This is a genomic window from Paenirhodobacter sp. (assembly GCF_050177655.1).
Lineage (GTDB): Bacteria > Pseudomonadota > Alphaproteobacteria > Rhodobacterales > Rhodobacteraceae > Rhodobacter.
The window spans coordinates 1-56181 of the sequence record NZ_JBFXGV010000018.1 but is presented as its reverse complement, the minus strand read 5'-3'; the positions used below and the strand labels follow the sequence as shown (position 1 = coordinate 56181).

Genomic DNA, 56181 nt, shown 5'->3' with positions numbered 1-56181 from the left:
CCGCCGCCTCGATCGCGCCGAGGTCGGTGACCTGCTTCATGCCGCGCGCGGTGACGATTTCGGCCGGATCGCCGCCCTCGGTGTAGACGATCTCGAAGAGATCCTTCGCGATCTTGCCCGAGATGTCGCCCGCCTTGATCAGCGCGATGATGCCGCCAAGCTGCGCGGGTGACACCGGGCTTGCGCCGATCTCCGCGCCGTCCTTCTTCAGCCGGCCGAAAAGCTCGTTGATCACCCAGTTCGCGGCAAGCTTGCCGTCGTCGCAGGCCGCCACCACCGCCTCGAAGTAATCGGCGTTCTCGACCTCGGCGGTCAGCACCGAGGCGTCGTATTCGCTCAGGCCCAGCCCATCGACGAAGCGCGCCTTCTTCTCGTCGGGCAGTTCCGGCATCGTGCCGGCGATGTCGTCGACCCAGCCCTGTTCGATTTCCAGCGGCAGCAGGTCGGGGCAGGGGAAGTAGCGGTAATCATGCGCCTCTTCCTTCGAACGCATGCTGCGCGTCTCGTTCTTGTCGGGGTCGTAGAGGCGGGTCTCCTGCGTGACGGTGCCGCCGTCCTCTAGGATCGCGATCTGGCGCCGGGCCTCATAGTCGATCGCCAGCTGGATGAAGCGCATCGAGTTCATGTTCTTCAGCTCGCAGCGCGTGCCGAGATGCGAGAAATCCTGCGTTTCCTGATACTTCTCGTATTGCCCGGGGCGGCAGACCGAAACGTTGACGTCGCAGCGCAGGTTGCCGTTCTGCATGTTGCCGTCGCAGGTGCCGAGGTAACGCAGGATCTGGCGCAGCTTGGCGACATAGGCGGCGGCCTCTTCCGGGCCGCGGATGTCGGGGCGGCTCACGATCTCCATCAGCGCCACACCGGTGCGGTTCAGGTCGACGAAGGACATGGTCGGATCCATGTCGTGGATCGACTTGCCCGCGTCCTGTTCGAGATGGATGCGCTCGATCCGCACCCGGCGCGCGACGCCCGGCCCCATGTCGACGAGGATCTCGCCCTCGCCCACGATCGGGTGGTAGAGCTGGCTGATCTGATAGCCCTGCGGCAGGTCGGGGTAGAAGTAGTTCTTGCGGTCGAAGGCGGAGCGCAGGTTGATCTCGGCCTTGAGGCCAAGCCCGGTGCGCACCGCCTGCGCGACGCAGAATTCGTTGATCACGGGCAGCATGCCGGGCATCGCCGCGTCGACGAAGGCGACATGGGAGTTCGGCTCCGCGCCGAACCCGGTCGAGGCGCCGGAGAAGAGCTTCGCATTCGAGCTCACCTGCGCATGGACCTCCATGCCGATCACCAGTTCCCAGTCGGCCTTGGCGCCGGCGATCACCTTGGGCTCGGGGGTCTTGTAGGCGAGATGGTCGAGCATCGCATGTTCCTTCTTGGCTTGAGCCCTTCTAGGACGGCTGAGCGGCTTGGGCAAGATACGAGCGGGCCCTGCGTGGCGCGGGCGGAGGGGGGCGCCGCCCCCCGTCCTGCGGACGCCCCCCGAGGTATTTTCGGCAAGATGAAAGCGCATCCCCCTTCATCTTGCCCGAAATACCTCGGGGGTGCGGGGGCAGCGCCCCCGCGCGTCAGCCCAGAAGCCTTGCAGTCATCTCGCTCAGATCGCGGCTGAGGCCCGGCTGCGCCGCGATCCGCGTCAGTTCCCCGCGCATCAGCGCCTGCCGGGCGGTGTCATAGCGCGCCCAGGTCTCGAAGGCGGTCGACATCCGCGCCGCGGTCTGCGGGTTCATCGGGTCGAGCCGGATCAGCCAGTCGGCATAGAAGCGATAGCCCGCGCCATCGGCCCGGTGGAAGCCGGCATGGTTCGCCGACAGCCCGCCGAGCAGGCTGCGGAAGCGGTTCGGGTTCTTCCAGTCGAAGAGCGGATCGGCGGCGAGCGCCTCGGCCCGCGCCACCGCCGCCGCGGGCGGGGTGAGCGCGGCTTGTGCCATGAACCATTTGTCCATCACGAGGCGGTTGTTTTCCCAGCGCGCGCGGAAGCTGGCAAGCGGGCCTTCGGCCTTGCCCAGTGCGATGAGCTGGTTCAGCGCGCCGAGGCTTTCGGTCATGTTCGTGGCGCTGTCGAAGAGCGCCTGCGCCCGCGCGCCGCCGTCGATCGCGGAAAGCGGGGCGAGGCAGGCGAGCCGCAGCGATCGCAGCCCCGAGGGCGCGGCATCGGGGGTGTAGGGGCCGGGCACGGCGCAGGCCGCATAGGTCGCGGCGAGCGCAGCCTCGTGCCGGTTTGCGAGCGTTTCCATCAGCTTGCGCCGCGCCGCGTGGATTGCGTCGGGGTCCGGCACGGCGCCGGCGGAGGCCAGCGCCTGCGCCACCTCATCCTCGCCGGGCAGCCGCAGGCAGAGCGCGCGGAAGGCAGGTTCCGCCGTCTCATCCGCGATCAGCCGGCCCACCGCGTCGAGATATTCGCCGCCGGGCGCGCCGCCCTGCGCCATTGCGCAAAGCGTCGAAAGCGCGAGCGCGCGCCCCGCCTCCCAGCGGTTGAACGGGTCGCTGTCATGGGCGAGCAGGAAGGCCTGTTCGGCGGGCGAGGTCTCCCGTTCGAGCACCACGGGCGCCGAGAAGCCGCGCAGGATCGAGGGCACGGGCCTCGCGCCGAGCCCCTCGAAGGTGAAGCTTTGCCGCGCCTCGGTCATCTCGAGCACCTGCGTCGGCACGACCTCGTCCCCGTTCGGGCCAAGCAGGCCGACGGCGATCGGAATGAGCCGCGCGGGTTTTTCGGCCTGTCCCGGGGTGGCGGCGGTTTCCTGCGTGAAATCAAGCGTATAGGTGCCGTTTTCGAAACGCTCGGCGACCTTCAGATGCGGCGTTCCGGCGTCGGTGTACCAGCGCTTGAACTGCGTCAGATCGCGGCCCGAGCTGTCCTCGAACACCTTGATCCAGTCCTCGATCGTGCAGGCCTGCCCGTCGTGCCGCGCGAAATAGAGATCGAGCGCCGCCCGGTAGCCCTCCGGCCCGACGAGCGTCTTGAGCATGCCGACGACCTCGGCGCCCTTTTCATAGACGGTCGCGGTGTAGAAATTGTTGATCTCGCGGTAATGGTCGGGCCGCGGCGGGTGGCTGAGCGGGCCGGCATCCTCGCGGAACTGGCGGCCGCGCAGCGTGATGACATCCTCGATCCGCTTCACCGCGCCAAGGCGCATGTCCGCGGTGAAGCTCTGGTCGCGGAACACCGTCAGCCCCTCCTTCAGACAAAGCTGGAACCAGTCGCGGCAGGTGATCCGGTTGCCCGTCCAGTTGTGGAAATACTCATGCGCGATCACCGCCTCGATCCGTTCGTAATCAAGATCGGTGGCGGTCTCGGGCGAGGCGAGAACGAGCTTCGAGTTGAAAATGTTCAACCCCTTGTTCTCCATCGCGCCCATATTGAAGTCATCGACCGCGACAATGTTGAAAATGTGCAGGTCGTATTCGCGGCCATAGGTCCGCTCGTCCCAGCCCATCGAGCGCTGCAACGCGCCGAGCGCAAAGCCGCAGCGGTCCTCGTCGCCCGGGCGCACCCAGATGTTGAGCGCGACCTCGCGCCCCGACATCGTGGTGAAGCTGCCCGAGGTCGCGACGAGATCGCCGGCGACGAGCGCGAAGAGATAGGCGGGCTTCGGCCAGGGGTCGTCCCATTCGGCAAAGCCCGCGCCCTGCGCGACCGGGTTGCCGTTCGAAAGCAACACCGGCAGGTCGCTTTCGATGCGCACATGGAAGCGCGCCATCACGTCGGGTCGGTCGGGGTAGAAGGTGATCTTGCGGAAGCCCTCGGCCTCGCATTGCGTGCAATACATGCCGTTCGACATGTAGAGCCCCTCGAGCGCGGTGTTCAGCGCCGGCGCGATCTCGACCTCGGTCGTGAGGGTGAAGGCCCCCTCGGGCAGGGCCGCCGGATGGATCGTGAGGCCGGTCTCGGTGAGCAGATAATCCGCGGGTTTCAGATCCGCCCCGTCGATCGCAAGCGCGATCAGCTTCAGCTCCTCGCCATCGAGCACCAGCGCCGCGCCGGCCTCGCGCGGGGTCAGGTGCAGCTCCGCCTGCACCCGCGTCGCCTCGGGCGCGAGGCGGAAGCGCAGCGAAACGCGCTCGAGCGCGAAGGGAAAGGGGCGGTAATCGGCGAGGTAGGTGGTGGCGTGCATGGATCCTGTCCGCGGTTGCGACATTTGCGGCAAGCTAGGCCTCCCGGCGGTCAGGGGCAAGGCGGCGGAACCCGGCCGGTCGCCGCGCTTTCTTCTGGACAGGGTCGGTCCCGGGGGGCAACAGTCGCCCCGAAGTTTGAGGAGGGCACCATGACGGCAGTGGAACGCGAAGGGTTGCAGGTGGCGGCGGAGCTTGCCGCTTTCGTCGAGGAGCGGGCGCTGCCCGGCACCGGCGTCGCGCCGGAGGCCTTCTGGGCCGGGTTCTCGGAGCTTCTGCACGCGTTCGGCCCGCGCAACCGCGCGCTTCTGGAAAAGCGCGAGGCGTTGCAGGCGCGGATCGACGATTGGCATCTGCATCATCGCGGCCAGGGCCATGATGCCGCGGCCTATCGCGCCTTTCTTGAAGAGCTTGGCTATCTCCTGCCGGAAGGCCCTGATTTCACGATCGAAACCGGCGAGACCGACCCCGAGTTCGCCACCGTCTGCGGGCCGCAGCTGGTGGTGCCGATCATGAATGCGCGCTACGCGCTCAATGCCGCGAATGCGCGCTGGGGCTCGCTTTACGATGCGTTCTACGGCACCGATGCGCTGGGCGATCTGCCCACGGGCAAGGGCTATGACCCGGCGCGCGGCGCGCGGGTGATCGCGAAGGCGAAGGAATTCCTCGACGTGGCGGCGCCGCTCGTCGCGGGCTCCTGGGCCGATGTCACGAAGCTCTGGTTGCAGGACGGCGGGCTTTTCGCGCTCTGCAGCGGCGAGGAGACCGGGCTGAAGGACCCGGCGCAGTTCCTGGGCTATGCCGGCACGGCGGAGGCGCCGACGGCGGTGGTGCTGCGCAACAACGGGCTGCATCTGGTGATCGACATCGACCCGACCCATCCGATCGGCCAGGCGGATCCGGCCGGGATCGCCGATCTGCGGCTCGAATCCGCGATCTCCTCGATCATGGATTGCGAGGATTCGGTCGCCGCCGTCGATGCCGAGGACAAGGTGCTCGCCTATGCGAACTGGCTTGGCCTGATGCAGGGCACGCTTTCCGAGGAGGTCGCGAAGGGCGATCGCGTGATCCATCGCGCGCTGAACCCCGATCTCGATTTCACCGCGGCGGAAGGCGGGGCGCTCACGCTCAAGGGCCGCGCGCTGATGCTCGTGCGCAATGTCGGCCATCTGATGACCAACCCCGCGATCCACACCCGCGACGGCGCCGAGGCCTATGAGGGGCTGATGGACGCGATGCTCACCACGCTTTGCGCGATGCATGACCTGCGCAAGCAGGGCGGCCCGCGCAATTCGGTCACCGGATCGGTCTATGTCGTAAAACCGAAGATGCACGGGCCCGAAGAGGTCGCTTTCGCCTGCGAAATCTTCGATCATGTTGAAAAAGTGCTAGGCCTGCCGCGCTACACGGTGAAGCTCGGGATCATGGACGAGGAGCGGCGCACCTCCGCCAACCTCAAGGAATGCATCCGCGCCGCCTCCCGTCGCGTCGCCTTCATCAACACCGGCTTCCTCGATCGCACCGGCGACGAGATCCACACCTCGATGGAGGCGGGGCCGATGCTGCGCAAGGGCGAGATGAAATCGCAGCCCTGGATCTCCGCCTACGAGGACCGCAACGTCGATATCGGGCTGCGCTGCGGGCTTGCGGGCAAGGCGCAGATCGGCAAGGGCATGTGGGCGATGCCCGACAAGATGGCCGACATGTTGCGCGAGAAGATCGCGCATCCGATGGCGGGGGCGAATTGCGCCTGGGTGCCGTCGCCCACCGCCGCGACGCTGCACGCGACGCATTATCACCGCGTCGACGTGAAGGCGCGTCAGCGCGAGATCGCCGCGCTCGAACGGCCCGCGCGGCTCGAGGATCTGCTCATGATCCCGCTCGCGACCGGGCGCAACTATTCCGACGAGGAGATCACCGCCGAGATCGAGAACAGCGCGCAGGGCATCCTTGGCTATGTCGTGCGCTGGGTCGATCAGGGGGTCGGCTGCTCGAAAGTGCCCGACATCCACGACGTCGGCCTGATGGAAGACCGCGCGACCTGCCGTATTTCCAGCCAGGCGCTGGCGAACTGGCTGCATCATGGCCTCGTCAGCGAGGGGCGCGTGATGGAGGCGCTGCGCAAGATGGCGCTGGTCGTCGACCGGCAGAACGCGGGCGATCCGGCCTATCGCGCGATGGCGCCGGCCTATGACGGGCTCGCCTTCCAGGCCGCCTGCGATCTGGTCTTCCTCGGCCGGGTGCAGCCCTCGGGCTATACCGAGCCGGTGCTGCATCAGCGCCGCGCCCAGGTGAAGGCGGGCGGCTGAGGCCGCAGGGGCGTTTCGTCCCTCCTGCACAGATGCTGCGCGCGCATTGGGGTTTGCGCGCGCGCTCCTGCGCGTTACCTTTGCGGCAAAGGAGAACGCCATGCATCGTCCCGTCGTCGGCATCATCGGCAATCGCGGCCTTCTGAACGACCGCTACCCCGTCTTCGAGGGCGGGCAGATGAATTCCTGCGCGGTCAGCCATGTTGCGGGCTGCCTGCCGCTTCTGATCCCCGCCGATCCGGTGATGGTCTCGGTCGAGGAGCTGATGGAGGTCTGCGACGGATTCCTGCTCACCGGCGGGCGGCCGAACGTGCATCCGAGCGAATATGGCGAGGAGGCGACCGACAAGCACGGCACCTTCGACCGGGCGCGCGACGCGATCACCTTGCCGTTGGTGCGCGCCTGCGTCGAACGCGGTCAGCCCTTCCTCGGCATCTGTCGCGGCTTTCAGGAGGTCAATGTCGCGATGGGCGGCACGCTGCACCCCGAGATCCGCGAGCTGCCGGGCCGGATGAACCACCGCATGCCGCCCGAGGGCACGCTGGAGGAGGCCTTTGCGCTGCGCCACAAGGTGGTGCTTGCCCCCGGCGGGCGCTTCGCGCGGCTCTTCGGCGCCGAGGAGGTGATGACCAACACGCTGCACGGGCAGGGGATCTGCAAGCCCGGCCCGCGCGTGGTGATCGAGGGTCGCGCCGAGGACAACACGCCCGAGGCGATCTGGATCAAGGATGCGCCGGGCTTCACCCTCGCGGTGCAATGGCATCCGGAATGGAACGCCGAGCATGACCCGGTCTCGCGCCCGCTTTTCACCGCCTTCGGCGATGCGGTGCGCGACTGGGCGGCGAAGAAACTCGCGCCCTGCCGGCAGGCCTCGTGATCGCTAGCGCAGGTATTTCGCCGCTTCCTTGCGCGCGAAGGGCTTGAGCGTCTCGCCATGCACGGCGAGCCAGTCGCGCACCGCGGGCGCATCGTGCTTCGACAGCTCGCGCAGCCACCAGGCCACCGCCTTTTGAATAAACCAGTCGCGCTCGGGCGCGAGGGTGGCACACCAGCCGAGGACGCGGGTGCGGATCGCCTGTTCCTCCGCGGTCGGATTGTTCGATTTGGTGTAGGGCAAGGTGATGACCAGCGCGGCGCGCCGGGTCCACATGTTCGAATTCTGCAACCAGCCCTCGACCGCGTCGAGCCGCGACGGATCCGCGACGAGGCGCCGCCCGCCCGCGTTGCAGGCGTGATCGGCGACCGCCCAGCCCTCGAACTCCGGCGCCCAGGAGGCGATCGCCGCCCAGGCCCCCGCGTCCGGGCGCAGCCGCGCCTGGGTGAGCAGCTTCGCCGCCGCCACCATCGCCTCGTGGATCCCGCTGTGCCAGAGCGCATCGGCAAGGGCCACCCGCTCCTCCACCGTCGCCTGCGCGCGCCAGAGCCGCACCATGTCCTCGATCAGCGGCACGGAAACGCCGAGATAGCGGCGATCGACCTTGTGATAGGCGGCCGCCCCCGCGGCCTTTTCCGCCTCGCCGCAGGCCTCGAGCGCGGCGATCGCCTCGGCGGGCGTGGGCGGCGGGCCGAGGTCTTCGGTCTCTTCCGCCTCCTCATATTGTTCGTAATCCGCATCCGAGGCGGCATATTCCGCGGCCTCGGCGGCGAGCCGGGCCTCCTCCTCGGTGAGCGGCCGGTCCTCGGCCACGATCACCTTCGGTTTGCGGCTGCGCGCCATTACTCGACCGTCACCGATTTCGCGAGATTGCGCGGCTGGTCGACATCGGTGCCCTTCGCGATCGCGGTGTGATAGGCAAGGAGCTGCGCGGGCAGCGCGTAGAGGATCGGCGCGAAGGGCTCGGGCACCTCGGGCATCTTCAGGCTCGCCCAGACGCCGTCCTCCGCCGCGGCGAGGCCCTTGCCGTCGGAGACGAGCAGCACCTGCCCGTGGCGCGCCATCACCTCCTGCATGTTCGACACCGTCTTGTCGAAAAGCCGGTCATGCGGCGCCATCACGATCACCGGCACGGTCCGGTCGATCAGCGCGATCGGCCCGTGCTTGAGCTCGCCCGAGGCATAGCCTTCGGCGTGGATATAGCTGATTTCCTTGAGTTTCAGCGCGCCTTCGAGGGCGAGCGGGAACATCGGGCCACGGCCGAGGAAAAGGATGTCCTGCGCTTCGGCCAGACGTTCGGCGAGATGCGCGATCTGCCCGGAGCTGTTCAGCGCCGCGTTCATCAGCCCGGGCAGCGAGCGCAGCGCCTCGGCGTGGCGGGCGAATTCGGCGTCGCTCAGCGTGCCGCGGTCGCGCCCGGCCTTGAGCGCGAGCACGGCGAGCACGAGCAGCTGGCAGGTGAAGGCCTTGGTCGAGGCGACGCCGACCTCGACCCCGGCGAGGATCGGCAGCGCCACGTCGCATTCGCGCGCGATCGAGGAGGTCGGCACGTTCACCACGGCGACGGTCTTCGCGACCTTCTCCTGCGCGTAGCGCAGCGCGGCGAGCGTGTCGGCGGTCTCGCCCGACTGGCTCACGAAGACCGCGAAGCTGCGCCCGGGCAGCGGCGGTTCGCGATAGCGGAACTCAGAGGCGACGTCGATCTCGCAGGGTAGGCGGGCGAGGCTCTCGAACCAGTATTTCGCCACCGAACAGGCATAGAAGGCGGTGCCGCAGGCGACGAGCGTCAGCCGGTCGATGTTCGAAAAGTCCAGGTCTTCGGGCAGCTGAAGCCCGGTTTCGGGCAGGTAATGTTGCAAAGCATCCCCAAGCACCACCGGCTGCTCGGCGATTTCCTTCGCCATGAAATGCTTGTAGCCGCCCTTTTCGATCCGCGCCTGACCCAGGTCGATGCGCGCCTCGTCGCGGTTCGCGCGCCGCCCGGCTTCGTCGAAGATCTCGGCGCCGGCACGGGTGACGAAGGCGTAATCCCCCTCGTCGAGATAGGTGATGCGGTCGGTGAGCGGGGCGAGCGCGATCGCGTCGGAGCCGACGAACATCTCGCCGGTGCCATGCCCGATCGCAAGCGGCGAGCCGCGGCGCGCGGCGATCATCAGATCGTCCTCGCCCTCGAAGATCCAAAGCAGCGCGAAGGCGCCCTCGAGCCGTTTCAGCGTGGCGACGGCGGCCTCGCGCGGGGCCAGCCCCTGATCCATATACATCCGGGTGAGCAGCGCGACGGTCTCGGTGTCGGTCTGCGTCTCGGGCAGCAGCCCGACGGTCGCGAGCTCCGCGCGCAGCTCGCGGAAGTTCTCGATGATGCCGTTGTGCACCACCGCGACCGGGCCCGAGCGATGCGGATGGGCGTTGCCCTCGGTCGCGGCGCCATGCGTCGCCCAGCGGGTGTGGCCGATGCCCGATTTGCCCGGCAGCGGCTGATGCACCAGCAGATCGGAGAGGTTGACGAGCTTGCCCACCGCGCGGCGGCGGTCGAGCCGGCCATCGTTCACCGTCGCGATGCCCGCCGAGTCATAGCCGCGGTATTCCAGCCGCTTCAGGCTTTCCACAAGCAGCGGCGCCACTTCGTGATTGCCAAGAACCCCAATGATCCCGCACATTTACGCGCCTTTCTTCAGGTTGGCCTTCTGCGCGCGCAGCCGCTCGAAGAGCTTCGTTGCAAGGCCCGGTTTCACCACCTGTTTCGCGCGGCCAAGCGCCACCGCGCCGGCCGGCACGTCCTCGGTGATGACCGAGCCGGAGCCGGTCAGCGCGCCGTCGCCCACCGTCACCGGCGCGACCAGCATCGTGTCCGAGCCGATGAAAGCGTTCGCGCCGATCGTGGTGCGATGCTTGAACACGCCGTCGTAGTTGCAGGTCACCGTGGCCGCGCCGATATTCGTGTGCTCACCGATATCCGCGTCGCCGAGATAGCTCAGATGCCCGGCCTTCACCCCCTCGCCGAGGATCGAATTCTTCACCTCGACGAAATTGCCGATATGCACATCCTCGGCCAGCTCCGCGCCGCCGCGCAGCCGGGCGAAGGGGCCGATCGTCGCCCCGCGCGAGATGTGGCAATCCTCGAGATGGCAGAAGGCCTCGATCGTGGCGCCGCTCTCCACCGTCACGCCGGGGCCGAAGACCACGTTCGGGCCGATCACCACGTCGCGGCCGATCCAGGTGTCGAGCGCGAAATAGGTCGTCGCCGGATCGGCGAGCGTCACCCCGTTTTCCAGCGCCTCGTCGCGGGCGCGGGCCTGGAACAGCGCCTCGGCCCGGGCCAGCTCGGCGCGGGTGTTGATGCCGAGCGTCTCCGCCTCGGGGCAGGTCACGACTTCAGCGGTGAGCCCGCGGTCACGGGCGAGGCCGACGATGTCGGTGAGGTAGTATTCGCCGGCGGCATTGTCGTTGCCGATCTGCCCGACGAGCTGCGCAAGCTGCGTCGCATCACAGGAAATGACGCCGGAATTGCAAAGGGTTATCGCGCGTTCTTCATCTGTCGCATCCTTGAATTCGACGATCCGTTCGAGCGCGCCACCCGCGACCACGAGCCGCCCGTAACGCCCGGGATCCGCCGCCTCGAAGCCGAGCACGGTGACATCGGCGCGGCTCTCGGCGAGCGCCGCGAGCGTTTCGGGCCGGATGAAGGGGGTGTCGCCGTAAAGCACGATGACGCGGCCGTTGAACTCCGAAAGCTGCAAGATCGCCTGCGCGACCGCATGCCCGGTGCCGAGCTGTTCGGCCTGCAGCACCACCTCCGCCTCGGGGTCGAGCTTGGCGACGGCCTTCGTCACCGCCTCGGCGCCATGGCCCGCGACGACGGTAACGCGCTCGGGTTCGAGCGAGCGGCCCGCATGCAGCGCATGGGCGAGGAGCGGCGCGCCGCCGAGGCGGTGCAGCACCTTCGGCAGGTCGGAGTTCATGCGGGTGCCCTGGCCTGCGGCCAGAATGATGAGGGCGATCGCCATGGGAATGCCTTTTCTTCTGCTCGGGCCTGTTTTACCGATACCATATCTCGCTGCAAGAGACAGGCGATCACACTCTTTTTCGTGGCTGTAACAGGAAACTTCGATGCAAAAGACGGTGGTCTTCGATCTCGACGGGACGCTCGCGGATACCTCGGCCGATCTGATCGCGGCGGCGAATGCCTGTTTCCGGACGCGGGGCCTGGGCGATCTGCTCGATCCGGGCGCCGATGCGCTGACCGCCTTTCACGGCGGGCGGGCGATGCTGCGGCTGGGCTATTCCCGCGCCGGACGCGCCGATACCGAGGCGCTGGCCGAGGCCGACTATCGCCCGCTGCTCGACCATTACGGCGCGCATATCTGTGAGGAAACAAGGCTTTACCCCGGTGCGGCGGAGGCGGTTTCCGCGCTGCGCGCGGCCGGCCACGCCACCGCGATCTGCACCAACAAGCCCGAGGGGCTCGCCCGCGATCTGGTCGCGGCGCTTGGCATCGCGGGGCTCTTCGATGCGCTGATCGGCGCCGACACGCTGCCGGTGCGCAAGCCCGATCCCGCGCCCTATGCCGCCGCGGTCGCGGGGGCGGGGGGCAGCGTCGCGCGCTCGCTCCTCATCGGTGACACCAATACCGACCGGGAGACGGCGCGCGCTGCGGGCGTGCCCTGCGTGCTCGTGACCTTCGGGCCGGAGGGGCAGGGGATTGCGCGGCTTGCGCCCGAGGCGCTGCTCGACTACTACGGCGACCTTCCTGCGCTGGTCGCGCGCCTTTTCGCCTGAGCCTTTCATGAGTTCCGTTCCCGCCCCCCCGGCGCCGCAGGCCGCGCGCCGCGCCACCATCTTCGCGCTGCTCGTCGTCTTCATCGACATGGTCGGGCTTGGCCTGATCCTGCCGGTGCTGCCACGGCTGATCGAGGAGGTGGGCGATGTCGATCTGGGGCATGCGGCCACGATCGGCGGCGCGCTTTTCGCCGTCTATTCGCTGGCGCAATTCCTGCTCGCGCCGCTGCTCGGCGCGCTTTCCGACCGGATCGGTCGGCGCCCGCTGTTGCTCCTTGCGGTGGGCGGGCTTGGCCTCGACTACGTGTTGCATGCGCTCGCGCCAAGCCTGGGCTGGCTCTTCGTCGGGCGGATCATCGCCGGGGCCTGCGGCGCCTCCTTCGTGATCGCGAACGCCTGCCTCGCCGATGTCTCGACGCCGGAAAACCGCGCCCGCGTCTTCGGCCTGATGGGCGCGGCCTTCGGCCTTGGCTTCGTGCTCGGGCCGGGGCTCGGCGGCATGCTCGGCACGCTCGGCACGCGGGTGCCGTTCTGGGCGGCGGCGGGGCTCGCGCTGGCGAATTTCGTCTTCGGCCTGCTCTTCCTGCCGGAGACGCTCGCCCCCGAGAAGCGCCGCGCCTTCCGCTGGCGCGAGGCGAACCCGCTCGGCGTGCTTCTCGTCTTCGCCCGCTACCGCGGCGTGCTGCCGATGGCGGCGGTGGTATTTCTCTATTTCTTCGGCTCGGCGGTCTATCCGGCGATCTGGGCCTTCTGGGGGATCGCGAAATTCGGCTGGTCCGAACTCACCGTGGGCATCTCGCTTGCGGCCTTCGGGGGCGTGATGGCGCTCGCCCAGGCGACGCTCGTCGGCCCCTCCGTTGCGCGCTGGGGCGAGGCGCGGGTGGCGCTTTTCGGCCTCTTCATCGCCGCCGCGGCCTGCCTCGGCTACGGGCTCGCGCCCGGGCTCGCGGTGGTGCTGATGCTGCTTGTGCTGCACGCGCCCGAGGGCTTCGTGCACCCGATGATGAGCGCGCTGATGTCGCGCGCCGTGCCCGAGGACGCGCAGGGCGCGCTGCAGGGCGGCATTTCCGCGCTGATGAGCCTCGCGATGCTGCTCGGCACGCTGTTCTTCACCTGGATCTTCGGCTATTTCCTGTCGGGCGCCGCGCCCTGGCGCAGCCCGGACGCGGCCTTCTTCACCGCGGCGGCGGTGCTTGTCGTGCCGCTCGGGCTTTTCGCGGGGCTGATGCGACGCCACAGGATCTGAGGCGGACATGGACGAGATCTTCACCGGAAACTTCACCCAGCAGGAGCCGATCCCCGAGGCGGCGATCGAAGCGGCGGTCGCGGTGCTGCGCACGGGGCGGCTGCACCGCTACAACGTCGTCGAGGGCGAGGCGGGGGAGGCGGCGCTGCTCGAGGAGGAATTCGCCGCGGCGATCGGGGCGAAATACTGCCTCGCCGTCGCCTCGGGCGGCTATGCGCTCGGCTGCGCGCTGCGTGCGGCGGGCGTGAAGCCCGGCGACAAGGTGCTGACGAACGGGTTTACCCTTGCCCCGGTGCCGGGGGCGATCGCGTCCCTGGGCGCCTCGCCGGTCTTCGTCGAGGTGACCGAGGATCTGGTGATCGACCTCGACGATCTGGCGGCCAAGGCGGATCAGGCGCGGGTGCTCATGCTGAGCCACATGCGCGGCCATATCTGCGACATGGACGCGCTGATGGAGATCGCGCGCGCGCATGATCTGACGGTGATCGAGGATTGCGCCCATACGATGGGGGCCGCCTGGGCCGGCGTGCCCTCGGGCCGGCACGGCGCGGTGGGCTGCTATTCGACCCAGACCTACAAGCACATGAACTCGGGCGAGGGCGGGCTGATCGTCTCCGACGATCCCGATCTGATGGCGCGGATGATCCTCCTGTCGGGGAGCTACATGCTTTACCCGCGCCACCGCGCCGCGCCGCCTGCCGCGCATTTCGAGGGGCTGAAATACGACACGCCCAATGTCTCGGGGCGGATGGACAATCTGCGCGCCGCGGTGCTGCGGCCCCAGATCCCGACGCTGCCCGAGCGCGTCGCGCGCTGGAACGCGCTTTACCGGGGGATGGAGGCGGGGCTGGCCGGCGTGCCGGGGCTGCGCCTCGTGAGCCGCCCGCAGGCGGAGGCCTATGTCGGCTCCTCCTTCCAGTTCCTGCTGCCCGGTCGCACCGCCGAAGCCATTGCCGATTTCGTCGCCCGCTGCGCCGCACGCGGGGTGGAACTGAAATGGTTCGGCGCGGCCGAGCCCGCGGGCTTCACCTCGCGCTACGACAGCTGGCGCTATGCCGCCGCGCAACGCCTGCCGAACACCGACCGCATCCTTTCGGGGCTGCTCGATCTGCGCCTGCCGCTGACCTTCTCCGAAGGCGACGCGGCCCAGATCGCCCGCATCATCGCCGCCGAGGCACGCGGGTAAGCGGGGAGGGGGCTCTGCCCCCCGGCTTCGCCTCCCCCCGAGGTATTTTCGGCAAGATGAAAGCCGAGCGGGTGTTTTCATCTTGCCCGAAATACCTCGGGGGTCCGGGGGCAGCGCCCCCGGCTCACTGCGATCCGTAAAGCGGCACGGTCGAGATCGACATCTTCGCCGAGCCCTCGGTCAGCTCATTTGCATGGCTGAGATAGATCAGCGTCTGGTTCTTCTCATCGAAGATCCGCGTCACCCGCAGCGACTTGAACACCAGCGACCGGCTTTCGGAAAACACCTTCTCCCCTTTCGGGCCGCGGGCGATGTCGCCGATCCGGATCGGCCCGGTCTGGCGGCAGGCGATCGAGGCGTTCGACGGATCCTCGAACCAGTTGCCCTGTTTCAGCCGGTCGAGGAGCGAGCGGTCGAAATAGGCGATGTGGCAGGTCACGCCCTCGACCTTCGGATCGGCGATCGCCTCGATGACGATGTCGTTGCCGGTCCAGTCGACCCCGACGCGGCCGACCTCCTCGGCGAGCGCGGGCGTGGTGGCAAGGGCGATGAGCGTGGCAAGCATCAGGCGCATGGGAACCTCCGTTTGCCCCAAGATGGGGGTGCACCCCGGGGCGCGCAACGGGGGTTGACGCGAATCGTCCGTTTCCATTAAATGAACAAGCGTTCAATAACGGAGGGGAGGCCGCAATGTTCGCAGGCTCGATGACATTCGATCTGGGCGAGGACATCACCGCGCTGCGCGAGATGGCGCATTCCTGGGCGCAGGAGCGGCTGAAGCCGATCGCCGCCGCGGTCGATCGCGACAATCTCTTTCCGGCGGAGCTCTGGGCGGAGATGGGGGAGCTTGGCCTCCTCGGCATCACCGTGTCCGAGGAATACGGTGGCGCGGGGATGGGCTATCTCGCCCATGTCGTCGCCACCGAGGAGATCGCCCGGGTTTCCGCCTCGATCTCGCTGAGCTACGGCGCGCATTCGAACCTCTGCGTGAACCAGCTGAAGCTGAACGGCTCGTCCGCGCAGAAGGCGAAATACCTGCCGGGACTGGTGAGCGGCCAGCAGGTCGGCGCGCTCGCGATGTCCGAGACCGGGGCCGGTTCCGACGTCGTCGGCATGAAGCTGCGCGCGGAAAAGCGTGACGGGCATTACCTGCTCAACGGCCACAAATACTGGATCACCAATGGCTGCGACGCCGACACGCTGGTGGTCTATGCCAAGACCGACCCCGAGGCGGGCTCGAAAGGGATCACCGCCTTCATCGTGGAAAAGGGCTTCAAGGGGTTTTCCACCTCGCCCCATTTCGACAAGCTCGGCATGCGCGGCTCGAACACGGCGCAGCTTTTCTTCGACAATTGCGAGGTGCCCTTCGAGAACGTGCTCGGCACCGAGGGCAAGGGCGTGCGCGTGCTGATGTCGGGGCTCGACTATGAGCGCGTGGTGCTGAGCGGCATCGGCACCGGGATCATGGCGGCCTGTCTTGACGAGGTGGTGCCCTATGCGAAGGAGCGCCATCAGTTCGGCCAGCCGATCGGGAATTTCCAGCTGATGCAGGCGAAGATCGCCGACATGTATGTCGCGATGAACACCGCCCGCGCCTATACCTATGAGGTCGCCAAGGCCTGCGATCGCGGCGCGGTGACGCGGCAGGATGCGGCGGCGACGGTGCTTTACGCCTCCGAGCAGGCGATGGTGCAGGCGCATCAGGCGGTGCAGGCGCTGGGCGGCGCCGGGTTCCTCAATGACAGCGTCGTTTCGCGCCTCTTCCGCGATGCGAAATTGATGGAGATCGGGGCTGGCACCTCGGAAATCCGGCGTATGCTGATCGGACGTGAGATCATGGAGAAAGCCTGATGCGTCCGACCCTTGCCGCCCTTGTCGCCCTTATTCCCACCGCCGTCATGGCGCAGGATCTGCCCGCCGATGCCCTTGCCGGGGTCGAGGCCGCGGTGCGGAGCTGTTTTGCCGAATATGACCCCTATGCCGGCGGGCCGAGCTGCCTTGGGCAGGCGGCACAGGGCTGCATGGCGGCGACCGATCAGTCGACGCTTTCGACGATTGCCTGCATCGGGGCGGAGACCCAGGTCTGGGACGATCTCTTGAACACCGAATACAAGGCGCGCCGTTCGGAAATGCTCGCGCAGGGCGCCGGCCTCACCGACAAGCTCCTTGCCGCGCAGCGCGCCTGGCTGACGTTTCGCGACGCGGAATGCGCGCTCGAAGTGGCGCGCTGGGGCGATGGCACGCTCGCGGGCGTCGTCGGCGCGAATTGCATGATGGAAATGACCGCCGCGCGCGCCGCGCAGCTGCGAGACAAGAAGGCACAGGAATGAAACTCGGCTCTTCGGTTCTGCCCTCCTCGGAAACCTTCCGCGCCAATCGCGCGGCGCATCTCGCCGCGCTCGAAACGGTGCGGGAGGCGGCGACGCTGGCCGCGGCCGGGGGCGGGGCGGAGGCGACGGCGCGCCATGTCGCGCGCGGCAAGATGGCGCCGCGCGAGCGGGTGGCGGCGCTGCTCGACCCCGGCGCACCGTTTCTCGAAATCGGCGCGACGGCGGCGCATGGGCTTTACGACGGCGCCGCCCCCTGCGCCGGGGTGATCGCCGGGGTGGGCCGCGTGCAGGGGCAGGAGGTGATGGTCATCGCCAATGACGCCACGGTGAAGGGCGGCACCTATTACCCGATGACGGTGAAGAAACACCTGCGCGCGCAGGAGATCGCCGAGGACTGCGCGCTGCCCTGCGTCTATCTGGTCGACAGCGGCGGTGCGAACCTGCCCAATCAGGACGAGGTCTTCCCCGACCGCGACCATTTCGGGCGGATTTTCTTCAATCAGGCGCGGATGTCGGCCAAGGGCATCGCGCAGATCGCGGTGGTGATGGGGAGCTGCACCGCGGGCGGCGCCTATGTGCCGGCGATGTCGGACGTGACGATCATCGTGAAGGAGCAGGGGACGATCTTCCTCGCCGGCCCGCCCCTGGTGAAGGCGGCGACGGGCGAGGTGGTCAGTGCCGAAGACCTTGGCGGCGGCGATGTGCACACCCGGCTTTCGGGCGTCGCCGATTACCTCGCCGAGGATGACGCCCATGCGCTGGCGCTTGCCCGCCGCGCGGTCGGCAACCTCAACCGCGCGAAACCCGCGACGGTGCACTGGCAATCGCCCGAGCCCCCCGCCTATGACCCGGAAGAAATCCTTGGTGCGGTGCCGGCCGATCTGCGCACCCCCTACGACATCCGCGAGGTGATCGCGCGGGTGGTGGACGGCAGCCGCTTCGACGAGTTCAAGGCGCGCTTCGGCGAGACGATCGTCACCGGCTTCGCCCATATCGAGGGCTGCCCCGTCGGCATCGTCGCGAACAACGGCGTGCTCTTTTCCGAGGCCGCGCAGAAGGCCGCGCATTTCATCGAGCTTTGCTCTCAACGCGGTATCCCGCTGATCTTCCTGCAAAATATCACCGGCTTCATGGTCGGTCGCAAATACGAGAACGAGGGCATCGCGCGCCACGGCGCGAAGATGGTGACCGCCGTCGCGACGACTTCGGTGCCGAAGATCACCATGCTGGTCGGCGGCTCCTTCGGCGCGGGCAATTACGGCATGGCCGGGCGCGCCTATTCGCCCCGCTTCCTCTGGACCTGGCCGAACTCGCGCATCTCGGTGATGGGCGGAGAACAGGCGGCGGGGGTGCTCGCCACCGTGCGCCGCGAGGGGATCGAGCGCAAGGGCGGCAGCTGGTCGGCCGAGGAGGAGGCCGAGTTCAAGCGCCCGACGATCGAGATGTTCGAACGGCAAAGCCACCCGCTCTACGCCTCCGCCCGGCTCTGGGATGACGGTATCACCGATCCGCGCCGCACGCGCGAGGTGCTCGCGCTGAGCCTGTCGGCGAGCCTCAACGCCCCGATCGAGCCGACCCGCTTCGGCCTGTTCCGAATGTGACTTCAATGCCTCCGGCGGAGGTATTTGGAGCAAGGTGAAATTGCATTCATCTTGCCCGAAATACCTCGGGGGGCTCCGCAGGAGCGGGGGCAGCGCCCCCTCCGACATCCAAGCCTGGGAGGAGCCGATGTTCCGAAAGATCCTGATCGCCAACCGCGGCGAGATCGCCTGCCGGGTGATCGACACCGCGCGCCGGATGGGCGTCGCCACGGTCGCCGTCTATTCCGAGGCCGACGCCGGCGCGCGCCATGTCGCCCTCGCCGACGAGGCGATGCCGATCGGCGGCCCGGCGCCGCGCGACAGCTATCTGCGCGGCGCGGCGATCATCGCCGCGGCAAAGGCGACGGGCGCCGAGGCGATCCACCCGGGCTACGGGTTTCTCAGCGAAAACCCCGAGTTCGTCGATGCGGTGCAGGCGGCGGGTCTCACCTTCATCGGCCCCTCGGGCGATGCGATCCGGGCGATGGGGCTCAAGGATGCGGCGAAGGCGCTGATGGCGGAGGCCGGCGTGCCCGTCGTGCCCGGCTATCACGGCGCGAACCAGGACGCGGAACACCTCGCCGGCGCGGCGGAGGCGGTGGGCTATCCCGTGCTCATCAAGGCGGTCGCGGGCGGCGGCGGCAAGGGCATGCGCCGCGTCGATCGGGCCGAGGACTTCGCCCCGGCGCTGGCCTCGGCGCAAAGCGAGGCGCAGACCGCTTTCGGCAATCCCGCGGTGCTGATCGAGAAATACGTGGAAAAACCGCGCCATATCGAGGTGCAGGTGTTCGGCGACGGCAAGACGGCGGTGCATCTTTTCGAGCGCGACTGCTCGCTCCAGCGCCGCCACCAGAAGGTGATCGAGGAGGCCCCGGCGCCGGGCATGACCGAGGAGATGCGCGCCGCGATGGGCCAGGCCGCCGTGCGCGCGGCCGAGGCGATCGGCTACTCCGGTGCGGGCACGGTCGAATTCATCGTCGACGCCTCCGAAGGCCTGCGCGCCGACCGCTTCTGGTTCATGGAAATGAACACCCGCCTGCAGGTCGAACATCCGGTGACCGAGGCGATCACCGGCGTCGATCTGGTCGAATGGCAGCTGCGCGTCGCCGCCGGAGAACCTCTGCCCGCGCGGCAGGAAGATTTGCAAATTCAAGGCCATGCCTTCGAGGCCCGGCTTTACGCCGAGGACGTTCCGGCGGGGTTCCTGCCCGCGACCGGGCGGCTGGCCGCGCTGCGCTTCGCGCCCGGCTGCCGCGCCGATACCGGCGTGCGCGCGGGCGATGCGATCTCGCCCTGGTATGACCCGATGATCGCCAAGGTCATCACCCACGGGCCGACCCGCGCGATCGCGCTGCAGGCGCTTGCCCGCGCGCTCGACGAGACCGAGGTGGCGGGCACGGTGACGAACCTCGCCTTTCTTGGCCGCCTCGCGCGGCACCCCGATTTCACTGCTGGCGATGTCGACACCGGGCTGATCGCGCGCGATCTCGACGCGCTGGCATGCGAACCCGAACCGCCCGCCGAGGCCCGCGCACTCGCCGTGATCGCCGCCGCCGGGCTGCACGACGGCACCGGGCCGGGCTTCACCCTCTGGGCGCCTTTGCGCCGCGCGGTGCCCTTCCATCCGCCCGCGACGGTCGCGGTCACCGGCCCTGGCCGCGTCATCGTCGAGCTTGACGGCGCGCGCAACGAGGCGGTGCTGCATCCCGACGGCTGGTGGGTCGATGGCCGCAAGACCGGCGCGCGGTTCCACCTTTCGCCCGAGGCGATCACCGTTTTCATGGCCGGCGCCTGGCGTTTCGACCGGGTCGATCCGCTCGCGCGCGAAACCACGGGCACCGCCTCCGACCTGACGCTCGCGCCGATGCCGGGGCTGGTGAAGGCGGTCTTCGTCGCCCCCGGCGCCCAGGTCGCGGCGGGCGATCGGCTCGCCGTGCTCGAGGCGATGAAGATGGAACATGTGCTCCTCGCCGCGCGGGCGGGGGAGGTGGCCGAGGTGCTGGTCGAGGCCGGCGCGCAGGTCGAGGCCGGGGCGGCGCTGATCCGCCTCGCCGAGGATGCGGAGGCGGCGGCATGATCCGGCTGCATCACGTTCCCGGCTCGCGCTCGATGCGCGTGCTCTGGCTGCTCGAGGAACTGGGCGAAACGGTCGATCTGCGGAGCTGGTCGCTCACCGACGGGGGCCTGCGCAGCGCCGAGTTTCGCGCGCTTTCGCCCGCGGGGCGGGTGCCGGCGCTGGAAATCGACGGGCGGGTGATCTTCGAATCGGGGGCGATCGTCGAATATCTGACCGAGACGCGCGGCCGCCTCGCCCCGCGCCCGGGCGAGGCCGAGCGTGCCGATTTCCTCGAATGGCTGCATTTCGCGGAAACCCAAGCCAACATCCTGCAAAACCTCAACATTCACCACATCTTCCTGCGCCCGGTCGAGGCCCGCTCGCTCGCGCTGATGAAGCTCGACACGAAACGCCTCGCCGTCACCGCGCAGGCGCTCGAGGCGCGGCTCACCGGGCGCGACTGGCTGCTGGACGAGTTTTCCGCCGCCGATTGCATGATGGGCTTCAACCTCGAGGCGCTGTTCCGCTTCGTGCCGCGCGCGGACTATCCCGCGACAGCGGCCTGGTCGGCGCGCGCGCAGGCGCGCCCGGCCTATCGGCGCGCGGCCGAGCGGGGCGGGTCGAGCGCGATCTACACCCAGGATTTCTACGAGTTGCCCGATGGCTGAAACAGTCGAGATCTTCGAGATGGCGCCCCGCGACGGGCTGCAGAACGAAAAGCGCCTGATCCCCACGGCGGAAAAGATCGCGCTCGTCGATCTGCTCTCGCATGCGGGGTTCCGGCGCATCGAGGTGGCCTCTTTCGTGAGCCCGAAATGGGTGCCGCAGATGGCGGATTCGGCCGAGGTTCTGGCCGGGATCGCCCGCGCGCCCGGGGTGCGCTATGCCGCGCTCACGCCCAATCTGAAGGGCTATGAGGGGGCGAAAGCGGCGCGTGCCGACGAGGTGGCGATCTTCGCCTCGGCCAGTGAGGGATTTTCGCGCGCGAACCTCAATTGTTCGATAAGTGACAGTATCGAGCGGTTTCGCCCAGTGATCGAGGCCGCAAAAGTCGATGAAATGCCGGTACGGGGCTATGTTTCGGTGGTGACCGACTGCCCCTATGACGGGCCGACACCGCCCGCAAACGTCGCCCGCGTGGTGGCGGCGCTGCGCGATCTCGGCTGCTACGAAATCTCGCTCGGCGACACGATCGGGCAGGGCCGGCCCGAGACGGTTTCGGCGATGCTGAAGGCGGTGTTGCAGGAGATGCCGGCCGAAAGGCTCGCCGGGCATTTCCATGACACCGCGGGCCGGGCGCTCGAGAATATCGAGGCGAGCCTCGATGCCGGGCTGCGGGTCTTCGATGCGGCGGTGGGGGGGCTTGGCGGCTGTCCCTATGCGCCGGGGGCAAAGGGCAATGTGGCGACCGAAAAGGTCGCGGCGCGGCTTGCGGCGCTCGGCTTCGACACCGGGCTCGACGCCGCGGTGCTGGCGGAGGCCGCGGCAATGGCGCGGGCGATGAAAGGGCAGGGCGATGTTTGAGACGATCCGGATCGAGACCGACGCGCGCGGTGTGGCGCATCTGTGGCTCGCACGCGCGGAAAAGCACAACGCGCTTTCGGCGCTGATGATCGAGGAGATCACCCGGGCGATCGCCGATCTCGGCGCCGATCCGGGCGTGCGCGTCGTCGTGCTCGCCGCCGAGGGGGCGAGTTTTTGCGCCGGCGGCGATCTGAAATGGATGCAGGGCAATATCGGCGCGACGCCGGAGGGGCGGGCGGCCTCGGCGCGGGCGCTGGCCGAAATGCTCGCCGCGCTCGATCACTGCCCGAAGCCGCTCATTGGCCGGGTGCAGGGCAATGCTTTCGGCGGCGGCATCGGCATGATGGCGGTCTGCGACGTGGCGGTGACCGTGCCCGAGGCGCGCTTCGGTCTGACCGAGACGCGGCTCGGCCTGACGCCGGCGACGATCTCTCCTTACGTCGTCGCGCGGATGGGTGCGGCGAAGGCGCGGCGCGTCTTCATGTCGGCGCGGCTTTTCGGGGCGGAGGAGGCGCGCGATCTCGACCTCGTGGCGCGGATCGTCGCGCCCGAGGCGCTCGACGCCGCGATCGAGGCCGAGGTGACGCCCTATCTGAGTTGCGCGCCGGGCGCGGTGGCGGAGGCGAAGGCGCTGATCCGCATGCTCTCGGCCCGGGCGCGGCCGGAAAGCGACATCATGGATGCGACAATCGCCGCCCTTGTCGCGCGCTGGGAAAGCCCGGAGGCGATGGAGGGAATCACCGCCTTCTTCGAGAAGCGCAAACCGGGCTGGGCCTGAGGCCGCCGCACCGCCGCGGGGCAGGCGTGGCGCCGGTTGCCTCTGATATCCTTGACTTTCGCGCCGTTTTCCGCCGTTCCGCCGAAAGCTGCGCGGAAGCCGAGTCGTGCCACTTGAAACAGTGTGCGGCGGTATACAAATTCAACTTTTCAGGCCGCTAAGGGTTTCCCCTCGGTTGACCGCGCCCGGGCACGGGGCTATTGCTCGCTCAGCCGGAACCTGCGCGACACTCGGTCGCGTCACGAGGGAGCCAACCAGTGCACGACATGCTGCGTGAATATCTTCCCATCCTCATCTTCATTGCGATGGCCGTTGCGCTCGGGCTTGTCCTGATCCTCGCCGCGGCGGTGCTCGCGGTGCGCAACCCCGACCCGGAGAAGGTCTCCGCCTACGAATGCGGGTTCAACGCCTTCGACGATGCGCGGATGAAATTCGACGTCCGCTTCTATCTCGTCTCGATCCTGTTCATCATCTTCGACCTCGAAGTCGCCTTCCTGTTCCCCTGGGCAGTGGCCTTCGGATCGCTCTCGATGGTGGGCTTCTGGTCGATGATGGTGTTCCTTGCCGTTCTCACGATCGGCTTTGCCTATGAATGGAAGAAGGGGGCGCTGGAATGGGCGTGATGACCTCTGCCAATACCGCGGGGGTCGACCCCGAGGTCGCCACCCAGGCGCTCAACCGCGAGCTGCAGGACAAGGGCTTCCTGCTGACCTCGGCGGAAGACATCATCAACTGGGGCCGCAACGGTTCGCTGCACTGGATGACCTTCGGTCTGGCCTGCTGCGCGGTCGAGATGATGCACACCGCGATGCCGCGCTATGACGTGGAGCGCTACGGTTTCGCGCCGCGCGCCTCGCCGCGTCAGTCCGACGTGATGATCGTCGCCGGCACGCTGACCAACAAGATGGCGCCGGCGCTGCGCAAGGTCTACGACCAGATGCCCGAGCCGCGCTACGTGATCTCGATGGGCAGCTGCGCCAATGGCGGCGGCTATTATCACTACAGCTACTCGGTGGTGCGCGGCTGCGACCGGATCGTTCCGGTCGACATCTACGTGCCGGGCTGCCCGCCCTCGGCCGAGGCGCTGATGTATGGCATCCTGCAGCTGCAGCGGAAGATCCGCCGCACCGGCACGCTGGTGCGCTGAGGAGGGGACGAGATGAGCGAACAACTTCAGGAACTCGCCGCCCATATCGAGCTCAAGCGCTCGGCCGATGTCGTCTCGACCGAGATCGCGCATGGCGAGCTGACCGTCACCGTGCTGCCCGGCCGGATCGTCGATTTCGTGGAATTCCTGCGCGACGATCCGAGCTGCAAGTTCTCGACCCTGATCGACATCACCGCGATCGACTGGCCGGAACGCCCGGCGCGTTTCGACATGGTCTGGATCTTCCTCTCGATGTGGCGCAACCAGCGCGTGCGCGTGAAAGCGGCGCTGCGCGAGGACGAGATGTGCCCCTCGATCGTCGAGGTCTTCCCGGCCGCGAACTGGTGCGAGCGCGAAGTCTTCGACATGTACGGCATCCTGTTCTCGGGTCACCCCGACCTGCGCCGGATCCTGACCGACTACGGTTTCCGCGGCCATCCGCTGCGCAAGGACTTCCCGACCACGGGCTATGTCGAGCTGCGCTATGACGAAGTGCTCAAGCGCGTCGTCTACGAGCCGGTGAAGCTGACGCAGGAATACCGTCAGTTCGACTTCCTCAGCCCGTGGGAAGGCGCGCATTACATTCTGCCCGGCGACGAAAAGCAGGGGTAAGCCAGTGCACGACCGCACCGTGATGATCTGCGTGGGCGCGACGAAAGCCGGGACTTCCTGGCTTTACGACTATTTGTCGTCGCATCCGCAGGTCGCGCTCCGGGCGGTCAAGGAGCTGCATTACTTCGACGCGCTCGACCTCGGCCAGAATTGGGTGAAAAAGCATCACCGCGACGACATCGCCCAGGCGATGACCCGTCTCGAGGGGGCGGAGCCCGGCTCGCCCCGTGCGGGGCGGCTGGCGCGGCGGGTGCGCGACACCGGCGAGATCCTCGCGCTGATCGAGCGCGGCGAAGTCGATGTCGAGGCCTATCTCGCCTATCTCGGCGCCGGGGCAGGGGATGCGAAGCTGGTGGGCGACATCACGCCGGCCTATGCGCTTTTGCCCGAGGAACGCCTTGCCGATCTGGCGCGGATGGCGCGGGACGTGAAGATCGTCTTCGTGATGCGCGATCCGCTCGACCGGCTCTGGTCGCATGTGCGGATGAACGCGGCGCGCGCGCTGCCGAAGGGCGGCGATCTGGCGGCGGCGGCGTCGGCGCTGCTGGCGCGGGTGCTGGGGGGCAAGGGCGCGGGGATCACCGATCGCGGCGATTACCCGGCGATCGTGGCGAAACTGATGCGGGCGGTGCCGGCGGAGAACCTGCTGCTGGCCTTCTCGGAAGAGCTGATCACGCCCGAGGGCGTGGCCGGCCTGTGCGATTTTCTGGGTCTCGACGCGCATCCGGCCGATACGGCCAAACGGGTGCACGAGGGGGCCCGGGTGAAACTGGATGAGCGGCAGAAGCGGCAGGCGCTGGAATTCCTCGCCCCGCATTATGCCTTTGTGAAAGAAACTTTCGGCGCGCTGCCCGCGAAGTGGCAGGCGAATGACGCGGGGGTCTGACGACATGGACGGCGATATCCGGCAGAACAGCTATGACGACGGCTCGCGCGACACGCTGACCGGCGAACAGCGGATCCGCAATTTCAACATCAACTTCGGCCCGCAGCACCCGGCCGCGCATGGCGTGCTGCGCATGGTGCTCGAGCTCGACGGCGAGATCGTCGAGCGTGCCGACCCGCATATCGGCCTGCTGCACCGCGGCACCGAGAAGCTGATGGAAAGCCGCACCTATCTGCAGAACCTGCCCTATTTCGACCGGCTCGACTACGTTGCGCCGATGAACCAGGAGCACGCCTGGTGCCTCGCGATCGAGCGGCTGACGAATACCGTCGTGCCGCGCCGCGGCTCGCTGATCCGCGTGCTCTATTCCGAAATCGGCCGCGTGCTGAACCACCTGCTGAACGTCACCACGCAGGCGATGGACGTCGGCGCGCTGACGCCGCCGGTCTGGGGCTTCGAGGAACGCGAGAAGCTGATGGTCTTCTACGAGCGGGCCTGTGGCGCGCGTCTGCACGCGAACTACTTCCGCCCCGGTGGCGTCCACCAGGATCTGCCGCCGCAGCTGATCGACGATATCGAGCAATGGGCGCATGAATTCCCGAAGATGCTCGACGACATCGAGGGGCTGCTGACGGAAAACCGCATCTTCAAGCAGCGCAACGTCGACATCGCGATCATCACCGAGAAGGAAATCACCGACTGGGGTTATTCCGGCGTGATGGTGCGCGGTTCGGGCTTTGCCTGGGATCTGCGTCGCTCGCAGCCCTACGAGTGCTACGACGAGTTCGATTTCCAGATCCCGGTCGGCAAGAACGGCGACTGCTACGACCGTTACCTCTGCCGCGTCGCCGAGATGCGCGAATCGACCAAGATCATCCTGCAGGCCTGCGCCAAGCTGCGGCTGCCCGAGAACCAGGGCGACGTGCTCGCGCGCGGCAAGATGACCCCGCCGAAGCGTGGCGAGATGAAGCGCAACATGGAAAGCCTGATCCATCACTTCAAGCTCTACACCGAGGGCTTCCACGTTCCGGCCGGCGAGACCTATGCCGCCGTCGAGGCGCCGAAGGGCGAATTCGGCGTCTTCCTCGTCTCCGACGGCACCAACAAACCCTACCGCGCGAAGATCCGCGCCCCGGGCTACCCGCATCTGCAGTCGATGGATGCGATCGGCAAGGGGCACATGCTGGCCGACATGTCGGCCATCATCGGCTCGCTCGACATCGTCTTCGGGGAGATTGACCGCTAATGCTGCGCCGCCTTCATCACGAACAGCCTGCCTCTTTCGAGTTCACCCCGGCGAACCTCGCCTGGGCGCAGGCGCAGATGACCAAGTTCCCGGTCGGCCGTCAGGCCTCGGCGATCATCCCGCTCCTGTTCCGCGCGCAGGAGCAGGAAGGCTGGCTGTCGAAGCCCGCGATCGAGACCGTCGCCGACATGCTCGGCATGCCCTATATCCGGGCGCTCGAGGTCGCGACCTTCTACTTCATGTTCCAGCTCGCTCCGGTGGGTTCGGTCGCGCATATCCAGATCTGCGGCACCACGTCCTGCATGATCTGCGGCGCCGAAGACCTGATGAAGGTCTGCCGCGAGAAGATCGCGCCGCATCCCTATGAGCTTTCGGCCGATGGCAAGTTCTCCTGGGAAGAGGTCGAATGCCTCGGCGCCTGCGCGAATGCGCCGATGGCGCAGATCGGCAAGGATTACTTCGAGGATCTGACCGAGGCGGGCCTCGCTTCGCTGATCGACACGATGGCCGCGGGCGGCACGCCGAAGGCGGGCTCGGAAACCGGGCGTTTCTCGTCGGAGCCGGTCTCGGGTCTGACCTCCTGCACCGAGACCGCGGGCGAGAAGGAAGCGCATAACGGCTCCGTCGCGCGTGCGGTGGGCATCGGCGACTCGATCAAGCGCATCGACGGCACCGAAGTGCCGCTGTCGGCGCCTTGGCAGATGTCGGGTCAGCATGCGCCGATCGGCATCATGGGCACCCGTCCGATGAGCGCCGTGCAGCAGGTCGCCGCCGAAAAGGCCGCGAAGGCCGCCGCCCCGGCGCCCGCCGCTGCACCTGTCGCCGCTCCGGTCGCCGAGGCCGAGGAGGCTCCGGTCGAGTCGCAGGGCACGAAGCCCGCGGGCCTCGCCGCGCCGCGCGACGGCCAGGCCGACGATCTGAAGAAGATCGAGGGCATCGGCCCGGTTCTGGAAGCGAAGCTGAACGAATGGGGCGTGTTCCATTTCGACCAGATCGCCGCCTGGGGCCCGGAAGAAGTGGCCTTCGCCGATACCAACGTGCCGCGGTTCAAGGGCCGCTGCACCCGCGACAAATGGGTCGCTCAGGCGAAGATCATCGTCGAGGAAGGCATGGAGCGTTTCCTCGAACGGGCGAAGACGAACGACTATTGACGAGTTTGGGGCAGGTCGCCCCGCAGTGGAGAGCGTGATGACGGAATTCAACAGCGGATGCCGGGGAAAGGCCTGGATCGGGGGCGCGGTTGCGGGCCTTCTGGTCTTCTTTTACCTGCTCGCTGTCGGCCATATGGGCTTTGGCGCCTCGGCGTTCCTCGGCCTCATCACCTTCCTTCTGCTCGGGGCGTTCTTCCTCTGGGCCTTCTGCATGGGCTCGCAAATCGCGCTGGCCGCGCCGCCCGCACCGCTGAGCGCGGCGCCGGTGGTTCCGGCCCCGGTCGCGCCGGTGACGCCGGCCCCGGTGGTCGCGAAACCCGCGGCTCCGGCGCCCGTGCCTGCTCCGGCGGCGCCCGTCGCGGAAGCACCGGTGGAGACCGCGAAGCCCGCTCCGGCTCCGGCGCCTGCCGCGCCGGTGATGGCCCCGGTTGCCGAGGCCGCGCCTGCGGCTCCGGTCATGGTGACCCCGGTCGCGGAAGCGGAAACCAAACCGGCGAAACCGAAGGCGGCGAAGAAAGCCGCCGATGGCAAGCCGAAGGGGATCAGGGCGCCGCGCAAGGGCGGGGCCGACGATCTCAAGCTGATCGAGGGCATCGGGCCCAAGCTCGAGGAGCGGCTGAACGACTGGGGGATCTTCCATTTCGATCAGATCGCGAAATGGGGCCCCGAGGAAATCGCCTACGCGGACGAGAACGTGCCGCGGTTCAAGGGGCGCTGCTCGCGCGACAAATGGGTCGCGCAGGCGAAGATCATCGTCGAGGAGGGCATCGACGCCTTCCTCGAACGGGCGAAGACGAACGACTACTGAGCGCCGCGGCGCGAGGGGTCACAAAGGGAATTCGCGCCGGGCGACCGGTGCTTGCGGGGCCGGTGAGCGGCGCGCCGTACAGTTGAGGGAAACGACATGCTGAAAGATCAGGACCGGATCTTTACCAACATCTACGGGATGCACGATCGCTCGCTGAAGGGCGCGATGGCGCGGGGCCACTGGGATGGCACCGCCGGCATTCTGGCGAATGGCCGGGACTGGATCGTCGAGCAGGTGAAGGCCTCGGGGCTGCGCGGGCGCGGTGGCGCGGGCTTCCCGACCGGCCTCAAATGGTCCTTCATGCCGAAGCAGTCGGATGGCCGGCCGGCCTATCTCGTCGTGAACGCCGACGAATCCGAACCGGGCACCTGCAAGGACCGTGAGATCATGCGCCACGACCCGCATACGCTGGTCGAGGGCTGCCTGATCGCCGGTTTCGCGATGGGGGCGAGCGCCGCCTATATCTACATGCGCGGCGAATATGTCCGCGAGAAAGAGGCGCTGCAGGCCGCGATCGACGAATGCTATGACGCGGGTCTGATCGGCAAGAACGCCTGCAAGTCGGGCTATGACTTCGACGTTTACCTGTCGCACGGCGCCGGCGCCTATATCTGCGGCGAGGAAACCGCGCTGCTCGAAAGCCTCGAGGGCAAGAAGGGCATGCCGCGGATGAAGCCGCCGTTCCCGGCGGGTTCGGGCCTCTACGGCTGCCCGACCACGGTGAACAACGTCGAGTCGATCGCGGTGGTGCCGACGATCCTGCGCCGCGGCGCCTCGTGGTATGCCTCGTTTGGCCGCCCGAACAACACCGGCGTGAAGCTTTTCGCGATGTCGGGCCACGTCAACACCCCCTGCGTCATCGAGGAATCGATGTCGATCTCGATGAAGGAACTGATCGAGAAACATGGCGGCGGCGTGCGCGGCGGCTGGAAGAACCTCAAGGCCGTGATCCCGGGCGGCGCCTCCTGCCCGGTGCTGCCGGCGGCGCTTTGCGAAGATGCGATCATGGATTACGACGGCATGCGCGAGCTGAAGTCGAGCTTCGGCACCGCCTGCATGATCGTGATGGATCAGCAGACCGACATCATCAAGGCGATCTGGCGGCTCTCGAAATTCTTCAAGCACGAGAGCTGCGGCCAGTGCACGCCCTGCCGCGAAGGCACCGGCTGGATGATGCGCGTGATGGACCGTCTGGTGAAGGGCGAGGCCGAGATCGAAGAGATCGACATGCTCTTCGAGGTGACGAAACAGGTCGAGGGCCACACGATCTGCGCGCTCGGCGATGCGGCGGCCTGGCCGATCCAGGGCCTCATCCGTCACTACCGCGAAGAGATCGAGGATCGCATCAAGGCCCGCAAGACGGGCCGCATGGGCGCGATGGCGGCGGAGTAAAGCAATGCATTCGGCACTGAGCATGGCATGCAAGATTGGCGGCGCGGCTTTGGCCGGCGCTTTCGCCTGCCTGCCGGCTTTTGCCGATGCACCCGAGGGCAGCGAGGTCAAGGCTCACCAGGGGGTCGCCGACAAAAGCTGGCACATCCGGATGAAAGAGGGGGCCACGGGCGCGCAGGTCTATTACTTCGACTTCCTCCTGACCGGCGGCATCGAGTGCTCCGATCCGATAAAGCTGAAAAATTGCGTTGACTGGGCTGGCGAGAAATCGGTGTTCGAAGTGGCCCTCGAGGGCGTGACCGAGACCGATGCGACCGAACTCAAGAAGGGCGTTCTCTCGGCGATCAGCGGTGCTTGCCGCTCGGCCGACGTGGCTTCGGTGCCGCTCGACAAGGTCGAAGAGATTGCGCCGAACTACTGGAGCGTCGATCTGCAATGCCCCGAATTCAGCGGCAGGGGAGGGAACTGATGCGCGTTTTGCTCGCCGCTTTCGTTCTTGCCTCGTTGGCCGGTTGCACTGAGCCCAGTGCCCCCGCCGCGCCGCCCCAGCCGGTGGAAAAGGGGCTTGCGGGCTATACCGCGCTGAAGGGGCCGGGCGGCGAGCTCATCGTGAAACGCGCCGGCACGCCCTTTGGCGAGTCCGACGGGGCCGAGGCGAAACGCGCGGCCAATTCCTTCTGCGGGACGAACGGGGCCGTCACCGGCACCGAAGACAATTTCCGGGATGGCGCCTGGATCTTCCCGGGGGGCTGCGCATGACGGCCCCGACCAAAATTCAACGCGCGGGCCTCCGCGCCCGAGCCAAGTGACGGATCAGACACATGTCGAATACGCGCAAAATCATCATCGACGGCCATGAGGTCGAGGTTGATCCGAACCTGACGATCATCCAGGCCTGCGAGCAGGCGGGCATCGAAGTGCCGCGCTTCTGCTATCACGAGCGTCTGTCGATCGCGGGCAACTGCCGCATGTGCCTCGTCGAGGTCGTCGGCGGCCCGCCGAAGCCCACCGCCTCCTGCGCGATGCAGATCAAGGATCTGCGCCCCGGCCCGAACGGCGAGCCCTCGGTGATCAAGACCAACTCGCCGATGGTGAAGAAGGCGCGCGAAGGGGTGATGGAGTTCCTGCTCATCAACCACCCGCTCGACTGCCCGATCTGCGACCAGGGCGGCGAATGCGACCTGCAGGACCAGGCGATGGCCTATGGCGTCGACTTCTCGCGCTACCGCGAGGCGAAGCGCGCGTCGGAAGACCTCAACCTCGGGCCGCTGGTGAAGACCTGCATGACCCGCTGCATCTCCTGCACCCGCTGCGTGCGCTTCACGACCGAGGTCGCGGGCATCACCCAGATGGGCCAGACCGGGCGCGGCGAGGACAGCGAGATCACCAGCTATCTGAACCTGACGCTCGACAGCAACATGCAGGGCAACATCATCGACCTCTGCCCGGTCGGTGCGCTGACCTCGAAGCCCTACGCCTTCACCGCCCGCCCCTGGGAGCTGACGAAGACGGAATCGATCGACGTGATGGACGCGCTCGGCTCGAACATCCGGATCGACACCAAGGGCCGCGAAGTGATGCGCATCCTGCCGCGCAACAATGACGCGGTGAACGAGGAGTGGATCTCCGACAAGACCCGCTTCATCTGGGACGGCCTGCGCCGTCAGCGCCTCGACAGCCCCTATATCCGCGAGAACGGCAAGCTGCGCAAAGCGAGCTGGGGCGAGGCGCTGCACGCCGCCGCCTATGCGATGAAGGGCAAGAAGGTGCTCGGCCTCGTCGGCGATCTCGCCTCGACCGAGGCGGCCTTCTCGCTGAAGACGCTGATCGAGGGGATCGGCGGCACGGTCGAATGCCGCACCGACGGCGCGCGCCTGCCCGCGGGCAACCGCTCCGCCTATGTCGGCACCGCGACGATCGCGGATATCGACGACGCCGAGATGATCCAGCTCATCGGCACCAACCCGCGCACCGAGGCGCCGGTGCTCAACGCCCGGATCCGCAAGGCCTGGTCGAAGGGCGCTGTGATCGGCCTCGTCGGCGAAGCGGTCGATCTGACCTATGACTATGCCCATGTCGGCACCGATCGGGCGGCGCTCGCCGCGCTCGTCGCCAAGGAGATCTCGGAAGAGACCAAGGCGAAGAAGACGATCGTGATCGTCGGCCAGGGCGCGATTTCGGAAGCCGATGGCGAGGCGGTTCTCGCCAATGCGATGAAGCTCGCCGAGGCGACCAACTCGAAGCTGATGATCCTGCACACCGCCGCCGGTCGCGTCGGCGCGATGGATGTCGGCGCGGTGACCGAGGGCGGCCTCAACGCGGCGCTCGAGGGCGGTGTCGAGGTGATCTACAACATGGGCGCGGACGAGGTGGAGATCACCCCGCGTTCCGAAGGTGGCCCCTTCGTGATCTATCAGGGCAGCCACGGCGACCGCGGCGCGAACCGCGCCGACGTGATCCTGCCGGGCGCCGCCTATACCGAGGAGCACGGCCTCTTCGTCAACACCGAGGGCCGTCCGCAGCTCGCCTATCGCGCCGGCTTCGCCCCGGGCGAGGCGAAGGAGAACTGGGCGATCCTGCGCGCGCTTTCGGCCGAGATGGGCGCGAAGCTGCCCTGGGACAGCCTCGCCGGTCTGCGCAAGGCGATGATCGCGGCGGTGCCGCATCTGGCCCAGGTCGATCAGGTGGCCGACAACGGCTGGACGCCGCTTACCCGCCTCGACATGGGCGCGGCCACGTTCCGCCCCGCGATCCGCGACTTCTACTTCACCAACCCGATCGCACGCGCCTCGGTGGTGATGGCGGAATGCTCGGCGCTGGCGAAAGCGCGCGCCGCGGCGCCGCTCGCGGCGGAGTGAGGGCAGAATGATCCGCACCCCCGCCCTCGCGCTGCTGCTGGCGACCGGCCTCCTGGCCGGGCCGGCGGGCTGTGCGCCGGCGCCGGGGGAGGGCGACAAGATCGCCTATCGCGGGGTCGAGACCCGGCTCCTCGATGGCGATCTCGTCGATTTCCGCGTCGCGCTGAGCGGGGCGGGGAGCAACAAGGCGGTGGTGGCCTATGCCACCTGTGCGGCGGCGCAATACACGCTGATCCGCGGTTATGGTTTCGCCCGCCACGTGCGGACGAATGTGACGAATTCTGGCGGCATCTGGCGGGCGGATGCGGTCTATCTGATCTCGCCCGCATTGCCCGAGGGCCTGCGCACGATCGACGCGGAAGTGACCGTCGCCGACTGCAAGGACCAGGGCATACCAACGGTTTGAATAGGACGGTCTGAGGGAAAAATGGCTGAGTTTCTGGCGACACCACTGGGCACGTTTCTGCTGATCGTCCTGCAGGGGCTGGCGATCATCGCTTTCGTGATGCTTTCGATGATCTGGCTGGTCTATGGCGACCGAAAGATCTGGGCGGCGGTGCAGATGCGCCGCGGCCCCAACGTGGTGGGCCCCTGGGGCCTGCTGCAGACCTTCTCCGACGCGCTGAAATACGTCGTGAAGGAAATCGTCGTGCCCGCGGGCGCCGACAAGTTCGTCTTCTTCCTCGCGCCGATGCTGAGCTTCGTGCTCGCTCTGCTGAGCTTCGCGGTGGTGCCCTTCGCGCCGGGCTGGGTGCTCTCCGACATCAACGTCGCGATCCTCTTCGTCTTTGCCGCCTCCTCGCTCGAGGTCTACGGCGTGATCATGGGCGGCTGGGCCTCGAACTCGAAATATCCGTTCCTGTCCTCGCTGCGCGCCGCCGCGCAGATGATCTCCTACGAGGTCTCGCTCGGCCTCATCATCATCGGCGTGATCCTCTCGACCGGCTCGATGAACATGAGCGCGATCGTCGAGGCGCAGCGCGGCTCCTTCGGGATCTTGAACTGGTACTGGCTGCCGCACCTGCCGATGGTGGCGCTGTTCTTCATCTCTGCGCTGGCCGAGACGAACCGCCCGCCCTTCGACCTCGCCGAGGCGGAATCGGAACTCGTCGCCGGTTTCATGGTGGAATATTCCTCGACGCCCTACCTGCTCTTCATGGCGGGCGAATACATCGCCGTCTGGCTGATGTGCGCGCTGATGTCGGTGCTGTTCTTCGGCGGCTGGCTCTCGCCGATCCCGGGCCTGCCCGATGGCGCGCTCTGGATGTTCTTCAAGATGGTCTTCTTCTTCTTCCTGTTCGGGATGGTGAAGGCGATCGTGCCGCGCTACCGCTACGACCAGCTGATGCGGATCGGCTGGAAGGTGTTCCTGCCGCTGTCGCTCGGCTGGGTCGTGCTGGTGGCGTTCCTTGCGAAATACGAGATCCTCGGCCACTTCTGGGCCCGCTGGACGATGGGGGGCTGAGATGGCTTTCGACTACGCACGCGCCGCGAAATATTTCCTGCTCGTGGACTTCATCAAGGGGTTCGGGCTGGGCATGCGCTACTTCTTCGCGCCGAAGCCGACGCTGAACTACCCGCATGAGAAGGGGCCGATCTCGCCGCGCTTCCGCGGGGAGCACGCGCTGCGCCGCTATCCGAACGGCGAGGAACGCTGCATCGCCTGCAAGCTCTGCGAGGCGATCTGCCCCGCGCAGGCGATCACGATCGACGCGGAACCCCGCGCCGACGGCTCGCGCCGCACCACGCGCTACGACATCGACATGACGAAATGTATCTACTGCGGCTTCTGTCAGGAGGCCTGCCCGGTCGATGCGATCGTCGAGGGGCCGAACTTCGAATACGCCACGGAAACCCGCGAGGAGCTGTTCTACGACAAGCAGAAGCTGCTCGAGAACGGCGCCCGCTGGGAGGCTGAGATCGCCCGCAACCTCGAGATGGATGCGCCCTACCGATGACCGACGAATTCCAGAAGCTGTTCTCCACGATGATGGAGCAGGGCGCCGAAATGGCGCGGCTGTTCAATCCGGCGTTGGAAAGCTTTAACCCCGCCGCCTTTGAAAAGCTCTTCCCCACCATGTCGAAGGACATGATGGAGATGTGGTTCGGCAAGACCTTCAACCGCGAAGGGCTTGATGCGCGCACGCGGCTTCTGGTGACGATCGCGGCGCTGACGGTTCTGGGCGCGCAGGCGGATGCGCAGCTGCGGCTGACGATCCGCCACGCGCTCGAGGCGGGCGCGACACAGCGGGAGATCGCGGAGACGATCTTCCAGATGAGCATGTTCGGCGGGGTGCCCGCCATGACCCGCGCGCTGGAGATCGCGCGCTCGGTCTTTGACGAAAAATCGGGGGAAAACACATGACGGTGTTTGCGTTCGCCTTCTACCTCTTCGCCATCGTGGCGATGGTCGCGGGTCTCATGGTGGTCGTGTCGAAGAACCCGGTCCACTCGGTGCTCTGGCTGATTCTGACCTTCTTCTCGGCCGCGGGGCTCTTCATCCTGATGGGGGCGGAGTTCGTCGCGATGCTGCTCGTCATCGTCTATGTCGGCGCGGTCGCGGTGCTCTTCCTCTTCGTGGTGATGATGCTCGACGTCGACTTCGCCGAGCTGAAGGGCGAGTTCGCGCGCTACATGCCGCTCGGCCTGCTGATCGGCGTGGTGATGCTCCTGCAGCTCGGCACCGGTTTCGCCGCCTGGCAGGCGGCCGATGGTGCGGCGGCGCTGCATCAGGCGCCGGTGCCCGCGGACATGACCAATACCGAAGCGCTCGGCCTGCTGCTCTATGACAAGTATCTCTACCTCTTCGAGGCCTCGGGCCTGATCCTTCTGGTCGCGATGATCGGGGCGATCCTGCTCACGCTGCGCCACCGCACCGACGTCAAGCGGCAGAACGTGATCGCGCAGATGCACCGCGATCCGGCCAAGACGATGGAGATGGTGGACGTGAAACCGGGGCAGGGGCTGTGATGCAATCTGCACATAAGACAATTACGGGAATGGGCCCGGAGGGACAAAGATGATCGGACTGGAACATTATCTCGGAGTGGCGGCGATGCTGTTCGTCACCGGCATCTTCGGCATCTTCGTGAACCGCAAGAACGTCATCGTCATCCTGATGTCGATCGAACTCATGCTGCTCGCGGTGAACATCAATCTCGTCGCCTTCTCGACCTTCTCGGGCGATCTGGTGGGGCAGATCTTCACCATGTTCGTGCTGACCGTGGCCGCGGCCGAGGCGGCGATCGGGCTTGCGATCCTCGTGGTGTTCTTCCGCAACCGCGGTTCGATCGCGGTCGAAGACGTCAACGTGATGAAGGGGTAAGAACCAATGGCAACGATCATTCTTCTGGCCCCGCTTCTGGGCGCGATCATTGGCGGCTTCGGCTGGCGCGTGATCGGCGAGAAGGCGGCGATGGCGGTGACCACCGGGTTGCTGTTCCTCGCGGCCATCCTCAGCTGGTATCTGTTCCTGACCTTCGACGGCACCACGCAGCACATCCATCTGATGAGCTGGGTGCAGTCGGGTTCGCTCGACACCGCCTGGCAGATCCGGGTCGACCGGCTGACCACGATCATGCTGATCGTCGTCAACTCGATCTCGGCGCTCGTGCACCTCTATTCCTGGGGCTACATGGCGCATGACGACAACTGGACCCACGATCAGAAGTACAAGGCGCGCTTCTTCGCCTATCTGTCCTTCTTCACCTTCACGATGCTTTCGCTCGTCACCGCCGACAACCTGCTGCAGATGTTCTTCGGCTGGGAAGGCGTGGGCGTGGCCTCCTACCTGCTGATCGGCTTCTACTACAAGAAGCCCTCGGCGGGCGCGGCGGCGATCAAGGCCTTCGTGGTGAACCGTGTCGGTGACTTCGGCTTCCTGCTCGGCATGTTCGGCCTTTACTACATGACCGACACGATCAAGATGGACGACGTCTTCGCGGCGGCGCCGCAGCTTGCGGAAACCACGCTCCACTTCCTGTGGCGCGACTGGAACGCGGCGAACCTGCTCGCCTTCCTGCTGTTCATCGGTGCGATGGGCAAATCGGCGCAGCTCTTCCTGCACACCTGGCTGCCGGACGCGATGGAAGGCCCGACGCCTGTGTCGGCCCTGATCCACGCCGCGACGATGGTCACCGCCGGTGTCTTCCTCGTCTGCCGGATGTCGCCCCTCTTCGAATACGCGCCCGATGCGAAGATGTTCGTCGTCTATATCGGCGCCACCACCGCCTTCTTCGCGGCGACGGTCGGCCTCGTGCAGAACGACATCAAGCGCGTGATCGCCTATTCGACCTGTTCGCAGCTGGGCTACATGTTCGTGGCGGCGGGCGTCGGCGTCTACTCGGCGGCGATGTTCCACCTGCTGACGCATGCCTTCTTCAAGGCGATGCTCTTCCTCGGCGCCGGCTCGGTCATCACCGCGATGCACCACGAGCAGGACATGCGCAACTATGGTGCGCTGCGCAAGAAGATCCCCTTCACCTTCTGGATCATGATCATCGGCACCCTCGCCATCACCGGCGTCGGCATCCCGCTGACCTCGATCGGCTTTGCCGGCTACCTGTCGAAGGACGCGATCATCGAAAGCGCCTATGGTTCGGGCATCGGCTACGCCTATTGGATGCTGGTGATCGCGGCGCTGTTCACCTCCTTCTACTCCTGGCGGCTGATCTTCATGACCTTCTTCGGCAAGGCGAAGGGCGATCACCACGCGCATGAACACGCGCATGAAAGCCCGCCGGTGATGCTGGCGCCGCTCGGCATCCTCGCCGTGGGGGCGATCCTCGCCGGCATGGTCTGGTATGCGCCCTTCTTCGGCAACCACGAGAAGATGCTGTCCTTCTTCGGCATGCCGACGCATGAGGTCGCGATGACCGAAGGCGAGGGCCATGCCACCGAGGCCATGGCCACCGCCGAAGCCACCGCGCACGAGGCTGCGGCACCCGAGGCTGCGGCCGAGGGCCACGCCGCCACCGCCGGTGTCGCACCGCAGGGCGCGATCTTCATGGCGCCGACGAACCACGTCCTGGAAAAGGCGCATGAAGCGCCGGTCTGGGCGAAGGTGATGCCGACGATCGCGATGCTGATCGGTCTCGCGATTGCCTGGCTCTTCTACATCGTCAATCCGAAGATCCCGGTGAAACTCGCCTCGGCGCAGCCGGTGCTTTACCGCTTCCTCCTCAACAAGTGGTATTTCGACGAGCTCTATGACTCGATCTTCGTGAAGCCCGCGTTCTGGCTCGGCCGCTTCTTCTGGAAGAAGGGCGACGGCGCGGTGATCGACGGGGCCATCAACGGGGTGGCGCTCGGCATCGTGCCGCGGCTCACCCGTCTCGCGGGCCGGGTGCAGTCCGGCTATCTCTTCCACTACGCCTTCGCGATGGTCATCGGCATCGTGGTGCTCATGTTCTGGGTCGTCCTGACCGGGGGGTCGCACTAATGGAAAACCTGCTTTCCATCATCACTTTCGTTCCCCTGGTGGCGGCCGCGATCCTCGCGCTCGTCCAGCGGGGGAACGGCCCGGCGGCGGATCGCAACGCGAAATGGTTCGCGCTGACGACCACCGCGGTGACCTTCCTGATCTCGCTCTTCGTGCTCTTCGGCTTCGATCCGTCGAACACCGGCATGCAGTTCGTCGAGGACCGGCCCTGGATCATGGGGCTGCATTACAAGATGGGCGTCGACGGTATCTCGGTGCTCTTCGTGATGCTGACGACCTTCCTGATGCCGCTCACCATCGCCTCTGCCTGGCATGTGGAAAAGCGCGTCAAGGAATACATGATCGCCTTCCTCGTGCTCGAGGGGCTGATGATCGGCGTGTTCACCGCGCTCGACCTCGTGCTCTTCTACCTGTTCTTCGAAGGCGGCCTGATCCCGATGTTCCTCATCATCGGTATCTGGGGCGGTCCGAACCGGATCTACGCGGCGTTCAAGTTCTTCCTCTACACCTTCCTCGGCTCGGTGCTGATGCTGGTCGCGATGGTGGCGATGTATATGGAGGCGGGCACGACGGATATCGTCGCGCTGATGACGCATTCCTTCCCGCATGACACGCTGCACGTTCTGGGCATCACCGTCGTCGGCGGCATGCAGACGCTGCTCTTCCTCGCCTTCTTCGCCTCCTTCGCGGTGAAGATGCCGATGTGGCCGGTGCACACCTGGCTGCCCGACGCCCACGTTCAGGCGCCGACCGCCGGTTCGGTCGTGCTGGCCGCGGTGCTGCTCAAGATGGGCGGTTACGGTTTCCTGCGCTTCTCGCTGCCGATGTTCCCGGTGGGCTCGGAAGTGCTGACGCCGCTCGTGCTCGGGATGTCGGCGATCGCGATCGTCTACACCTCGCTCGTCGCGCTCGTGCAGGAAGACATGAAGAAGCTCGTGGCCTATTCGTCGGTCGCCCATATGGGCTATGTGACGATGGGTATCTTCACGATGAACCAGCAGGGCCTCGATGGCGCGATCTTCCAGATGCTGTCGCATGGCTTCGTCTCCGGCGCGCTCTTCCTTGCGGTCGGCGTGATCTACGACCGGATGCACACCCGCGACATCGACGCCTATGGCGGCCTGGCGCTGCGGATGCCGGCCTATGCGCTCGTCTTCATGTTCTTCACCATGGCGAACGTCGGCCTGCCGGGCACCTCGGGTTTCGTGGGTGAATTCCTGACGCTGATGGGCGTGTTCCAGACCAATACCTGGGTCGCGCTGATCGCCACCTCGGGCGTCATCCTCTCGGCCTCCTACGCGCTCTGGCTCTATCGCAGGGTGGTGTTCGGGGATCTGATCAAGGAAAGCCTGAAGACGATCTCCGACATGAGCGCCCGCGAGAAATGGATCTTCGCGCCGCTCGTCGTGATGACGCTCCTGCTCGGCGTCTACCCGAGCCTCGTCACCGACATCATCGGGCCTTCGGTGGCCCAGCTTGTCCAGAACTACCATGCGGCCGTGCCTGACGCGATGGCGGCGGCGACCGGTCACTGAGGAGAAAACACCATGAACGTCTCGGATTTCTCCACGGTCCTGCCGGAGTTCCTGCTCGCGGTCTACGCGCTCGGCGCGTTGCTCGCGGGCGCCTATTTCGGCAAGGACAAGATCGCCGGTCTCCTGCTCTGGGTGACGGTGGCGGTGATGCTGGTCTTCGGCGTCTGGATCGGGCTTGGCGGCACCGGGTCGCATGAGGCCTTCGGCGGCATGTTCATCGACGACGCCTTCGCGCGCTTCGCCAAGGTGACGGTGCTGATCGCCGGCGCCGCGGTGCTCGCGATGAGCGCGGATTACATGACGCGCCGCGGGCTGATGCGGTTCGAATATCCGATCCTCACCGTGCTCGCGACGATCGGCATGATGATGATGGTCTCGGCGGGCGACCTGATGGCGCTCTACATGGGGCTCGAGCTGATGTCGCTCTCGCTCTATGTCGTCGCCGCGCTGCGTCGCGACAGCGAGCGGTCGTCGGAAGCGGGCCTGAAATACTTCGTGCTCGGCTCGCTCTCCTCGGGTCTGCTGCTCTACGGCGCCTCGATCACCTACGGCTTTGCCGGCACCACCAATTTCGCCGGCATCATCTCGGTCGTGACCGCGGACGGGCATCTGCCGCTCGGCGTGCTCTTCGGCATGGTCTTCATGATCGCCGGTCTCGCCTTCAAGGTCTCGGCGGTGCCGTTCCACATGTGGACGCCCGACGTCTATGAAGGCTCGCCGACCCCGGTCACCGCCTTCTTCGCCACCGCGCCGAAGATGGCCGCGATGGCGCTGATCGCGCGGCTCGTGCATGGCGCCTTCGGCCATGTCGCGGGCGAATGGGGGCAGATCATCGGCCTGATCGCCGTCGCCTCGATGTTCCTCGGCGCGATCGCCGGTATCGGCCAGCGCAACATCAAGCGCCTGATGGCCTATTCCTCGATTGCCCATATGGGCTTTGCGCTGATGGGGCTGATGGCGGGCGATGCGGCCGGAGTGCAGGCGATGCTGATCTACATGACGATCTATGTGGTGATGAACGTCGGCACCTTCGCCTTCATCCTGTCGATGGAGCGCGACGGCCAGCCGGTGACCGACATCCGTTCGCTCGGCATGCTCTCGAAGACCGAACCGGTTAAGGCGCTCGCGCTGCTCGTGCTGTTCTTCTCGCTCGCCGGCGTGCCGCCGATGCTCGGCTTCTTCGCGAAGCTTTCGGTGATCAAGGCGGCGCTCTTCGCGGGCTACACCTGGGTTGCGGTGCTGGGCGTGATCGCCTCGGTGATCGCCGCCTTCTACTACCTGCGCATCGTCTACTACATCTACTTCGGCGAGGAGGGCGAAGCCCTCGACAGCCGGATGCCGGCGGTGCAATGGGGTCTTCTGGTGCTCGCGGCGCTCGCCATGGTGTTCGGCGCGGTGAACCTCTTCGGCATCGAGGGCGTCGCTCAGGCGGCGGCGGCATCGCTTGTCCACTGACCTTGGGGTCTGGCCCGAGGGCGTGGCGCGCCACGTCCTCGGCCAGGTCGACAGCACGATGAGCGAAGCCGCCCGGCTGGCCCCGCATCTTGCCGGGCCGGCCTGGGTTTTTGCGCGCCAGCAGACCGACGCGCGCGGCCGCCGGGGGCGGGCCTGGCGCATGCCCGAGGGCAATTTCGCCGCGACCTATGTCTTCCGACCCGAGATCGCGCCGCCCACCGCGGCGCTTTACTCCTTTGTCGCCGCCCTCGCGCTCGAGGCGGCGCTCGGCCGGATCGTCGGGCCGCATGTGCGGCTCGCGATCAAATGGCCGAACGACGTGCTGGTGAACGGCGGCAAGATCGCGGGCATCCTGCTCGAAAGCATCGGCTCCGGCGCGCAGGTCGTTCATCTGGCGATCGGCATCGGCGTGAACCTCGCCGAGGCGCCCGGCGCGGCGCAGGTCGAACCCGGCGCCGTCGCCCCGGTAAGCCTGCGCGGCGAGACCGGCGTGACGATCGCGCCGGAGGAGTTCCTGCCGATCCTCGCGCAGGAATTCGACCGTTATGCGCGACAATTCGCGCGCTTCGGTTTCGCCCCGATCCGCGAGGCCTGGCTTGCCCGCGCCGCGCGGCTGGGCGAGAAGGTCATCGCCCGCACCGGGAGCGAGACGCATGAGGGCGTCTTCGAGACCATCGACGAGACCGGCGCGATGATCCTGCGCACCGCGAGCGGGCCGCGCGCGATCGCCGCGGGCGACGTGTTCTTCTGAGGGGAGGGGCCATGCTTTTGTGCATCGACTGCGGCAACACCAACACGGTGTTCTCGATCTGGGACGGGGAGAAGTTCCTCGCCACCTGGCGCATCGCCACCGATCACCGCCGCACCGCGGACGAGTATTTCGTCTGGCTGAACACGCTCAAGAAGCTGCATGACATCGACGGCAAGGTGACCGAGGCGATCATCTCCTCGACGGTGCCGCGGGTGGTGTTCAACCTCCGCGTGCTCTGCAACCGTTATTACGACTGCCGCCCGCTCGTCGTGGGCAAGCCGGAATGCGCGCTGCCCGTCGCGCCGCGTGTCGATTTCGGCACCACCGTCGGGCCGGACCGGCTGGTGAATACGGTCGCGGGCTACGACCGCCACGGCGGCGACATCATCGTTGTCGATTTCGGCACCGCGACGACCTTCGACGTGGTGGCGCGCGACGGCGCCTATATCGGCGGCGTGATCGCGCCCGGGGTGAACCTCAGCCTCGAGGCGCTGCACATGGCGGCCGCCGCGCTGCCCCATGTCGACGTAACCCATCCTTCACAGGTGATCGGTACCAATACCGTCGCCTGCATCCAGGCCGGCATCTTCTGGGGCTACATCGGCCTCGTCGAGGGGATCGTGCGCCAGATCCGCACCGAACGCGACCGCCCGATGAAGGTGATTGCGACGGGGGGGCTTGCGCCGCTCTTCGATCAGGGCTTCGATCTCTTTGACAAGGTCGAGGATGACCTTACGATGCATGGCCTGCGGCTGATCAACGATTATAACAAGGAACTGAGCGCGTGAGCGACCGACTGATCTATCTTCCCCTCGGCGGGGCCGGCGAAATCGGCATGAACGCCTATGTCTATGGCTACGGGCCGGAGGGGAAAGAGCGGCTGATCGTCGTCGATCTGGGCGTGACCTTCCCCGACATGGACACCTCGCCCGGCGTCGACGTCATCATGGCCGACACCGCCTGGCTCGAGGCGAATGCGAAGCGGATCGAGGCGATCTTCATCACCCACGCGCATGAGGACCACATCGGCGCGCTGGCGCATCTCTGGCCGAAGCTGAAGAAGACGGTCTACGCCCGCAAGTTCACCGCCCGGATCGGCGCGCTGAAACTCGAGGAGGCGGGGCTGCCCACCGACGCGCTGAAAGTGGTCGAGCCGCGCCCGAAGCTGATCGAGGCGGGCCCGTTCAAGGTGCAATTCGTGCCGCTCTCCCATTCGATCCCGGAAAGCTCGGCGCTGATCATCGACACCCCCGCCGGGCGCATCGTGCATACCGGCGATTTCAAGCTCGACGGCGCGCCGATCGTGGGCGAACCCTTCGACCCGCTCGTCTGGCACGAGATCGCGCATGAGGGCGCGGGGGTGAAGGTGCTCACCTGCGACAGCACCAACGTCTTCACGCCGCAGCCCGGCCGCTCGGAATCGACGCTCGCCGAACCGCTCAAGGAGCTGATCGCCGGGCGCAAGGGGATGGTCGTCGCCACCACCTTCGCCTCCAACGTCGCGCGTCTGAAGACCTTGGCCGAGGCGGGCCGCGCCGCCGGCCGCTCCGTCTGCCTGATGGGGCGGGCGATGCGGCGCATGGTTTCGGCCGCGGAGGAAACCGGCGTGCTCACCGGCTTTCCGGGCACGGTGAGCCCGGAGGACGCCGCCGATATCCCGCGCGAGAACCTGATGCTGATCGTCACCGGCAGCCAGGGCGAGCGCCGCGCCGCCACCGCCCAGCTCAGCCGCGGCAAATATCTCGGCATCTCGATGAAAGAGGGCGACAGCTTCCTCTTCTCCTCGCGCACGATCCCGGGCAACGAACGCGACGTGATCCGGATCATGAACGCCTTTTCGGAAATGGGCGTCGACGTGATCGACGACCGCGGCGGTCTTTACCACGTCTCGGGCCACGCGAACCGCCCCGACCTCGAGGCGGTGCACGACCTCTTGCGCCCGAAGATGCTGATCCCGATGCATGGCGAACACCGCCATCTGCGCGAACACGCGAAGATCGGTAGCGAGAAGGGCATCGCCTCGGAAATCGCGACCAATGGCACGATGCTCGACCTCACCGGCACTGTGCCGAAAGTGGTCGAATATATCGAGACCGGTCGCACCTATCTCGACGGCAACGTGCTGATCGGCGCGCTCGACGGGGTGGTGCGCGACCGCATCCGGATGGCGCTGAACGGCCATGTCCTGATCACCGTCATCATCGACGAGGACGACCTGCCGCTCGGCGAGGCCTGGGTCGAGCTGATGGGCCTGCCCGAACGCGGCCGCTCCGGCGCCAGCCTTGCGCAGCTGATCGAGGACGAGCTGTCCGGCTTCCTCGAACACGCGCCCGACAAGGTGATCGCCAATGACGACAAGATGGACGAGGCGCCGCGCCGCGCCGCCCGTCAGGTCGCGATGGAGGAGATCGGCAAGAAGCCCGAAGTCACCGTGGTGGTGAGCCGGCTGCTCGCCGACTGAGCGGGGCGCCGGTTGCGGCCGGGGATGCGGTTTTGAACCAGGAAGAAGCCGGGGCGGTTTTCGCTCCGGCTTTCTTCTTGGCCAAAATACTCCCGCCGGAGGCTCCGCCCTCGCAAGCCGCGCCACGCAAAATAAAAAGCCCCGGGCCGCAACCCGGGGCTTTTCGCATTTCAGGGGGAGGGGCTCAGCTTTCCGAGCTTTCCTCGACCGGCGCCGTGGTTTCGGCCTCGGTCTGGGCCTCGTCGGCGCTGTCGGTTTCCTCGCTCACCACCGGCTTCGTGGTGCGGAAGGAGCGCAGGATGAAATCGGGGACGTGATCGCCCATGCCGACCACCGCCGGCCCGTGGTCGCGGTCGCGGCGCGGACGGCGATCGTCGCGGCGGTCGTCCCGACGTTCCTCACGGCGGTCATCGCGGCGTTCCGCGCGCGGGGTGGGGGCGGGCGCCGGGGCTTCCGCCTCGGGCACTTCGACGATTTCGGCGACCTCGCCGGCGATCTGCGGCGCGCGTTCCTCGCGGCGCTCGTCGCGGTCACGCCCGCCGCGCGAGCGCGAACGGGAGGAGCGCGAGGAGGAGCGGCTGCCCGACCGGCCACCGCGCTCTTCGTCGTATTTCTTCGGCTCGCGATGGGCGGCATCGGAAAGCGCGAAGCCCTCCGGCGCCTCGGCGCGCGGGATCTGGATCTTCACCAGCGCCTCGATCTGGCCGAGGTATTTCGCATCCGCCGGCGTCGCGATCGAATAGGCGGTGCCGAGACGCCCGGCGCGGCCGGTGCGACCGATGCGGTGGACGTAATCCTCGGCATGGCTCGGCAGGTCGTAGTTGAAGACGTGGCTCACCGCCGGGATGTCGAGGCCACGCGCGGCGACGTCGGAGGCGACGAGCAGCTGCAGCGAGCCGTCGCGGAAGGCGTCGAGCGTCTTCATCCGCTGGCTCTGCTCGAGATCGCCATGGATCGGCGCGGCGTTGAAACCGTGGGTCTTGAGCGATTTCGCGACGATGTCCACATCGGTCTTGCGGTTGCAGAAGATGATCGCGTTGGTGCAGGCCGCGCCCTCGGATTCGATGATCGCGCGCAGCAGTTCGCGCTTTGCCTTCGCCGACTGGTCGCGGCGCGGCGGGGTGATCTCGATCAGCTTCTGGGTGATGGTTTCCGAGGTCGTCGCCTGGCGGGCCACCTCGATGCGCGCGGGGGCGTGCAGGAAGGTATTGGTGATGCGCTCGATCTCGGGCGCCATCGTGGCGGAGAAGAACAGCGTCTGCCGCGAGAAGGGGGTGAGCTGGAAGATCCGCTCGATGTCGGGGATGAAGCCCATGTCGAGCATCCGGTCGGCCTCGTCCACCACCATGATCTGCACGCCGGTGAGCAGGAGCTTGCCGCGCTCGAAATGGTCGAGCAGGCGGCCGGGCGTCGCGATCAGCACGTCGACGCCGCGGTCGATCAGCTTGTCCTGTTCGGCGAAGGAAACGCCGCCGATCAGCAGCGCCTTCGTCAGCTTGGTGTGCTTGGCGTAGATGTCGAAGTTCTCGGCGACCTGCGCGGCGAGTTCGCGCGTCGGGCAAAGCACGAGCGAGCGCGGCATTCGCGCCCGGGCGCGGCCCTTCGAAAGCAGCGTCACCATCGGCAGGGTGAAGGAGGCGGTCTTGCCCGTCCCCGTTTGCGCGATGCCGAGCACGTCCTTGCCTTCGAGCGCAGGGGGGATCGCGCCCTCCTGAATCGGGGTCGGGCTTTCGTAGCCCGCCTCCTCGACGGCCTTGAGAACTGCGGGATCGAGCTTGAGATCGGAAAACTTCGTCATTGGCGTCCTGAATGGCGCGAGAGGCTCGCGCGGGATGGGGGGACGCAAGTCCGGGCGTCCCGGTCGGAGGTGCTGCCGGATGCAGCTTTGCTTCGCCTACTGCAATTGCACCGCAACGTCAACAAAGTGACAAGAATTGGCAGGTTTTGCGGGGGGCGCGCCGGGGGCGAGAGTTGACGGCGCGCGCGGCCTCTGGCAGGGGAAGGGCAACCGAAGGAAGCCTGACATGAACCTTTTCGCCGATATGCGCGCCGCGGTGATCGCTGCGCTGGATCAGATGGTGGCCGAGGGCACGCTGCCCGCGGGCCTCGACACCGCCAATGTGGCGGTCGAGCCGCCGCGCGATGCGGCGCATGGCGATATGGCGACCAATGCGGCGATGGTGCTGGCGAAACCGGCGAAGGGCAACCCGCGCGCGATCGCCGAGGCGCTTGCGGCGAAGCTGCTCTCCGATCCGCGGGTGAGCGCGGCGGAAGTGGCGGGGCCGGGGTTCCTCAACCTGCGCCTCGTGCCCGCGGTCTGGGCCGAGGTCACGGCCGCGGCGCTGAAGACGGGCGCCGATTACGGGCGCTCTACGCTCGGCCAGGGGATCAAGGTCAACGTCGAATATGTCTCGGCCAACCCGACCGGGCCGATGCATGTGGGCCATACCCGCGGCGCGGTCTTCGGTGATGCGCTGGCCTCGCTGCTCGCTTTCGCGGGCTATGACGTGACGCGCGAATATTACATCAACGACGGCGGCGCGCAGGTGAACGTGCTCGCGCGTTCGGCCTTCGAGCGGTATCGCGAGGCCAATGGCCTCGAGCCCGAGATCCGCGAGGGGCTTTACCCGGGCGATTACCTGATCCCGGTGGGCGAGGCGCTGAAGGCGAAATACGGCGACAGCCTGCTCGGCAAGCCCGAGGAGGTCTGGCTTGCCGATGTGCGCGAATTCGCGACCGCGGCGATGATGGCGATGATCCGCGAGGATCTGGAGCTGCTCAACGTCAAGATGGATGTCTATTCCTCGGAAAAGGCGCTTTACGGCACCGGCAAGATCGAGGCGGCGCTGCAGCGGCTCGAAGATCTCGGCCTGATCTACGAGGGCGTGCTCGAACCGCCGAAGGGCAAGCTGCCCGAGGATTGGGAGGAGCGCGAGCAGACGCTGTTCCGCTCGACCAAATACGGTGACGACGTCGACCGCCCGGTGAAGAAATCGGACGGCAGCTGGACTTATTTCGCCCCCGATATCGCCTATCACTACGACAAGGTGCAACGCGGTTTCGCCCAGCTGATCGACGTTTTCGGCGCCGATCACGGCGGCTATGTCAAGCGGATGAAGGCGGCGGTCGCGGCGCTGAGCGAGAACAAGGTCTCGCTCGACATCAAGCTCATCCAGCTCGTGAAGCTCTTCAAGAACGGCGAGCCCTTCAAGATGAGCAAACGCGCGGGCACCTTCGTCACCCTGCGCGACGTGGTCGAGCAGGCGGGCGCCGACGTGACCCGCTTCCACATGCTGACCCGCAAGAACGACGCGCCGCTCGACTTCGACTTCGACAAGGTGCTCGAACAGTCGAAGGACAACCCGGTCTTCTACGTGCAATATGCGCATGCCCGCGTGGCTTCGGTGCTGCGCAAGGCCGCCGATCTTGGCATCGACACTTCGGATGCGGCGCTGGCCGCGGCCGATCTTGGTCGCAACACCCATGAGGCGGAGCTGGCGCTCGCCAAGAAGATCGCGGAATGGCCGCGCCACGTCGAGATCGCGGCGCGCGCGAACGAACCGCATCGCGTGGCGTTCTTCCTTTACGAGATCGCCTCCGACCTGCACGCGCTCTGGAACCGCGGCAATGACGAACCCGCCCTGCGCTTCGTGCAGGAGGGGGACGCCGCGGCGACATCGGCGAAAATCGCCCTTGCCCGGGCCTGTGCCGTTGTCATTTCCGCGGGCCTTGGTATTCTTGGCGTGACCCCGGCTCAAGAGATGCGCTGAAGCGCGCCGCCGGGCGGAGCAAGGGCCGGTCACCGGCGGCGGCGAGGCGAGCATGGCAGTCTACAACACGCGCGACGGCGCGCGATACGCGCAAGGGGAGCCCGAGGCGGATACGCCCGCGGGCCTCGGCGCGACGATCGCTGCGCCGGTCTCGAAGGGCGTGCGCATGGCCGGCGCGGCAACCTCGCTCGCGCTCATTCTCGGCGTCGTCGTCTGGGGCTACAAGCTCGCCGTGCGCGACGTTTCCGGCGTGCCGATCATCCGCGCGATGTCGGGCCCGGCGCGGATCGCGCCCGAGGATCCGGGCGGCGATCTCGCCCGCCACACCGGGCTTGCGGTGAACGAGGTGGCCGGCACCGGCCTTGCCGCCCCCGGGCCCGAACGCGTGCTGCTCGCCCCCGATCCCGACGGGCTCGACCCCGATGATGCGCCGATGGCGGCGCTGCGCCCGCTGCCGAAAGTGACCGCCGCCGCGCCCGAGACCCCGGCCGAGGCGGCGCCCGCCGCGCGTCCGGTCGCCGATCTGCCGCGGGGCGCCGCCGCTTCGGTCAGCGCCGAGGCCACCCCCGACGACACCGCGAGCGCGGCCGAGGAAGACGGCGCCGCGCCGGTCGAACTCGCCGCCGTGGCGCCGCCCGCAACCGCGCCCGATGCCGCCGTCGCCGCGCCGCCGCCCGGTGCGATCCCGGCCTCGGTGCCCGGCGTGAACCGCTCGCCGCGCCCGCTCGCGCGGCCCGCCCATGATCTCGAGGCCGCCGCGGTGGAACAGGCCGTCGCCGCCTCGCTCGCCGGCCCGGCCGCCGCCGCGGTGATCGACGTTGATCCCGCGACCCTGCCCAAGGGCACCCGCGTCGTGCAGCTTGGCGCCTTCGACAGCCCCGAGCTTGCGAAGGCGGAATGGGAGAAGGTCGCGACCCGCTTCGAGCCGCTGATGGAGGGCAAGAAGCGCATCGTGCAGAAGGCCACCTCCGGCGGGCGCGATTTCTGGCGGCTGCGGGTGCAGGGCTTCGACGGGGTCGAGGATGCCCGCCGCTTCTGCGCTGCGCTGGTGGCCGAGGGCGCGAACTGCATCCCGACGCTCGCCAAATGAGCAGCGGCGCGACGATCCTGGGCGTGGAGGGGCTGGTGCTCGGCCGCGACGAGGCGGCCTTCCTGCGCGCGGCCGACCCCTGGGGGCTTATTCTTTTCGCGCGCAACATCGACCGGCCCGAACAGGTCGCGCGGCTCACCGCCGATCTGCGCGCCTGCCTTGGCCGCGATGCGCCGATCCTGATCGACCAGGAGGGCGGGCGGGTGCAGCGGCTGCGCGCGCCCCATTGGCGCGAATGGCCCGCGCCGCTCGACCAGGCGCTTTCGGGCGGGGCGCGGGCGATGTGGGCGCGCGCGCGGGTGCAGGCGGCGGAGCTTGCCGCGCTTGGCATCGACGTGAACTGCGCGCCGACCTGCGATATCGCGGGCGACCTGACCCATCCCTTCCTGCGCAACCGCTGCATGGGGCTCGATGCTGCCACGGTGATCGCCAATGCCCGCGCGACGGCCGAGGGGTTCCTCGCCGGCGGCGTGCTGCCCGTCATCAAGCACATGCCGGGCCACGGCCGGGCGACGGCGGACAGCCACAAACACCTGCCGGTGGTCACCGCCGCTGCGGAGGATCTGCGCGCGAGTGATTTCGCGCCCTTCGCCGCGCTCGCCGACCTGCCGATGGCGATGAGCGCGCATATCCGCTTCACCGCCTTCGACGATGCGCCCGCGACGCAATCGGCGCCGATGATCGGCCTGATCCGCGAGGAGATCGGCTTCGGTGGCCTCCTAATGACCGACGACATCGGGATGGAGGCGCTTTCGGGCGGTTTTGCCGAGCGCACCGCCGCCTCGCTCGCCGCGGGCTGCGATGTCGTCTTGCATTGCAACGGCACGCGCGCGGAATTCGAGGAAACCGTCGCCGCCGCGGGCCGGCTCTCGCCGCAGGCCGCCGCGCGGGCCGAGGCGGCGCTTGCCTGCCGCCGCGCGCCCGAGCCCGTTGACATCGCCGCGCTCGACGCCGAACTTGGGGTATCGGCCCCTGTCGCGGGGTCGGGCAGCGAGGCGCATGGCTGAGGAAACCCATCTTTTCGAGGCGACGAGCGTCGGCGAGCGGCTGGCCGCCGAGGCGCTGATCGTCGATGTCGACGGCTTCGAGGGGCCGCTCGACCTGTTGCTCACGCTCTCGCGCACGCAGAAGGTCGACCTGCGCCGGATCTCGGTGCTCGACCTCGCCGAGCAATATCTCGCCTTCGTTGCCCGCGCGGCCAGGCTGCGCATCGAGCTCGCCGCCGATTATCTGGTGATGGCGGCCTGGCTCGCCTTTCTGAAATCGCGCCTGCTGCTCCCGCCCGAACCCGGCGCCGAGGGCCCCTCGGCTGAGGATCTGGCCGCTCACCTCGCCTTTCAGCTCGAACGATTGCAGGCGATGCGCGAGGCGGCGGCGAGCCTGATGGCGCGCGACCAGCTCGGGCGCGATTTCTTCGCCCGCGGGCAGGTGCAGACGGTCGAGCGGGTGCGCAAGGTGGAATATACCGCCTCGCTCCTCGACCTGATGCAGGCCTATGCCCGGATCCGCACACGCGACGAATTCCGCCCCTATGCCTTTGATCGCAAGGACGTTTTCACGATGGAGCAGGCGCTCGACCGGATGCGGCCGCTCCTGGGCTACATGGGCGACTGGGCCGATCTGACGAGCTACCTGCCCGAGGGCTGGGGGATGGATCCGAAGCGGCGCCGCTCGGCCACGGCGGCCACTTTCGCCGCCTCGCTCGAGCTTGCGAAACAGGGGCAGATCGAGATCCGGCAAAGCGAGACTTTCGCGCCGATCGCGATCCGCGCGCGCGCCACGCCGCGCAAGACATCGACGGAGCATCATGACTGACGAGCCGGAAAAATCCCTCTTCGCCGCGCCGCCGCTCGCCGAGCAGGAGCGCATGGTCGAGGCGATGCTCTTCGCCTCGCCCGAGCCGGTGAGCCTGCGCGAGATGCAGGAGCGCATGCCGCATGGCTGCGACGCGGCCGAGGCGCTGGCCTATCTGCGCCGCCGCTACGAGGGGCGCGGCGTGCAGGTGGCGAAGGTGGGCGAGGCCTGGGCCTTCCGCACCGCGCCCGACCTGGGCTTTCTGATGCAGAAGCAGACGGTCGAACAGCGGAAACTGAGCCGCGCCGCGATCGAGACGCTGGCGATCGTCGCCTATCACCAGCCGGTCACCCGCGCCGAGATCGAGGAGATCCGCGGCGTCGCCGTCTCGCGCGGCACGATCGACCAGCTGCTCGAGCTGGAATGGATCCGCTTTGGCCGGCGCCGGATGACGCCCGGCCGCCCGGTGACCTTCGTCGTCACCGAAACGTTCCTTGACCACTTCGGCCTCGAAAGCGCACGGGATTTGCCGGGGATCAAGGAATTGCGCGCGGCGGGGCTTTTGGACAACCGGCCGATGCCGGGCAGCGAGGACGACGAGGAGGCCGAGGAGACGAGCGGCCAGAGCGAACTTTTCGAGGAGTGATCCTCAGGAGGAAATGGCATGAATTTCAACCAGATCATCGACATGCTGATCCGCATGGTGATGCGGAAGCTGATGAATTTCGGCATCAACAAGGGGATCGAGATGGCCTCGGGCAAGGGCAAGGCGCCCGCCGAGATGACCCCCGAGGAGCGCAAGGCGGCGGGCGACATGCGCGCGGCGGCGAAACGCGCGCGCCAGGCTGCGCGGATCACCCGGCGGATGCGCTGAGCCTGTCGCGCAGGCGTGAGCCCGCGTGAGGGAACGCGTCGCGCGGCCGCGGGTTGAGGGGACAGAGCGCCAGCAGAGGAGGCTGCCATGTCCCGCATTTCCCGTTTCGAACGCAATCCCGCGCTGCCGCATGTGGTGGTGCTCGGCGGCAATTTCGCCGGTCTCGGTGCGGCGCAGAAAATCCGCGACTACGCCGGCGACGCGGTCGAGATCACCGTGATCGACCGCAAGGCCTATCTCGACTACATCCCGAACATCCCGCTCGAGATCTTCGAGGGCCGCGATCCGGCGATCACCATGCACATGCCGCTGATCCCGGCGCTTGCCGCCGACGACATCCGCTTTCAGCAGGCCGAGATCACCGGGATCGACGTCGCCGCCAAGACCGTGACGCTGCGCCCGAACGAACGCCCCGGCGCGCCGGACTACCGGCTTTCCTATGACAAGCTGGTGATCGCGCTGGGCGCGCGGCTTGCCTATGACGAGATCGAGGGCTTTGCCGAATACGGCCACACCGTTTCCGACGCCTGGCACGCGAACCGGCTGATCGACTATCTGAAGAACGACTACCGCGGCGGGCCGATTGCCGTCGGCTCGGCCCGGTTCGAGCAGGGGACGAAGGGGCGGCCCGACTGGCTGCCCACGGCGCTGGCCGCCTGCGAGGGGCCGCCGGTCGAGATCTCGCTCGCGCTCGCGCATTGGCTGAAGGAGAACGGCAAGGGCGGGGCGGAAAACATCACCCTCTTCACCCCGGCCGAGCTGATCGCCGAGGATGCGGGCGAGAAGGTGGTGAACCAGCTGCTGCAGGCCGCGGCGAAGATGGGGTTCCACTACATCAACAAGGTCGGGGACATCCGCCGCCTCACCGCCGAGGGGATCGAGTTCGCCGACGGGCGCAGCCTGAAGACCGAGCTCAACATCGTGCTGCCGAACTGGCGCCCGCATGACTTCCTGCGCGGCCTGCCGATCGTGGACGAGGTCGGCTTCGTCATCACCGGCATGGACATGCGCAACCCCGATTACCCCGATGTCTTCGCCTGCGGCGATGCGGCGGCGCTCACCGTGCCGAAGCTCGGCGCGATCGGCCATCAGGAGGCGGAGATCGTCGGGCGCCAGATCGCGAAGGATGTGGGGCGGCTTTCGCGCATCCGGGCCGATGCGCCCTGGCAGCCGGAGGTCGTCTGCATCGGCGACATGGGCGGCGGCAAGGCCTTCTACATCCACGCGACCTCGTGGTTCGGCGGCGATGTGCAGGAGCTGCGGATGGGCGCGCTGCCCTATGCGCAGAAGCTTGCCTACAAGGAGATCTTCTTCCGCAACAAGGGGCGGGTGCCGGGCTGGGGCCTGCCGATCGCGAAATGGTCGGCCGAGGCGCTTTCGGCCTGATCAGCGCCCGATCTCGGCAAGATAGCGGCGCACCGCCTCCTGAACATGCCGGAAGCGGTCGCCGCCGAGATGCTTGCCGCCATACCAGCGGGTGACGACGATCAGGTGGTTGTCGAGCCCCGCGCCCTCGAGCATGCGCAGGATGATCGCGCCTGCGCCGGCCTCGCCATCGTCGGATTTCACCGGCCCGTCGGGGCCGATCAGCCCCCAGCTGTTATGCGTGGACTTCGCGAATTTCTTGATCCGCTTCAGCTCCTTGAGCAGCGCCTTCGCCTGCGCCTCATCGGCACAGGGCGCGCCCGAGACGGCATAGCGCGAGCCGCGGTCGGAGATGATGTCCTCGAGGATCAGCATGGACCCGGGGTAGGGCAGTCGCGCGCTGCGTGCAAGGGCGGCCGGGGAGGGGGCGCTGCCCCCGTCCTTCGGACTCCCCCGAGGTATTTCGGGCAAGATGAAAGCCGTCCCCATCATCTTGCCGAAAATACCTCGGGGGTGAATGGCCGCAGGCCAGAGGGGGCAGCGCCCCCTGCGCCGGTGCCGCTCAGCCCATGCGGAAATGTTTGGCGAGCTTCAGCCCCTGGCCCTGATAGTTCGAGGCGATGCCCGCGCCGTAAAGCCGTTCGGGCCGCTCGGCCATCCGCTCATAGACCAGCCGGCCCACGACCTGCCCGTGTTCGAGCGCGAAGGGGGCCTCGTGGCAGCGCACCTCGAGCACCCCGCGCGAACCCGCGCCACCCGCCGCGCCATGGCCGAAGCCGGGGTCGAAGAAGCCCGCGTAATGCACCCGGAACTCGCCCACCATGGCGAGATAGGGCGCCATCTCGGCGGCGAAATCGGGCGGGATCACCACCGCCTCGCGCGAGACGAGGATGTAGAAGGCGCCGGGGTCGAGGATGATCCGCCCCTCGCGGGTGCGCAGCTCCTCCCAGAAATCGGAGGCCGGGTAATGCGCGATCCGGTCGAGGTCGATCACCCCGGTATGGGGCTTCGCGCGATAGCCGACGAGATCGCCCTCCGCGGGTTGCAGATCGACGGAAAAGCCGAGACCCGCGTCAATCACCGCCTCGCCCGAGACCAGCGGCTCGGCGGCGTGCAGCGCCTTCAGCTCGGCGTCGCTCAGCACCGCCTGACCGGCGCGGAAGCGGATCTGGTTGAGCCGCATCCCCGGCCGGACCAGCACGGAAAACGAGCGCGGGCAGATCTCGGCGTAAAGCGGGCCAGTGTAACCCTCTGGGATCCGGTCGAATTCGGTGCCGCCGTCGGTGATGACGCGGGTGAGCAGATCAAGCCGGCCGGTCGAGCTTTTGGCGTTCGCCACCGCGGTCAGGCCCTCGGGCAGGGCGAGGCTTTCCATCAGCGGCACGAGATAGACGCAGCCCTTTTCGAGCACGGCGCCCCCGCTCAGATCCATCCGGTGCATCTCGAACTCGGCGAGCTTCGCCTCGACCCGCGTGCCCTTGCCGGCGAGGAAGGAGGCGCGGATGCGATAGGCCACGGCGCCCAGCCGCAGATCGAGGCTTGCAGGCTGGATCTGCTCGGCGGTCACCGGCAGATCGGCGCGGATCTCGCCGCGCTGCACCATCGCGCGGATCGCGACGTCGGGCTGAACGCCAAGGGTCATCGGGGCCTCCACGAACGAGATCGGCGGATATGCGAACGCCCACTCCCGAAGGAGTGGGCGTTGTTCGGATGGTCGGGCCGGAGAGATTCGAACTCTCGACCTTCCGCCCCCCAGACGGACGCGCTAACCAGGCTGCGCCACGGCCCGACGAGGCGCATATAGAGGCATCGCGCCCCCGGGCGCAAGCGGCAAAACGCAGAATTTTTCGGCGCCGCGAGAGGCATCTTCAGCCCCGCGGCGGGCGCGGCGGCTGGCCGAGCCGCGCGCGCAGCGCGACGAGCCGGTCATGGGCCGAAAGCAGGCGCATCCGCGCGATCGGGCTGAGCGCGCCGGCGTCGAGGTGCGGCAGCTCGCGGCGCAGCCGGGTGAGCGGATCGTCGCGCGGGTCGATCTGTTCGGCCTGGGCGAGCGGGGCGGAGACCGGCGAGGCGCCGCCGATGATCAGGCTGACCACGCGCGACAGCGGATCGGGCTCCTCCGGTTCGACGTCGAGCGCGATCGGCGCCTCTGGCACCGGTTCCGGGGCGGGCTCGGCTGTGGGCCGGGCAGCGGCGATCTCGACCACGACGGCCTCGACTGCGGCCTCGACATGCGCCTCGACCTCGATCAGCGCCTCGGGGTCCGCCTCCGGCGTGGCCTCGGGCGGATCGAAAAGCGAGGGCTGACGCCAGATGCCCCGGCGCGGCACGACGGGCGCGGCCGGAGGTTCGGCCGACTCGGGCGCGGGGGGCTCCGGAGTAGGGGGCTCGGCCGCCGCACCGGGCGCGTCCTCGGGCGCGAGCGCCTCCGCTGGCGCGGCGATCCCCGAAGTTTCGAAGGCGGCACCGGGCTCCTCCCAAGGCTCCTCCTGCGGGGGATGGGCCTCCGGGAGCGCTTCGGCCGGATGCTGCGCGAGGCGTTCGGCGAGCGGCGGTTCCTCGGCGAGCGGCGGCGCCGGATCGGCGGCCTCGGGCGCCGGGTCGAGCGCTTCGGCCGGGGCCGGGAAGCCCGTCGATTCGAAGGCGGCGGGGGGCTCCCAGTGGGCCTCAGGCGCGGCGGGCTGGGGCTCCGCGCCCTCAAGCGCGTCGGCTGGCGCGGCGATCCCCGAAGTTTCGAAGGCGGCACCGGGCTCCTCCCAGGGGGCGGCCGGCGGGGG

The 56181-nt window shown here is 67.6% G+C and carries 51 protein-coding genes, 1 tRNA gene and 1 pseudogene (1 of these 53 only partly in view); 42 read left to right on the top strand and 11 right to left on the bottom strand.

Translation table 11 applies throughout. The features are described from left to right. Both gatB and pepN read right to left on the bottom strand, forming a co-directional pair. Positions 1–1360: the 5' portion of an Asp-tRNA(Asn)/Glu-tRNA(Gln) amidotransferase subunit GatB gene (gatB, locus tag AB7U46_RS08855; RefSeq protein WP_428336593.1), read on the bottom strand. It extends 158 nt beyond the left edge of the window; 1360 of the gene's 1518 nt are visible here — the first part of the coding sequence; it begins with the start codon at positions 1358–1360; its stop codon lies beyond the left edge, outside the window. Positions 1361–1565: 205 nt separating this feature from the next. Beyond that, the gene (gene pepN, locus AB7U46_RS08850; RefSeq protein ID WP_428336592.1) at positions 1566–4112 is read right to left on the bottom strand and encodes an aminopeptidase N; all 2547 of its coding nucleotides are present in this window, start codon (positions 4110–4112) and stop codon (positions 1566–1568) included. 150 nt (positions 4113–4262) lie between these two features. Between pepN and AB7U46_RS08845 the strand changes: the two genes are divergently transcribed. Both AB7U46_RS08845 and AB7U46_RS08840 read left to right on the top strand, forming a co-directional pair. Beyond that, positions 4263–6419, top strand: a complete 2157-nt coding sequence (locus tag AB7U46_RS08845; protein ID WP_428336591.1) for a malate synthase G — start codon at positions 4263–4265, stop codon at positions 6417–6419. Between the two features lie 100 nt (positions 6420–6519). Then, complete coding sequence (locus AB7U46_RS08840) at positions 6520–7296, top strand: gamma-glutamyl-gamma-aminobutyrate hydrolase family protein (protein ID WP_428336590.1); 777 nt, start codon at positions 6520–6522, stop codon at positions 7294–7296. 3 nt (positions 7297–7299) lie between these two features. Here the strand turns inward: AB7U46_RS08840 and AB7U46_RS08835 are convergent, their stop codons facing one another. From AB7U46_RS08835 to glmU, 3 genes are read right to left on the bottom strand one after another with little or no spacing between them, the layout of a single operon-like run. After that, positions 7300–8136 (bottom strand): DNA alkylation repair protein, encoded by an 837-nt coding sequence (locus AB7U46_RS08835; RefSeq protein WP_428336589.1) that lies wholly within the window; start codon positions 8134–8136, stop codon positions 7300–7302. Further along, positions 8136–9950 carry a glutamine--fructose-6-phosphate transaminase (isomerizing) gene (gene glmS / locus AB7U46_RS08830; protein WP_428336588.1) on the bottom strand — a complete coding sequence of 605 codons (1815 nt, stop codon included), beginning with the start codon at positions 9948–9950 and terminating at the stop codon, positions 8136–8138. The genes AB7U46_RS08835 and glmS overlap by 1 nt, the downstream gene beginning before the upstream one ends. Further along, on the bottom strand, positions 9951–11297 hold the full coding sequence (gene glmU / locus AB7U46_RS08825; protein WP_428336587.1) for a bifunctional UDP-N-acetylglucosamine diphosphorylase/glucosamine-1-phosphate N-acetyltransferase GlmU: 1347 nt from the start codon (positions 11295–11297) through the stop codon (positions 9951–9953). 103 nt (positions 11298–11400) lie between these two features. Between glmU and AB7U46_RS08820 the strand changes: the two genes are divergently transcribed. From AB7U46_RS08820 to AB7U46_RS08810, 3 genes are read left to right on the top strand one after another with little or no spacing between them, the layout of a single operon-like run. Next, complete coding sequence (locus AB7U46_RS08820) at positions 11401–12069, top strand: HAD-IA family hydrolase (protein ID WP_428336586.1); 669 nt, start codon at positions 11401–11403, stop codon at positions 12067–12069. 7 nt (positions 12070–12076) lie between these two features. Then, the gene (locus AB7U46_RS08815) at positions 12077–13315 is read left to right on the top strand and encodes an MFS transporter (RefSeq protein WP_428336585.1); all 1239 of its coding nucleotides are present in this window, start codon (positions 12077–12079) and stop codon (positions 13313–13315) included. Between the two features lie 7 nt (positions 13316–13322). Beyond that, positions 13323–14501: a DegT/DnrJ/EryC1/StrS family aminotransferase gene (locus AB7U46_RS08810; RefSeq protein ID WP_428336584.1), complete on the top strand. Its 1179-nt coding sequence runs from the start codon at positions 13323–13325 to the stop codon at positions 14499–14501. Positions 14502–14625: 124 nt separating this feature from the next. Here AB7U46_RS08810 and AB7U46_RS08805 read toward each other — a convergent pair whose 3' ends face one another. Further along, positions 14626–15075: a CreA family protein gene (locus AB7U46_RS08805; RefSeq protein ID WP_428336583.1), complete on the bottom strand. Its 450-nt coding sequence runs from the start codon at positions 15073–15075 to the stop codon at positions 14626–14628. A 116-nt stretch (positions 15076–15191) separates the two neighbouring features. Between AB7U46_RS08805 and AB7U46_RS08800 the strand changes: the two genes are divergently transcribed. The 30 genes from AB7U46_RS08800 to AB7U46_RS08655 all read left to right on the top strand — a co-directional run bounded on the left by AB7U46_RS08800 (position 15192) and on the right by AB7U46_RS08655 (position 44511). After that, entirely contained in the window at positions 15192–16352 is a 1161-nt protein-coding gene (locus AB7U46_RS08800) for an acyl-CoA dehydrogenase family protein (RefSeq protein ID WP_428336582.1), read from the top strand. Continuing rightward, positions 16352–16831: a lysozyme inhibitor LprI family protein gene (locus AB7U46_RS08795; protein ID WP_428336581.1), complete on the top strand. Its 480-nt coding sequence runs from the start codon at positions 16352–16354 to the stop codon at positions 16829–16831. The genes AB7U46_RS08800 and AB7U46_RS08795 overlap by 1 nt, the downstream gene beginning before the upstream one ends. Continuing rightward, positions 16828–18432 carry a carboxyl transferase domain-containing protein gene (locus AB7U46_RS08790; protein WP_428336580.1) on the top strand — a complete coding sequence of 535 codons (1605 nt, stop codon included), beginning with the start codon at positions 16828–16830 and terminating at the stop codon, positions 18430–18432. Before AB7U46_RS08795 ends, AB7U46_RS08790 begins: the two co-directional genes overlap by 4 nt. Before the next feature lie 127 nt (positions 18433–18559). Next, positions 18560–20488, top strand: coding sequence for an acetyl/propionyl/methylcrotonyl-CoA carboxylase subunit alpha (locus AB7U46_RS08785; RefSeq protein ID WP_428336579.1), 1929 nt, complete (start codon positions 18560–18562; stop codon positions 20486–20488). Then, complete coding sequence (locus AB7U46_RS08780; RefSeq protein WP_428336578.1) at positions 20485–21135, top strand: glutathione S-transferase family protein; 651 nt, start codon at positions 20485–20487, stop codon at positions 21133–21135. The genes AB7U46_RS08785 and AB7U46_RS08780 overlap by 4 nt, the downstream gene beginning before the upstream one ends. Next, positions 21128–21991 carry a hydroxymethylglutaryl-CoA lyase gene (locus AB7U46_RS08775; protein WP_428336577.1) on the top strand — a complete coding sequence of 288 codons (864 nt, stop codon included), beginning with the start codon at positions 21128–21130 and terminating at the stop codon, positions 21989–21991. Before AB7U46_RS08780 ends, AB7U46_RS08775 begins: the two co-directional genes overlap by 8 nt. Continuing rightward, positions 21984–22769, top strand: coding sequence for a crotonase/enoyl-CoA hydratase family protein (locus AB7U46_RS08770; protein ID WP_428336576.1), 786 nt, complete (start codon positions 21984–21986; stop codon positions 22767–22769). The genes AB7U46_RS08775 and AB7U46_RS08770 overlap by 8 nt, the downstream gene beginning before the upstream one ends. Positions 22770–23026: 257 nt before the next feature. Then, positions 23027–23392: an NADH-quinone oxidoreductase subunit A gene (locus AB7U46_RS08765; protein WP_428336575.1), complete on the top strand. Its 366-nt coding sequence runs from the start codon at positions 23027–23029 to the stop codon at positions 23390–23392. Beyond that, complete coding sequence (locus tag AB7U46_RS08760; RefSeq protein WP_428336574.1) at positions 23383–23916, top strand: NuoB/complex I 20 kDa subunit family protein; 534 nt, start codon at positions 23383–23385, stop codon at positions 23914–23916. Before AB7U46_RS08765 ends, AB7U46_RS08760 begins: the two co-directional genes overlap by 10 nt. Before the next feature lie 12 nt (positions 23917–23928). After that, the gene (locus tag AB7U46_RS08755; RefSeq protein ID WP_428336573.1) at positions 23929–24528 is read left to right on the top strand and encodes an NADH-quinone oxidoreductase subunit C; all 600 of its coding nucleotides are present in this window, start codon (positions 23929–23931) and stop codon (positions 24526–24528) included. Between the two features lie 4 nt (positions 24529–24532). Then, the gene (locus AB7U46_RS08750; protein WP_428336572.1) at positions 24533–25414 is read left to right on the top strand and encodes a sulfotransferase; all 882 of its coding nucleotides are present in this window, start codon (positions 24533–24535) and stop codon (positions 25412–25414) included. Positions 25415–25418: 4 nt separating this feature from the next. Further along, the gene (locus AB7U46_RS08745) at positions 25419–26660 is read left to right on the top strand and encodes an NADH-quinone oxidoreductase subunit D (RefSeq protein ID WP_428336595.1); all 1242 of its coding nucleotides are present in this window, start codon (positions 25419–25421) and stop codon (positions 26658–26660) included. Next, positions 26660–27811 carry an NADH-quinone oxidoreductase subunit E gene (locus AB7U46_RS08740; protein WP_428336571.1) on the top strand — a complete coding sequence of 384 codons (1152 nt, stop codon included), beginning with the start codon at positions 26660–26662 and terminating at the stop codon, positions 27809–27811. The genes AB7U46_RS08745 and AB7U46_RS08740 overlap by 1 nt, the downstream gene beginning before the upstream one ends. Before the next feature lie 37 nt (positions 27812–27848). Next, entirely contained in the window at positions 27849–28619 is a 771-nt protein-coding gene (locus AB7U46_RS08735; protein WP_428336570.1) for an endonuclease, read from the top strand. A 96-nt stretch (positions 28620–28715) separates the two neighbouring features. Beyond that, on the top strand, positions 28716–30011 hold the full coding sequence (gene nuoF, locus AB7U46_RS08730) for an NADH-quinone oxidoreductase subunit NuoF (RefSeq protein ID WP_428336569.1): 1296 nt from the start codon (positions 28716–28718) through the stop codon (positions 30009–30011). 4 nt (positions 30012–30015) lie between these two features. Further along, entirely contained in the window at positions 30016–30480 is a 465-nt protein-coding gene (locus tag AB7U46_RS08725; protein ID WP_428336568.1) for a hypothetical protein, read from the top strand. Then, complete coding sequence (locus tag AB7U46_RS08720; RefSeq protein WP_428336567.1) at positions 30480–30770, top strand: hypothetical protein; 291 nt, start codon at positions 30480–30482, stop codon at positions 30768–30770. Before AB7U46_RS08725 ends, AB7U46_RS08720 begins: the two co-directional genes overlap by 1 nt. A 62-nt stretch (positions 30771–30832) precedes the next feature. Further along, complete coding sequence (gene nuoG, locus AB7U46_RS08715; protein ID WP_428336566.1) at positions 30833–32869, top strand: NADH-quinone oxidoreductase subunit NuoG; 2037 nt, start codon at positions 30833–30835, stop codon at positions 32867–32869. 7 nt (positions 32870–32876) lie between these two features. Continuing rightward, on the top strand, positions 32877–33275 hold the full coding sequence (locus tag AB7U46_RS08710) for a hypothetical protein (protein WP_428336565.1): 399 nt from the start codon (positions 32877–32879) through the stop codon (positions 33273–33275). A 21-nt stretch (positions 33276–33296) separates the two neighbouring features. Beyond that, a complete protein-coding gene (gene nuoH / locus AB7U46_RS08705) occupies positions 33297–34334 on the top strand; it encodes an NADH-quinone oxidoreductase subunit NuoH (RefSeq protein WP_428336564.1) in 1038 nt (345 codons plus the stop codon). A gap of 1 nt (position 34335) precedes the next feature. Further along, on the top strand, positions 34336–34827 hold the full coding sequence (gene nuoI, locus AB7U46_RS08700; RefSeq protein ID WP_428336563.1) for an NADH-quinone oxidoreductase subunit NuoI: 492 nt from the start codon (positions 34336–34338) through the stop codon (positions 34825–34827). Beyond that, the gene (locus tag AB7U46_RS08695) at positions 34824–35234 is read left to right on the top strand and encodes a carboxymuconolactone decarboxylase family protein (RefSeq protein ID WP_428336562.1); all 411 of its coding nucleotides are present in this window, start codon (positions 34824–34826) and stop codon (positions 35232–35234) included. The genes nuoI and AB7U46_RS08695 overlap by 4 nt, the downstream gene beginning before the upstream one ends. Next, a complete protein-coding gene (locus AB7U46_RS08690) occupies positions 35231–35839 on the top strand; it encodes an NADH-quinone oxidoreductase subunit J (RefSeq protein ID WP_428336561.1) in 609 nt (202 codons plus the stop codon). The genes AB7U46_RS08695 and AB7U46_RS08690 overlap by 4 nt, the downstream gene beginning before the upstream one ends. A gap of 49 nt (positions 35840–35888) precedes the next feature. Then, positions 35889–36194, top strand: a complete 306-nt coding sequence (gene nuoK / locus AB7U46_RS08685; protein ID WP_428336560.1) for an NADH-quinone oxidoreductase subunit NuoK — start codon at positions 35889–35891, stop codon at positions 36192–36194. 6 nt (positions 36195–36200) lie between these two features. Beyond that, positions 36201–38309 (top strand): NADH-quinone oxidoreductase subunit L, encoded by a 2109-nt coding sequence (gene nuoL / locus AB7U46_RS08680; protein WP_428336559.1) that lies wholly within the window; start codon positions 36201–36203, stop codon positions 38307–38309. After that, complete coding sequence (locus AB7U46_RS08675; RefSeq protein WP_428336558.1) at positions 38309–39844, top strand: NADH-quinone oxidoreductase subunit M; 1536 nt, start codon at positions 38309–38311, stop codon at positions 39842–39844. Before nuoL ends, AB7U46_RS08675 begins: the two co-directional genes overlap by 1 nt. A gap of 12 nt (positions 39845–39856) precedes the next feature. Continuing rightward, on the top strand, positions 39857–41299 hold the full coding sequence (nuoN, locus tag AB7U46_RS08670; RefSeq protein ID WP_428336557.1) for an NADH-quinone oxidoreductase subunit NuoN: 1443 nt from the start codon (positions 39857–39859) through the stop codon (positions 41297–41299). Continuing rightward, positions 41289–42050 (top strand): biotin--[acetyl-CoA-carboxylase] ligase, encoded by a 762-nt coding sequence (locus tag AB7U46_RS08665; RefSeq protein WP_428336556.1) that lies wholly within the window; start codon positions 41289–41291, stop codon positions 42048–42050. The genes nuoN and AB7U46_RS08665 overlap by 11 nt, the downstream gene beginning before the upstream one ends. Before the next feature lie 11 nt (positions 42051–42061). Beyond that, complete coding sequence (locus AB7U46_RS08660) at positions 42062–42838, top strand: type III pantothenate kinase (RefSeq protein WP_428336555.1); 777 nt, start codon at positions 42062–42064, stop codon at positions 42836–42838. Between the two features lie 47 nt (positions 42839–42885). Further along, the gene (locus AB7U46_RS08655; protein WP_428336594.1) at positions 42886–44511 is read left to right on the top strand and encodes a ribonuclease J; all 1626 of its coding nucleotides are present in this window, start codon (positions 42886–42888) and stop codon (positions 44509–44511) included. Positions 44512–44695: 184 nt separating this feature from the next. Here AB7U46_RS08655 and AB7U46_RS08650 read toward each other — a convergent pair whose 3' ends face one another. Continuing rightward, positions 44696–46309 carry a DEAD/DEAH box helicase gene (locus tag AB7U46_RS08650; RefSeq protein ID WP_428336554.1) on the bottom strand — a complete coding sequence of 538 codons (1614 nt, stop codon included), beginning with the start codon at positions 46307–46309 and terminating at the stop codon, positions 44696–44698. A 226-nt stretch (positions 46310–46535) separates the two neighbouring features. On the opposite strand from AB7U46_RS08650, the gene argS reads away from it, so the two are divergent. From argS to AB7U46_RS08615, 7 genes are all read left to right on the top strand, one after another. Further along, positions 46536–48281 (top strand): arginine--tRNA ligase, encoded by a 1746-nt coding sequence (gene argS / locus AB7U46_RS08645; protein WP_428336553.1) that lies wholly within the window; start codon positions 46536–46538, stop codon positions 48279–48281. Positions 48282–48333: 52 nt separating this feature from the next. After that, positions 48334–49371, top strand: a complete 1038-nt coding sequence (locus AB7U46_RS08640) for an SPOR domain-containing protein (RefSeq protein WP_428336552.1) — start codon at positions 48334–48336, stop codon at positions 49369–49371. Then, positions 49368–50378 (top strand): glycoside hydrolase family 3 N-terminal domain-containing protein, encoded by a 1011-nt coding sequence (locus AB7U46_RS08635; RefSeq protein ID WP_428336551.1) that lies wholly within the window; start codon positions 49368–49370, stop codon positions 50376–50378. Before AB7U46_RS08640 ends, AB7U46_RS08635 begins: the two co-directional genes overlap by 4 nt. Further along, positions 50371–51186: a segregation and condensation protein A gene (locus AB7U46_RS08630; RefSeq protein WP_428336550.1), complete on the top strand. Its 816-nt coding sequence runs from the start codon at positions 50371–50373 to the stop codon at positions 51184–51186. The genes AB7U46_RS08635 and AB7U46_RS08630 overlap by 8 nt, the downstream gene beginning before the upstream one ends. After that, on the top strand, positions 51179–51811 hold the full coding sequence (scpB, locus tag AB7U46_RS08625) for an SMC-Scp complex subunit ScpB (RefSeq protein WP_428336549.1): 633 nt from the start codon (positions 51179–51181) through the stop codon (positions 51809–51811). Before AB7U46_RS08630 ends, scpB begins: the two co-directional genes overlap by 8 nt. Positions 51812–51829: 18 nt before the next feature. After that, the gene (locus AB7U46_RS08620) at positions 51830–52039 is read left to right on the top strand and encodes a hypothetical protein (RefSeq protein ID WP_428336548.1); all 210 of its coding nucleotides are present in this window, start codon (positions 51830–51832) and stop codon (positions 52037–52039) included. An 87-nt stretch (positions 52040–52126) separates the two neighbouring features. After that, a complete protein-coding gene (locus AB7U46_RS08615) occupies positions 52127–53425 on the top strand; it encodes an NAD(P)/FAD-dependent oxidoreductase (protein WP_428336547.1) in 1299 nt (432 codons plus the stop codon). On the opposite strand, the gene AB7U46_RS08610 is transcribed toward AB7U46_RS08615, so the two are convergent. The 4 genes and pseudogenes from AB7U46_RS08610 to AB7U46_RS08595 form a co-directional block, all read right to left on the bottom strand. Continuing rightward, positions 53426–53779: a YigZ family protein gene (locus AB7U46_RS08610; protein WP_428336546.1), complete on the bottom strand. Its 354-nt coding sequence runs from the start codon at positions 53777–53779 to the stop codon at positions 53426–53428. It lies immediately after the preceding gene. A gap of 187 nt (positions 53780–53966) precedes the next feature. Further along, on the bottom strand, positions 53967–55046 hold the full coding sequence (locus AB7U46_RS08605; RefSeq protein ID WP_428336545.1) for a 2'-deoxycytidine 5'-triphosphate deaminase: 1080 nt from the start codon (positions 55044–55046) through the stop codon (positions 53967–53969). A 69-nt stretch (positions 55047–55115) separates the two neighbouring features. Further along, a tRNA-Pro gene (locus tag AB7U46_RS08600) sits at positions 55116–55193 on the bottom strand. Between the two features lie 79 nt (positions 55194–55272). Further along, positions 55273–56181: pseudogene (locus tag AB7U46_RS08595) on the bottom strand (hypothetical protein); the annotation flags it as partial.

Bases quoted from the DNA above. Each gene is read 5' to 3' on its own strand.
- pepN (WP_428336592.1), bottom strand. From the start codon at position 4,112: ATGCACGCCACCACCTACCTCGCCGATTACCGCCCCTTTCCCTTCGCG.
- AB7U46_RS08845 (WP_428336591.1), top strand. From the start codon at position 4,263: ATGACGGCAGTGGAACGCGAAGGGTTGCAGGTGGCGGCGGAGCTTGCC.
- AB7U46_RS08840 (WP_428336590.1), top strand. From the start codon at position 6,520: ATGCATCGTCCCGTCGTCGGCATCATCGGCAATCGCGGCCTTCTGAAC.
- AB7U46_RS08835 (WP_428336589.1), bottom strand. From the start codon at position 8,136: ATGGCGCGCAGCCGCAAACCGAAGGTGATCGTGGCCGAGGACCGGCCG.
- glmS (WP_428336588.1), bottom strand. From the start codon at position 9,950: ATGTGCGGGATCATTGGGGTTCTTGGCAATCACGAAGTGGCGCCGCTG.
- glmU (WP_428336587.1), bottom strand. From the start codon at position 11,297: ATGGCGATCGCCCTCATCATTCTGGCCGCAGGCCAGGGCACCCGCATG.
- AB7U46_RS08820 (WP_428336586.1), top strand. From the start codon at position 11,401: ATGCAAAAGACGGTGGTCTTCGATCTCGACGGGACGCTCGCGGATACC.
- AB7U46_RS08815 (WP_428336585.1), top strand. From the start codon at position 12,077: ATGAGTTCCGTTCCCGCCCCCCCGGCGCCGCAGGCCGCGCGCCGCGCC.
- AB7U46_RS08810 (WP_428336584.1), top strand. From the start codon at position 13,323: ATGGACGAGATCTTCACCGGAAACTTCACCCAGCAGGAGCCGATCCCC.
- AB7U46_RS08805 (WP_428336583.1), bottom strand. From the start codon at position 15,075: ATGCGCCTGATGCTTGCCACGCTCATCGCCCTTGCCACCACGCCCGCG.
- AB7U46_RS08800 (WP_428336582.1), top strand. From the start codon at position 15,192: ATGTTCGCAGGCTCGATGACATTCGATCTGGGCGAGGACATCACCGCG.
- AB7U46_RS08795 (WP_428336581.1), top strand. From the start codon at position 16,352: ATGCGTCCGACCCTTGCCGCCCTTGTCGCCCTTATTCCCACCGCCGTC.
- AB7U46_RS08790 (WP_428336580.1), top strand. From the start codon at position 16,828: ATGAAACTCGGCTCTTCGGTTCTGCCCTCCTCGGAAACCTTCCGCGCC.
- AB7U46_RS08785 (WP_428336579.1), top strand. From the start codon at position 18,560: ATGTTCCGAAAGATCCTGATCGCCAACCGCGGCGAGATCGCCTGCCGG.
- AB7U46_RS08780 (WP_428336578.1), top strand. From the start codon at position 20,485: ATGATCCGGCTGCATCACGTTCCCGGCTCGCGCTCGATGCGCGTGCTC.
- AB7U46_RS08775 (WP_428336577.1), top strand. From the start codon at position 21,128: ATGGCTGAAACAGTCGAGATCTTCGAGATGGCGCCCCGCGACGGGCTG.
- AB7U46_RS08770 (WP_428336576.1), top strand. From the start codon at position 21,984: ATGTTTGAGACGATCCGGATCGAGACCGACGCGCGCGGTGTGGCGCAT.
- AB7U46_RS08760 (WP_428336574.1), top strand. From the start codon at position 23,383: ATGGGCGTGATGACCTCTGCCAATACCGCGGGGGTCGACCCCGAGGTC.
- AB7U46_RS08755 (WP_428336573.1), top strand. From the start codon at position 23,929: ATGAGCGAACAACTTCAGGAACTCGCCGCCCATATCGAGCTCAAGCGC.
- AB7U46_RS08745 (WP_428336595.1), top strand. From the start codon at position 25,419: ATGGACGGCGATATCCGGCAGAACAGCTATGACGACGGCTCGCGCGAC.
- AB7U46_RS08740 (WP_428336571.1), top strand. From the start codon at position 26,660: ATGCTGCGCCGCCTTCATCACGAACAGCCTGCCTCTTTCGAGTTCACC.
- AB7U46_RS08735 (WP_428336570.1), top strand. From the start codon at position 27,849: ATGACGGAATTCAACAGCGGATGCCGGGGAAAGGCCTGGATCGGGGGC.
- nuoF (WP_428336569.1), top strand. From the start codon at position 28,716: ATGCTGAAAGATCAGGACCGGATCTTTACCAACATCTACGGGATGCAC.
- AB7U46_RS08725 (WP_428336568.1), top strand. From the start codon at position 30,016: ATGCATTCGGCACTGAGCATGGCATGCAAGATTGGCGGCGCGGCTTTG.
- AB7U46_RS08720 (WP_428336567.1), top strand. From the start codon at position 30,480: ATGCGCGTTTTGCTCGCCGCTTTCGTTCTTGCCTCGTTGGCCGGTTGC.
- nuoG (WP_428336566.1), top strand. From the start codon at position 30,833: ATGTCGAATACGCGCAAAATCATCATCGACGGCCATGAGGTCGAGGTT.
- AB7U46_RS08710 (WP_428336565.1), top strand. From the start codon at position 32,877: ATGATCCGCACCCCCGCCCTCGCGCTGCTGCTGGCGACCGGCCTCCTG.
- nuoH (WP_428336564.1), top strand. From the start codon at position 33,297: ATGGCTGAGTTTCTGGCGACACCACTGGGCACGTTTCTGCTGATCGTC.
- nuoI (WP_428336563.1), top strand. From the start codon at position 34,336: ATGGCTTTCGACTACGCACGCGCCGCGAAATATTTCCTGCTCGTGGAC.
- AB7U46_RS08695 (WP_428336562.1), top strand. From the start codon at position 34,824: ATGACCGACGAATTCCAGAAGCTGTTCTCCACGATGATGGAGCAGGGC.
- AB7U46_RS08690 (WP_428336561.1), top strand. From the start codon at position 35,231: ATGACGGTGTTTGCGTTCGCCTTCTACCTCTTCGCCATCGTGGCGATG.
- nuoK (WP_428336560.1), top strand. From the start codon at position 35,889: ATGATCGGACTGGAACATTATCTCGGAGTGGCGGCGATGCTGTTCGTC.
- nuoL (WP_428336559.1), top strand. From the start codon at position 36,201: ATGGCAACGATCATTCTTCTGGCCCCGCTTCTGGGCGCGATCATTGGC.
- AB7U46_RS08675 (WP_428336558.1), top strand. From the start codon at position 38,309: ATGGAAAACCTGCTTTCCATCATCACTTTCGTTCCCCTGGTGGCGGCC.
- nuoN (WP_428336557.1), top strand. From the start codon at position 39,857: ATGAACGTCTCGGATTTCTCCACGGTCCTGCCGGAGTTCCTGCTCGCG.
- AB7U46_RS08660 (WP_428336555.1), top strand. From the start codon at position 42,062: ATGCTTTTGTGCATCGACTGCGGCAACACCAACACGGTGTTCTCGATC.
- AB7U46_RS08655 (WP_428336594.1), top strand. From the start codon at position 42,886: ATGAACGCCTATGTCTATGGCTACGGGCCGGAGGGGAAAGAGCGGCTG.
- AB7U46_RS08650 (WP_428336554.1), bottom strand. From the start codon at position 46,309: ATGACGAAGTTTTCCGATCTCAAGCTCGATCCCGCAGTTCTCAAGGCC.
- argS (WP_428336553.1), top strand. From the start codon at position 46,536: ATGAACCTTTTCGCCGATATGCGCGCCGCGGTGATCGCTGCGCTGGAT.
- AB7U46_RS08640 (WP_428336552.1), top strand. From the start codon at position 48,334: ATGGCAGTCTACAACACGCGCGACGGCGCGCGATACGCGCAAGGGGAG.
- AB7U46_RS08635 (WP_428336551.1), top strand. From the start codon at position 49,368: ATGAGCAGCGGCGCGACGATCCTGGGCGTGGAGGGGCTGGTGCTCGGC.
- AB7U46_RS08630 (WP_428336550.1), top strand. From the start codon at position 50,371: ATGGCTGAGGAAACCCATCTTTTCGAGGCGACGAGCGTCGGCGAGCGG.
- scpB (WP_428336549.1), top strand. From the start codon at position 51,179: ATGACTGACGAGCCGGAAAAATCCCTCTTCGCCGCGCCGCCGCTCGCC.
- AB7U46_RS08620 (WP_428336548.1), top strand. From the start codon at position 51,830: ATGAATTTCAACCAGATCATCGACATGCTGATCCGCATGGTGATGCGG.
- AB7U46_RS08615 (WP_428336547.1), top strand. From the start codon at position 52,127: ATGTCCCGCATTTCCCGTTTCGAACGCAATCCCGCGCTGCCGCATGTG.
- AB7U46_RS08610 (WP_428336546.1), bottom strand. From the start codon at position 53,779: ATGCTGATCCTCGAGGACATCATCTCCGACCGCGGCTCGCGCTATGCC.
- AB7U46_RS08605 (WP_428336545.1), bottom strand. From the start codon at position 55,046: ATGACCCTTGGCGTTCAGCCCGACGTCGCGATCCGCGCGATGGTGCAG.